Raw genomic sequence first — 57671 nt, forward strand, 5'->3', positions numbered from 1 at the left:
GCGATGTCATAGTTAACTGCTGCACAGCCATTTGTGCATTCTCCAAAAGTGCAGCTAACGTAATTAAATAGCAGGTCGCCGCTGCACCAAGTAGCATCTCATCAGGATTTGTCCCAATGCCTGGTCCATTCATTTCCCGAGGAATAGAGATTTGTGTTTGTAAATTGGCCGCTTGTATTGTACCTGTGCCATTTCGACCGTTTGCCCATGCTAAATCCATTGTAAATACATGTTGTGTCATTCAAAATCCTCCTATTATCATTCCGCTGCTTCTAATTGATTATCCTTGCCCGTTTGATATTCAGCCAAACGAGCTGATGTGCGCCAATAATGATAAACTAAACGATCCAGCCACAATAATGCTTCTACTTTCGCATTCGCTAATTCTAAATCCACCACATTTGCTACTGAATTTTTAAAATATGCATCTCGTTTATTGCGTCGTTCAACCGCCATTTCTACAGAGGTTTGCTTTAACATCATCGCAATCTCTGGTAAACGTACATCCTCATCAATAATAGCTATCACTTTTTCTAGAACGTCTAGCCATTTTTGTGTTAGTGCTTCTTGCAATTGGAATGTACTTGGCTGTTGTTCGTGTAATGCTTTGGCTAGGCGATACAAATGATCTAGTGCATGTAGCAATGCAATATGCTTATAGCGATCCTTTGTAGAAGTAGATTGGATAGCGTCCATAAATAACCGTGTCTTGTTAATAGCCTCATCAATTTGAGCCAGTTTCCCTTCTAGCTCAGCGGTCATCTTTTTTCCCTGAATCAATGCAACAATGACAGTCGTTAATTCTTTTGTGATATCTTGCAATGTATTGAATGATACCTCTACAGCTACCCCTGGAATTTTCGCTACATTATCATCCAAATTACGCGTTAAATGATTTCCTTTTTCATGAATCAATCTTTCAATCATTCTAGCAAATGGCTTTACAAATGGTACGAAAATAATAGCACCAATCACACTAAATAAGGTATGGAATACAGCAATACCAAGCGTTTCATCAAAGCTACCATTGATTATTGTTGTCACTAATTTTGTTAATGACAGCATCCATGCTGCACCAAGTGTTACAATAATCGCTGTAGCCACATTAAATAACACATGTGTCATAGCAGTACGCTTTGCCGCAGTCGATGCACCAATTGCAGCAAAAAGTGCTGTAGCAGTTGTGCCAATATTTTGCCCAATGACTAAATAAACAGCCTGTTCAAAATCAATGGCTCCTGCATATAAAGCCGTTAATGTTGCTGCGATGGCTGCACTAGAAGCCTGCATAATGACTGTCATCACAAGCCCAAGTGCAATTAAAATGAGCTTGCCACTGATTGTATTGGCTTGAAATGAATCAAATGGGATTTTATCCTGTACCGTCGCCATCCCACCTTGTAGCACATCAATTCCTAAAAATAATAGACCGAAGCCTGTAAATAGCCCACCGACTGCTTTTATATCACGTGGTGCTAAAAGTTGAATAAAGACACCCAATGCGATAAACGGCAATGACATCGTTTGCATGTTGACCTTGAAGCCAATCAATGAAATAATCCAGCCTGTGCTTGTACTGCCAATATTCGCACCAATAATGACACCGATTGACTGGATAAATGTCAATAGCCCTGCGCTGACAAAGCCGATTGTAATGAGCGTTGTGGCAGTGGATGATTGCACAAGCATTGTCATCAATGTACCCGAAAGTACTGAGCTAATCGTTCCACCTGTAAATCGATTGAGCCATTTTTTCAACGCATCTCCTGCAAGCTCCTTCAAACCGTTAGTAAGCATTGTCATACCAAGTAAAAATAAGCCAATGCCGCCCAATACATTAATCAAAACGTCCACACCTCTCAAAAAAATTAACAAAATGTTTACAAAAGTAGCAATACTTAAATTCTATCATTGCCATATAGAATAAGATAGGTATATTTTATCAGTCATGAAATCAAAAAGCCCATCACAACTACAAGTCTATCCGTCCAAACTAAAAAGCTCCTCACCGTCAAATAACGATGAGAAGCCTTTTTAAATAAAGAAAGGAAATACGATCCATTGCCACATAGAACGCAGCTTTTCTTGTTGTTGTATAAACTTTTGCCATACATTTTTAGGCTGATATACTTTTTGCCATTTCCAAAATCGCCATACTGCTATACGTGCTGTTTTCTGAAAGCCTTGTTCCTTAAGCTGACGTTGCTTTTTCTTTTCATACCAATGAACAGTTGTACAGCAAGCCTTCCCTATACTCGGCAGTACAGCTTCCTCACTATAGAGCATATTTGTAGGAAGCTCACAGCTAAAGCCTGTTTTTTTATCATGTAATCGCTGTTCATGTAATCCATAAACAGTCGATGTATCTTGAATACGATAAAACGCATAGCCTTGTGTCCATCCTTTAATATATACTGCACGATTAGCATCATTCATCACATCCTGAATTGTGATTTCATGACAGGGCTTTTGACTTTCTGCTGCCACATAAATATCGAAAATGTGAATTGAAAATATATATTTTTTGCTCCAATCCAACCAATCCTTCAGGCGTGCTGTTTGTAAAAAATACCGCAACTCACCTAAACGATCACGCTTGAATGTTACGAACCAATGATTGTTAGTTAGTAAGCCTTTTAGTTGTGCTTTCGTGACCATTAATAATCTTACTAAACGCTCCAACTGTCCTTTTGTACTCATGACAAACATTCTAGAAAAATCTACATGTGTATACCATTCAAATTTATAAGGTTCATAGCCACTGCCAAAATCATAAAATCGATATTGTAAGCGGTGTGCCTTCAACAAATTTTCTTTTTCAATTAAACGACCTGGACCAAACATTTGAAAATCTGGCTCATGCCCCATCACTAGACAAACGTTTCGCCCTCTACAGCAAATATCTAATGTAAAGCCAATCCAATGCCCTTCAAATTGAAGACAATCCATTTCCACATGCCATGCCTGCCCTTTTATTTGTGCTAAACGCTCCCAAAAAAGACGAATTTGCTGATGAGTAAAGCCGCTTTTATCAATTTTTCTCTGCCATCTTCTCGCAAACAGTCGAACTAGCTCATCCATCTGTATAGCTTGTACTTCTTGAAAATCAAGCTGACCAAGTGCAGCTAATTTTTTTTCACGTCGACGAATGGTTTTAAATTTTTTACGATGCTTATACAGAAAATCATCTAATGAGGTAGCTTGAAAATCAATATATGGCGCGACTGTACGAAAAATCGTATAGGGTAGCTGGTGTTCAATCATATGTTTTTCAAGTAAATTTGATGTTATTGTACTTTCCAATAAACCATTCCAAACAACAAGTAAATGCTTCCAGCGCTTAGCCAGCTCCTGCCACAAATAAGCAATTGCAGGCTCCTGCCAATGCTTCTCCGCAATGACACCCATATAAGTAGCTAGTCCTTTACCAGCAAACTCAAAATAATGAATCGTACGCCATTTTACAGAATGAACAAGTGGAAAGAAGGCCACCGCCATTCCATCCTGCTCCACTATATAAATTTCAACATTGTCCTGAACGCCTACTGTTGCCCACCATGTTGAAATCCACTCAAATTCAATAAAAGGATTATTATTTTGTTCACGCTCCAATATAGCTGACCAAGTATGCTGATAAGATGCTAATTCTGCTAACGTTGTAATAAGTTTATAGCTTAGCACGAATTGACTCCTTTCAATCTATCCTTATCGTTACTATATTCTAGATAAAACTACTATAGAACTGCTGATACCTTTCATATACGCTGGTCACATACATATAGTAAATTACTTAATTTAGTGGAGGTATATAGCTCTTGAGTATCGTGATAATTGGCGGATTTCTATTGATTAGTATAAGCGTTGGTGGCATGATTGCATGGATATTCTCTACACTATTTCACTACACAACACACGGTTTATCCTTAGTATGTGGGGGCTTTTTAATTGGCTTACTCATCTTAGATATTATTCCCTCTGCTTTTCAACTATATGAATTATTCGCTCTACTACTAGGCTGCGTGATTGGCTATTGTTTATTTCACTTACTTCATAGTCTGCATCACATCCAAAATACCTCTGTGTCATTACTAACAATTGCAATGATTCTTCATACAATCCCACTTAGCCTAACGATTGGTAACTTACTCGGAAATGCTGCCCTAACAATGCCAATCATCATCTCTCTGATTCTTCATCATATTCCAGAGGGCTTTGCTCTTTCTACTGCCTTACTGTCACAAGGTGAAAAATATTGGCGATTGTTCTGCTATTTTATTATTTTTTCAATGTTCTTTAGCTTCTTCGTCTGGGCTGGACAATATTGGAGCTTCACCTTAAAAGTGCAAGGGATACTAATGGGGCTATCTATTGGTTTAATTGCGATAACGAGTTTAACAGAATTGATTATGCAACCATTTCGCAAAACAACAGCCATCACTGCTCTGTCATCCATATTATTTGGTTTTCTGATGAGCTACCTATTCCATCTTCTTTAACTGTACTTTCCATAAGTAGTTCCTTACAATATTGAGTATACGTTTGAAAGGATGTTGGAAAAATGGCTAAATTTTATGCAGTAAAGGCTGGACGGGAAGTTGGGGTATTTTCAACATGGGCTGAATGTGAAAAACAGGTAAAGGGCTTTCGAGGAGCTCAATATAAATCCTTCCCATCCAAAGAAGAAGCAGAGCAATTTGTCCATGGCAATACAGCTACGAAAACAGAAATTAGCAGTACAGATTTAGTGGTCTATGTCGACGGCAGCTACTCCAATATATTAAAAACGGCAGGCTTTGGCTGTATATTTTTGCAAAATAATGAAGTAATTCATACTGTATCAAAAGGTACACCTATTGACCCGACAGAAAATCTATGGAATGTCTCTGCTGAAATTGAAGGTGTCCTCTATGCAGTCCATTGGGCAATTCAACAGCAATATTCAGCAATTAATGTGTTCTATGACTACCAAGGTTTAGAAAAATGGGCGACAGGTGAATGGAAGGCAAATAAAAAAACTACCCAACGCTATGTAAAGGAAATGCAGGCTTTAAAGGAGCAAATTACAATTCATTTCTTTAAAGTCAAAGCGCATTCTGGTGACCCATTGAATGAGCAGGTCGACCAACTAGCAAAAGCGGCATTACTAGAGAATGCAAAGAAGAACTAGGTGAATGAATAGGGTTTCTGTAGTTAGGACACTTGAAAAAAAGTATTTTAAACTACGAACTGCCCCCGATTGATAGATACATCGAGGGGCAGTTCAATATTAAAGGGCTCTAATTATTATGTCGTACCAACTATTGTTAGCAGTCGTTGATGAATAGCCGACCACTCCTGATTCAAATCAACCGTCATGACCTTCAAAGAATAGTGGTTTATGTTATAGGATAAGGAAAGCTCCTCTGTAGTCGTTTGTGGATAAAGTAAAATGCCCTCCACTATCTTATTCTCTGGAACGATTAAATTAGCTAAGTAAGCATATAATTGATATAAATTAACACTCTTCACCTTCTCAGCATCATAATAGGTGGATAGCGTATGTTGATAATATTTTGTATCGACAATTATTTTTCGGCTCTCATTCTCTAAGGAAATATCTGTCTGCATTATCGGTAAATAATATAAATTCTCTCCTGTTGCCTGCCATGTAATATTTTCACGATATACTTTAAAGCCTCGAAGTTCTTGCTTATAAAATTGCCGTACAAAGTCCTCAAATAGCCGTGCCATTGCTCTAGGCTCACGCTCAAAATCTGCAAATTGACTATCCTGCCCCTCCTCATGTAACAATAAAGATTCCATCAAATATTGACATATCTTTAAGATAAATCGGTAATGTCGATTATGACGATAAAATTGGAGCTGCTGAAATACTTGATGTGACAACACAATCGTATCAATTTGTGCAAACAATTTAAAAATAGGAAGTATCTCGTTTTTAATCGACTTTTCTATTGCTGAACATGTTAATAATGCCTGCAATGTCGCCTTAATAATTTGATTGTGCACAATATTTTGGTCCAACTCATCGTAATCACAAACCATTTTAGCCTGCCGAAATGTCATCTGATGAAGGGAGGGCTGAAATTGCAGCTTGCCTCGCAATGTAGCTAGTGTATCGGTTTGCTCTCTATATTCCTGATACAAACCACGTTTTATTAAACTAGGGAGACGAGCTAGCAGTATTCTCGTCAGCAAATGCTTCATATCCTTCTCATCGCCACGCATCACTTGAATTGCGTCTTTTTCCTCTAAATGATTCCATGCATAACACAGCATATAATATACATTTTTAATTGGAATGCTACTGTAGCTTTTGAAGGAGTGCATCTACTTTTTCCTCCCGCTCAAACCAATACTCTTTCAGCAATGGCGCAATTTCCAAACGGATAATACGCTCATACCAGCTTTGCTCATCCTCGATTTGCTCTACGTTTGGACAAAAGTAACTATGCCCAATTTCAAAGCCTTTTCCTAAATTCATCGTATCCTGTACAATTTCTTGATTGACCTCCTGTATACCTACCACTAATTTATCAATAAAGCCTTTACTAATACCTTTGTGCATTAAATGCTGCTGAAAGGCTTCTTTTTCAAAGGCTGGCTCGATTGGAATAAATGAAAAGCGTCGTCTTAGTGCATAATCCACTAATGCTAAGGAACGGTCAGCCGTATTCATTGTGCCAATAATATAAAGATTAGGTGGTATCGAGAAAGTTTCCTCCTTGTCACTGTACGCAAGCTTTACTGCATATTGGCTGCCTCGTTTATCTGCTTCAATCAACATCATGAGCTCACCAAAGATTTTCGATAAATGGCCACGGTTAATTTCATCAATAATCATATAGTAAGGATTGTCAGGATCTTGTAATGCCTTTTGACATAGTACATAGAAAAGACCATCCTTTAATGCAAAATGTCCATCTGCTGTTGGTTTATAGCCTCTAATAAAATCTTCGTAGGAATAGGATGGGTGGAATTGTACCATTGTGATTTTGCTCTCATCCCTTGCCTCCATATGCAAATAAGCTAAACGCTTAGCTATGAACGTTTTTCCAACACCTGGTGGTCCTTGCAAAATAATATTCTTTTTATAGTCTAACGTTTCCACCATTTCTTCCACACTACTCTGTTCCATAAATACGTCTGACAGCATTTGCTCCATTGAATAAGGCTTACCTAATCGATTGCCTTGCTGCCCATATGCCATCCGCTCTAAAACATTTTCAATTAAATCAGTGTATGTCGTAATATTTGTTACAGCTTTGACGGGTAAATTCGATTCTTCCCAATCCAATGCTTGATGGTAGAGCCATTCAACATGACGCGTAGAATGGAATCGATTATTGGCTGGTTTGTATTCATAGTCCCCCATAATCTGCCCCACACCAATAATTTGCTTTGTGCCTTTTTTGACAAAGATATAATCCCCCACCTTCATCTCTTTTACAAACTGGTAATTCGCTAAAGCATCATTGCGTGGTGAATTTTCATAGGCATATTTCTCTTTTAAAGCGACTGCTATCTCACTTTTATTTTTATACCCTCTTAAATCACCAAGCTTTTTCCATCCAATACCGATATAATCATATGTTAAAAAATCCTGCCAATGGCTACCTTGCTCTCCTGCTGCTACTAACCAATAATTAGGCGTTTCTGTTGCATCATTAGGATGGAATCGTTCAAATAAGAAGCTGAAAAACTGGTCAATTTCATAGTAAATCGGTAAATCGGATCTCTTTCCAACAATGCGTTGATAATTTTCAACGATTCGTTCTTTTTCTAGGCATTGCTGAAATTTCATAAATTTCATACCTATCGAATCACCCTTTGTGTATTGTGGGTTCAACGCTAAAATATTTTCCACTGCCACCTTGTCACGTTGATTGTAGAAGCAATAATAATGAGCAAAAACATTGCCTATTATTTCACTTACCACACTACTACCAAAACCGAAAATTTTATATTGGTCATTTGTAATAAATTGGTCAATACGCATCGGTAGTGGGTCTTGTCCATGAATCAAATACTTCAAGCTCGCTCGATATTTTTCAATAGGTGCATTGATTGTACCAAGCGCTCTTTTTTTAGCAATATCCATCCGAAAGGCATTGACATGGTCGCCAATTTTCTGCACATCCTCCCATTGCATGTTTTCCAAAAAGTCATTATCATGAAATTTTTGAAAATACGTATAGGCACTATGTATATACGCTTGAATGGATTCCATGTATTGGTTAGCAACATCCTTGTACATCATCAAATAGCGTTCCAATGGTGTAAATGTTAGCTTTACATCAATCAATTGCGGTGTTTCCCAAAAACTTTGCAATAGCTGATATTCCTCTGTACTCAATTTATAATTAGTTGAATTGGGCATTTTAAAAATTAATAAATTCATTGTTTCAGGTAACTGTTTTAATTTATAGCGAAATAATAGACCTGCCTCCTCAGTCAAACGATAGGTAGTAATACGCAAATTCACACGATAGGTATCTCCCATTTGATAAGGCACAGATGTAATCACACCAAATGCCACCAATCCGCCACTATCCTTGACCTTACCATCTGAACGCCAAATAAATACACTGTCACCTATCTGGATTTGTTCAATATAATGCTTTTGTTTCACCGTCCACCAAATATCGGTTGTTTGCTGAATATAATCATCAAAACTTAAAATCATGCCCTCCTGCTGAAAGCGCTCAGGATTGCCTTGGAACAACCAATGATTCATCTTAATCCCCCCATCCTTGACATCATTTTATCTAGTACTCTAACAAAAAAGCAATCTTGAAGTAAGAACATTGCTCACTCCAAGATTGCTTGTCTATTTACAACTATTCAGCAAATACAATATGCCACTCATCGCGCTTACTTAAAAATTCCTGTGCCAATGCCTGTGCACCCTCTAAGCTATGGCTTGCCGCCCAGCCACATTGCACCTCATTACATGCTGGTACATGGTCTGCCGCTAAAACATCGTGTAATGTTTTGTCCAGTACCTCTAAAATTTCATCATAGTTCTCATGATTAATGACCGCTAAATAAAAGCCTGTTTGACAGCCCATTGGTGATAAATCAATGACATAGTCCGCATGATTGCGAATACGGTCTGCCATCAAATGCTCTAGTGAGTGTAATGCTGGCATTTCCATATGCGCTTTGTTTGGTTGTTTAAAACGAATATCGTATTTTACGACAACGTCCCCATGCTGACCTGTTTTTGTACCTGCTAAACGTACATATGGTGCAACTACCTTTGTATGGTCTAAATCAAAGCTTTCTACATTTGTTTGTTCCTTTGTCATTTCGTAATCCTCCTAATATAGCTGCATTGCTTGAATAAAGGCTTGTATACGCTCATTGTTATTGTGCTCGAAGAAAGCATCTGTTGTGCCATCAAATAAAATCTCACCATTCTCTAAAAATAGAATACGGTCAGCTACTCTACGTGCAAAATTTAAGTTATGTGTGACAATAATCATCGACTTATCTTCCTCTGCTAAATCCTGCAACACTCGTAATACTTCACCCTCTAACTCTGGATCAAGTGCACTTGTTGGTTCATCAAATAATAAAAACTGTGGCTCCATTGCCAACGCCCTTGCAATCGCCACACGCTGCTGCTGTCCACCAGAAAGCTGTGAAGGGTAGCTGTCCATTTTATGTTCTAAGCCTACCTTATGCAATAACGTTTTTCCTTTTTCTACTGCCTGTGCTCGACTTTGCTTTAGCACTGTAACAGGTCCTTCTATTACATTTTCTAAAACCTTCATATGCGGAAATAAGTTAAAGCTCTGAAATACCATAGCTGTACTTTGACGAATGGCTAATTTATCCTTTTTAACAATCGGTTTGTCTAGTTGAATGGTTGTACCTGCGATTGTTAATTGTCCTCTCTCTGGCTGCTCTAATAAATTAATACAACGAAGTAAAGTAGACTTACCAGAGCCAGATGGTCCTAAAATAACCGTTGTTTCTCCTTCTTGAAAGGTAATATCAATATTTTTTAATGCTTCATGATCGCCAAAAGATTTATAAACATGCTGAAACTGTACGATTGTCGCCACCTCCCCTTATACATACTTCGATGCGTATTTTTCCAGTCTACTTTGAATCACCATTAGCACACTGATAAAAATTAAATAGATAAATGCACATAATGTATAAATGATCAACGGCTCATATGTACGAGCTGTAATTTGCTGCCCCACCATAAATAAATCAGCCAATGTAATACTTGCTACTAATGATGTGCCCTTTACTAAATCGATAAAATCATTGGCAATCGGTGGTAAAGAAATACGAATGGTTTGTGGCGCAATGACACGACGCATCGTTTGCCAATACGTCATGCCAAGTGATTCTGCTGCCTCCCATTGCCCCTTTGGTAGTGCTAAAATCGATGCACGAATGGATTCAGAGGCATATGCTCCTGTGTTTAACGAAAAAGTAATGATTGCCGCCATCCATGCATCCAATGTAATTCCAGCCTTTGGAAGTCCGAAAAATACGATAAATAATTGCACTAATAGTGGTGTTCCACGAAAAATCCACACATAAGCACCAAATATCACCTGTAAGTATCGTTTATTCGATATACGAGCAAGTGCTGTCACAATCGCAATGACCAATGCAATCGCAAAGGATAGCAGCGAAAGGGGTATTGTAATAACTAAACCAGCCTTCAAAATCGGCCAGATGGAATCGAGCACTAACTGCATTTCTCTGCTCATTCGTGCACACCTCTACTCTATAAAATTTGAAAAATCCCTCTTACTGCTATTAGTTGCTTTTAATAATATCTTCAGCAAAGTATTTTTCAGAAATAGCTGCAAATGTACCGTCTTCACTACGCTTTTTAATGATTTCATCTAATTTGTCACGGAATTCTGCATTACCTTTATTTAAAATTAAACCAATATCAGAGGAGCTTGATGAACCTTCTACAATTTTTAGTTGTGCATCAGGCTGTTCTTTTAAATATGTTAGGAATGTAACACGGTCATGAATTGTACCATCTGCACGCCCCTGTGTAACCAACTCCAACGAGCTTGTTAAATCAGTCGCTGGTACAATTTCAGCTCCTAGCCCTTCAGCATCTTTTGCAAAATTACTTGTAATCGTTTGAGCTGCTTTTTTTCCTTTTAAATCTTCAATTTTTTGAATGTCTGTATTATCTTTTTGAACTGCTAATACGGCTACTGATTCCATGTAAGGGATAGAGAAATCATATTTTTCCTTGCGCTCATCCGTAATGGAAATATTATTAATAACAAAGTCATATTTATCTGTATCAAGACCTGCAATTAATGAATCCCACTTCGTTTCAATAAATTCCGATTTCACGCCTAAATCTTTGGCGATTTGTTCTGCAATTTCGTATTCAAAGCCTGTTAGTTTACCTGATTTATCATGATAACTAAATGGAGGAAATGCCCCTTCTAAACCAATTTGAATAACGCCCTCATCTTGAATTTCCTGTAGTTTATTTACTTGATCTTCTTGTTTAGTTTCATCACTTGTACCACATGCTGCTAGTAATCCTGCTGTTAATGCTAAAGATGCGAATAATTTTTTCATAATCATTTCCTCCAAATTTTAATTCCTAGTTATTTTATTTGTTTTATAGTAATACATAAATTTCTGAAAATCAATACTATTTTGTCGAATGTTCACGAATTCATGTCGAATATCTATCGAGCTCTCACTTTCAATACAAAAAAGTGCGAATGCTGCATAAGCATTCACACTTCACATAGCTATAAACTTAAAATAAACACAAGTATAATAACGATTGGTACAAGGTAGGTCATTAAGCCATACCATACACCAAACATGCCATCTCCAAGCTTACTTCCTTGTAAAAATTCTACTCGAATGGTTTCCTTCGGTACACTCCAACGGATAAATATAGCAATAATTAAAGCACCAATCGGTAATAAAATATTACTAACTAAATAATCGGTTGCATCAAAAATGCCTTTCCCGAAAAATGACACATCCCCTAAAACACCAAAACTGAGTGCAGCAGGAATCGCTAGTATAAACATGACAACGCCTGCACCATATGTTGTCACTTTACGATTCGTGCCACGATTTTCAACAACGGCTGAAACGATAATTTCAAACATACTAAAGGATGACGTAATCGTTGCAAATAAAAATAACAATAAAAACAGGAATAAAAAGACCGAACCAAACGGAATTTGAGCAAATACAGTTGGTAAAACATTAAACAGTAACCCTGGACCTGCTGTTGGCTCAATGCCAAAGCTAAAAACAGCTGGGAAAATAGCTAATCCTGCTAATAAAGACACTAAAATATTCAGTACAACAACCGTACCAGCTGCATTTGGCAAGCTTTCCTTTTTACTTAAATACGAGCTATATGTCACCATACAGCTAAAGCCTACTGCTAGACTAAAAAACGATTGACCTAATGCAAACAACACAGCTTCCCATGTAATATTCGAAAAATCAGGTGCTAAAAAGAACTTCACACCCTCCATCGCATTGTCCAATGTCAAGCTACGCACAACTAAAATAATGAAGAAAATAAACAACAGTGGCATAAGTACCTTACTTGCTTTTTCAATCCCTTTTTGCACACCTGCTGCAATAACAAATACATTTAATAGGATAAATACAAATAAACCAGCTAATGTGATCCAAGGTGTGCTAATCACATAACCAAATAGCTCATCATATGATCGATTGCCACCTATAATTTGATTGATTGCGCCCAGTAATGTATAAACAATAATCCAACCACCAACAACTGCATAAAAGGATAGTAGCAATACGCAGCCAATGACGCCAAGTAATCCTGTCTGTTTCATCCAAGAGGACGGTGCAAGCTTATGATAAGCACTCACCGCTTCTTTCTCTGCCTTACGCCCAATAACATATTCTGCGATTAACATTGGTAGGCCAATTAAGACTGTGAATAGCACAAATAATAAAAAGAATGCACCTCCACCACTTTGTCCTACAACATAAGGGAATTTCCAAATAGCGCCAAGTCCGATGGCAGCTCCTGCTGATGCTAAAATAAAGCCGATTTTCGATGACCATTGTTCCTTATTTTCCATAGACTCGCCTCCCACTTATAGTTCTGTACGTAATTGCCAAAGCTCTGGGAAAAAGTACTGATCGAGCACTTTCTTTAAATAACTCACACCACCAGAGCCACCCGTTCCCATTTTAAAGCCAATAATGCGCTCTACCGTTTTCATATGACGGAAACGCCATTGCTGGAATAAATCTTCAATATCTACTAGCTCCTCTGCCAGCTCATATAAATCAAAGTATTTCTCAGGCTCACGGTAAACAGCCTTCCATGCCTCTTTCACACTATCATTTGACTCATATTTTGCTGTGATATCACGATTCAATACATTCTCATCAATAGCAAATCCGCGCTTCGCTAATGTGCGAATAGCCTCATCATATAAACTTGGTGTATGGTATGCCTCCTCCAACTTCGCTAAAATGGACTCATTATGGGCATAAATTTTTAAAATATGTGGTGTTTTATAACCAAAATAGAACTCTAGCAAACGATTTTGATAGGATTGGAAGCCTGACGAATTTCCAAGTGAATCTCTAAATTTCAAATAATCCGCTGGTGTTAAAGTCGCCAATACATCCCAAACATTTTTTAATTGATTTTGCACTTGTGAAACACGAGCTAATTTTTTAAATGACTCAGGTAAACGCCCTTCTTTAATATCAATTGTCGCTGATTTAACCTCATGTAAAATTTGCTTCATCCACAGCTCACTCACATGGTGCACAACGATAAATAACATCTCATCATGCTCCTCTGTCAATGGCTGCTGGCAAGCTAATACATCATCTAGATGTAAATAATCTGTATATGTCATTCGGTCTTTAAAATCTGTGACAATTTTCTTTTCGCCCTCAAATGGCTTGTATTCATTTGTCATGTTATTCCTCCTCTTTGATGACAGCTCTGACAGGGCTACCATCTGCTCCTTCAATTAATAATGGCATGATAATCATGTCATAACGTCCCTCCTGCACATGCTCCAGCAAAAGATTTTCCACAATATAAATATCGTTCTCCTCTAATGCATGATGAATTGGCAATGATTTAGACTGTACTTTATCAACTGATGGCACATCTACACCAATTAGATTAATGCCATGTTCACGTAAATAATGAACGGTCTCAATCGTTAACGTCGGTACTTCTGCAGGGAAAATATGTGGATTTGCCACTGTCTTTGTTTTAAATAAAACAGCATTCGCACCTGCTAACCTCCCTTGTATATGACTCACTTCAATCAAATCATCATTCAAGCATTCCACCACGACAGCTTTACCAATACAACGAGTAAAATCCAGCTGCTCAAATGTCTTGCCATCACTATTAAAATGAAAAGGTGCATCCATATGTGTGCCAGAATGTAAGCTCATTTGTAGCATACCAACATTCACAGAACCTGTTTGTGCCTTCGTTGCTACTGTTTCATAACGAAAGCTCGTATCGCCTGCCCATGTAGCAATATGCTGATTTAATGGCTGTGTAATATCAATCCATCCCATTAGGCAACAATCTCTCTCTCATTTGAAAATTTCTCATATGCTTTTGTTTCCATAATTTCTCGTAAAATCGCAAAGCATTGGTATACTTCTTCAAATGTATTGTACATAGCAACCGCTGCCAAACGAACGCCTTTTGGTGCACGGAAATCAGGAATCACATGACGTTCCTTTAACGCCTTGCAAATACGTGCCGCATCTTCATGCTCCAAATAAATATGACCACCACGACGTTGATGATCCATCGGGTTACATATCGTGAAGCCGTAACCATCTAACATTTCCTCGACACATTGCAACATATAATCAGACAATGCTAACGAACGCTGACGCACCTTCTCAATGCCCATTTGATTAAACAACTCCAATGCCCCTAACAACGGCGCCATACTGAACACATTCGGCGTACCAATTTGAAAGGCTCCTGCTTCAAATGCAGGCTCAAATGTATGACTCATCGTAAATTGTTTTTCTTTATCTGAGCCAAACCAGCCAGCTAAGCCAGGCTTCATCCCAAAATGTTTTTCATGGACAAACAGTGCACCTGAACTACCTGGACCACCGTTTAAATGTTTATATGTACACCAAAAGGCAAAATCCACACCCCACTCGCGAAGCGCATGTGGCACAGAGCCCACGGAGTGACAAAGATCAAAGCCAATGACAATACCACGCTCATGTGCTGCCTTTGTTAAACGTGCCATATCAAGTATTTGACCGCTACGATAAAGCACACCTGGTAAAACAATTAAAGCAATGTCCTCTGTCATCGCTGCAATAATATCGTTCTCATCTAATGTTTGCCCATCTTTTGAAGAAACTTGGACTAAATGTGTTTCATCATACCCTTTTAATGCTAGCTGTGCTTTCAACGCATAAATATCTGATGGGAAATTTAAAGCATCCGCTAAAATTTTTGTACGCTTGCCCTCTGGTTTATAAAAAGTCGCTACTAGCTGATGTAAATTTACTGTTGTAGAGCCTGTCACAATCAGCTCTTCTTTTTTTGCACCAACGATTTCTGTCATTTGCGCACCAATCTTTTCGGCTAGGAAATACCAAGCATTTTCTCCTTGTGTCCAGCCATCAATGCCATAATTTTGCCAAGAATCCTTTAAATCTAGCAATGTTTGTTCTGCTCGTTTTGACATTAACCCCAACGAATTTCCATCAAAATAAATACGCCCTTCTGTAACACAAAATTCATCACGCATTGAAGGAATTTCATATGTTGCATCTAATTGTTTCGCATAAGCTAAGTTATTTGTCATCATGACAGCACCTTTCTAAATGTTCAGACTTTTCAAATTGATAGTACCATCGTATACTAGCAGTAGTCAACGACATTATGTCGGCGAAATACAAAAAATAATAAGGTGAGTACGATGAATAAACGCATACAACAAAAAATGGCGACACGTGATAAAATTTTACGCATCGCACAAGAGGTTTTTAGTGAATATGGTTTTCAAGATACAACAATCACATTAATTATTGAACGTGCAGAAATTGGCTATGGAACTGTCTATGGTCATTTTAAAAATAAAGATGAAATTTTAAGTACTTTAATTGAGCAAACAATGTCTGCCTTTTTTGAAGTCGCACATATGTCCTTCCAGCCAAAATCCGAGCAAGAGGCCATTGCCATTATTAGCACCCAAGTCGAACAATTTTTAACACTCGCACGTGAATATAAACAATCATTACAGCTAATTCATGAAGCTATGCGCTACAGTGATTTAATTCGACAAAAATGGGCTGAAATTGTACAAGATTTTGTGGCTAATATTGCACAAGATATCGCCTATTCTAAAACACAGGCATTTATCAAGGCGAATGTAGATGCCGAAATCATCGCCCAAGCATGGTTTGCCATTAATGAAACATTTTTATGGAACATTGTGCATAATGACCAATTATCGATCACACATATTGCTGAACAAATCACGCAATTTTATATTTCTGCACTTTATTAAGGAATCCATTTCGTTTAGATTTTTTAGGTTTGTAATGCTCACAAAAAATCAGCTAACCCTCTAGTGATAGAGGTTAGCTGATTTTGATTACTTATTTTTTACACTTTCCTTAAATTGCTGTGCAAAAGAGATAAAGGTTTCTAATGGCATTGGTTTTCCCCAATAATAGCCCTGCATTTCACTGCAGCCATAGTCAGCCAGTTTTTGCATTTGCTCCTGTGTCTCAATACCCTCTGCAATCGTTTGAATATTAAGTGCCTGTGCCATTGAAATAATATATGGTACAATGCTTTTTTGCTCATCGCTCGCAATATCATCAATAAATGATTTATCGATTTTTAAATAATCAATTGGTAATCGTGTCAAATAATTAAGCGAAGAAAAACCTGTACCAAAATCGTCTAAAGCAATTTTAATACCATATCGCTGAATTTCCTGAATTGTCTTTCTTGCTCCATGTATATCATCTAGTAAAAAGCTTTCCGTAATTTCCATTTCCAGCATTAATTCTTGTGCCGCTGCAAGTGTCATCACTTCTTCAATTTTACTAAAGAAGCTACATACCTCTAGCTGCTTCGTCGAAATATTAATCGCCAGCTTAATTAAAATATTATTATCCTTTAGCTGCTGATGAATATGAAGAATTTCATCTAAAATCCATTCACCAATCGGAATAATCATACCATTGTTTTCAGAAATAGGAATGAATTTATCAGGGGTAAACATAATCCCTTCAGACGTTTCCCAACGAATCAATGCCTCCGCTCCGACTAAAGTTGGTATCCCCTGTTTGTAAGATATTTGCGGTTGTAAATAGAGCTTAAATTCATTTTTTTCTAAGGCTTTCTTCAATTTGATATGCATATCGAGCACTTCATGATTGCGCCGCTCAATCTCTTCTGATGAGAAAGAATAACGGCCTTTTCCTGATTCCTTCGCATCATACATAGCAGCATCCGCTTTTCTTACTAAGCCTTCAACAGTTGTTTCATCATGTGGTGCTACAGCAATACCAATACTAATACCTAATGTAATTTCTTTTTCTTCCACAAAATAAGGCTGTTGAATAGCATAAATAATGTCCTCAGCCATCATTTTTACAAATTCTAAATCTTTGACAGCTTCCAAAATAACTGTAAACTCGTCTCCGCCTATTCTAAATACAGTATCTGAGCTTTTTACACAGGCACTAATTCGACTTGCTACCTCTTTTAAGAGCTTATCACCAACATTATGTCCCAATGAATCATTAATCATCTTAAAGCCATCTAAATCCATACACAAAATAACGACCATTTGATCGCTGTGATTACTTGTAACAATGGCTTGCTCTAGTTTTTTATAGAACATGGAACGATTCGGGATTTTCGTTAACGTATCATAATAGGCCAATTTATAAAGTTGTTGCTCTGTTTTTTTCATATCACTAATATCTGTTGAAATGGAAATGTAGTTTTCCACTATTCCTTTTTTCCCTTTAAGTGGTGTGATAGACATCCACTTTGGATAAATCTTCCCATCTTTACGCTTATCCCAAATTTCACCTTCCCAATAACCATGCTCTTTAATGGATTTCCACATATCCTCGTAAAATGCTTTGTCATGTATACCTGATTTCAGCATTCTAGGTGTATTCCCGATTAACTCGTGCTTACTATACCCTGTCATCTTTTCAAATGCCTCATTAATACGCAAAATAGTACCATCTACATCGGTAATTAAAATACTTTCTCCCGCTGTACTAATAATGCGATCAGAAATCAATAATTCTTCATTCAATAGCTCCAGACGATGCACATATTCCTGCATTTCTGTCACGTCATGTAGCATATAGATGGAACCAATAGCAGCTCCATCTTTATCCAAAATCACTTTTTTATATTCTGTAAAATAAAAAGATTGCTCATCTTTTGTTAAAACAATTAACTGGTCAGGCTCACTGATCTCTAATTGATATTGAGCTGGTAAGAATGTCAACACTTCCTCTAATTGAATGCCAATATAATTAATGTTTTTCTTTGCTGAAAATTGCCCGTTACTGAATTTGCCGATAAATTCTCTTGCAGCTGGATTCACATCAATAATTTTATTCGAAACATCCACAATAAAGGAAATAACCTTCAAATTTTCTACTAGCAATTCTCGAGCCACAGAAATCATCGTATGGCGAGGAAGTCGGAATATCCCCCAATAAGCGATGATGAGCGTCAATAGTATGCTAATCGCTGTATAATCGATTGGCAAAATATTTGTAAAAAAGACGATACTGATAAAATTAATTAAAAATGTTACCGCTGTCCCAATAAAAATAAAGGAACTTTGTTTACGATACAGTCGTGAAGAATACAACGCCTTAAACATAAATTTTGTACACACGTAAACAATATTTATATATGAAAAAACCGTATGTATATAAAACCCAATCTCATATTTCTTTTGAAACATGAGTACCCCTTCAACATGCACTCTTTTAATTTCCCCAAAGAAAGCATATGGGAAATTCGTAAACAATGAAAGCATAGATAGAGCAGGAATGAAAAATAAAGCAAGTAACTCCTTCAAGTGCCATTGCTTTTGATTAGTATAATTAGTTGCCCAAATGACATAACAAGGTGGCAATAAAATGACACTAATAAATTTCAGTTTGTGTAATATAATTGCCAATGTATCTGACTTTATATATAATGAAGCAGCTTCCGCTAAAAACCAAAACGAAGCAATCACAACGCAAATCATTAATAATTTCGCAATTTTTGCATGTCGTACTCTATATAATAAAAATAAAAGTATAAACGCTATTATCAGACAAGTAAAAAGTAAAATTGTATACATCTCGCTACCTCCTACGTTCAGCCGTTCACAGACACATTGATGTCATTAATCGTGCATCAATACACCCAAATGATAGCATCTTCAATGTAAGAGAGACGCTACTTCATCTATGCTAATCGTACTATTGCTAAAAGCGTTTATCAATACTAATAAAATGTACTTTTAAAGACATTTTTTTAGACAGCTATTATTCTTTTATATTCGCTGGCATTTTAGTAGCCTCGTAGCGTTTCCCATGATAAACATAACCTTGTTTACGATACATATCCTTCGCTGTATCTTCGCCTTCAGCAATTAAAATTATTGTTTTATTAGCAAATTGGTTTGCTACAAAGCGTTGCATAGCTGAGCCAATGCCTTTTCGCTGATATTCCTCCAGCACAAAAAAATTATCAATTTCAATCGTTGTGGCCGCTTCAATTAAATCCAAAGAACCTACAATACGATTGGCAAGTACCGCTATTACTTGATGGATAGATGGATTTTGTTGATTTTGCTGTAATAGCCATTGCTTCTGTTGAGCGAATTCCTCACCATAGCATAAATCTCCCTCATACTGTAATGCTGCATAGTGTGGAAATGTTTGTGTATCTACAAATTGGATTTTGGCATTCCCCTGTATATTTCCTTGAAATAGCATCGGGTCAATTGCATACAATTCTCGCCATGTCATTAAATAGCCTTGCTCCTGTAAATACTCTTTTAGTGCTACTGGTAATTCCTCATCTGCTGGAAATATCCACTTTAGATGCTCCTGCCCACGCTCTAAATGGTAGGATTTTTGATACATTTCTATCTCTTTCAAGCGTTGTAATGTAGGTATCTTCAGCCATTCGATAAAATTACTATCATAACGACTTCGCATTTCCTCTTGATGATGGTGCTGGTAATCCTCTGTTTCTGCTACAACTGTACTAAAACGATAAATTTGTTGAAATGTAACCATATTTCTTCCCCTTTTCATCTACTCATATAAAACATACATTACTATATTTTTACTGCAGATGCACAAAAATAAATGGCCTCCAAATTTTTATCGTCCCTATGCGATGTACCTTACACAAAATTTGTATCTATATACATAACATTTCACTGAAAAACACATTATATTGATACATATTTTCCATCGGTTTTTCTCTAGCCTTTTAAGAAAGAGGTGTTGAAGCATGGATGAGCTATTATTGCTTTTAGGAGAAAAAATTAGAACAGTACGTGAGGCACGTGGATTGTCACAGGAGGAGCTAGCAGAAATGGCCAATATTAATCGGTCCCGTATTTCAAATATTGAAACAGGAAAAATCAATATCACGATTAATACATTGGTATCTATATTAAATGCGCTAGAAATTCATTATGCCGACCTGTTCAATTTTAATGAGCAAATTAAAACAAGTGATATCAAGGAGAAAAAATATTTATTAGAAATTCAATATTTACTGTTGAAGGATCGTAGCCTAGAAGAAATTAATTACATTGTCGAATCAACAAAGCTTTTCATACAGACAATCGATACAAAAAATAAACACATCAAAAATAGTCAAGAGCGATGAATGCTCTTGACTATTTCTTGTTGTTGAAAAAAGATTAGGTCCCTCGTAGAAGGTGACCTTTCTGCAATTTATCTATACAATTTTGTTGATTGCTTACGCAAGTTTTGCTGACGCTTTGCTTTCGTACAGAAAGATTGCTGACGTTACGTAATATATTGATTCATTTCAGCCATTTCAATTTTTATGCTAACCATTTCTTGCTTCATTTTCTCCATATCCGCTTTCATATCGGTCATATCCTTAGCGATGTTTTGTAGTATATGTTCTGTTTCATTTGCCATCTTAGTTCCTCTATCGCTTCATAATAGTAACGATACATGTAAACAAAATTGCCTAGTTTTTAACTATGCTATCACATATGGTAACTATTTAGTTCATCTGATATAAGAGGCATTTTATATAAGATGATCCGTTATCATACAAACAATCACACAATTTCACATCACCTTAATAAGTTAAATGGCATCATTTATACCTAAAACCATAAATGGCTCCTGATTGTCTAAATAATAGGAATTAAATCCAAGTTGATCATAAAAAGAAACTAATCGCTTAATATCTTTTTTACGTTTCTTTTTATGTTCATCACTAAAATCAACTTCTTCAATTGGTGATGGCTTTAGGACAATGTAATCAATGTCTAAAATTTCACATAGCTTAACTAATTCCTTTATCGCCAATTTTCCATAACCTTTACTCCGATAAGCAGATTGCACTAAAATTCGATTTAGCATAAGAAATTTAGGAGACCAGCCTTCAACCTCTTCTTCAAACACTTCAAGAAAAGCAGACATTAACCATTCTTCATCACCTGATATAGCATCTGCTGCGTCCCATAATTCACTTTTATTCAATTGATTAGAATTATAAACCCTAAAATGAATATTTCCTACATTCTTCTCGTCTTCCTCTGTATGAAGAATTATCGCAGAACTTCCATTTAGTACAGGAAATTCTAAATCGGCAATCATAGAAGAGTTTATTGAAATAGAGCTCCATTCACCTTCAGTCGGAACTAAATCTTTATTCGATAGTTGTTGAAAAAAAGTTGGTTCTAACACAGTTTCGCCAAAAATTATATTACTAAGAATTTCAAAAAAACCTGTGCTTTCATTAATAACACCTAGCTTTATTAGATGGTTATAGATAGATTCAAGTTGCATTACTCAATGATAATTTCCTTTTTTCTTCGTCTTTTTATTAACTGTATAATAGACTAAATCTCCCGTTGGTAAAACAGCAAAATGAATTTCATACATATTTGTAGAGATAATACCAGTTGCCTCTTTTGTATATTGGGTAGAGGCTTCTGAATATTTATCAGTAGCACATTTTATAAAGGCAAAATTTTTCTTTTGATTCAATGCTGAAGCTTCAAACAATAATGCTTTCTTTAAGTCTTCTATTTTTTTAAAGTATGGTAAATAATATCGTTTAAGCTCTTCTGTAATTTCCACTTTTAAGTCCCCCTAGCTATTAATAACTCCAAAATAACACGAACATAAGTTCCTGTAAAGTGTTAAGTTAAAATCATACTTTGGGTTTGGGATTACTTAAAAAAAGAATAGAACAAATTGATTTAACTACAATAAAACCTAAACAAGTTTATAACATTCTTTTTAAAAATTCTATAATTGTTCAGACACTTATCTTACATTCTCAAACACTTTACACGAAAAATGAAGGAAGGTATTATTAATAGATTTAAATCCTTTTTAAACAATAAATTAAATTAATTTCTAAAAAAGGTTAATAAAGTTTTCAATAAGGATTCAATTCAGCACAACTTAAAGGCAATAAAAAAGTGCCATAAACGTTGATTAAACAACATTTATGACACTCAGTGAAATTTAGTAAATCTCATGATATGGAGACGGCGGGAGTTGAACCTGCCGTCTCAAAGTACTGATATATCAATGCTTGCGGGGGCGATTGATTTTTTTGACTACGTTTTATAAAAATGTATTTCAAAAGTAATTCGATTTATTTAAATTGCAATAGTGCAATGATTCAAGTGGGAAAATTTCAAATTGTTAAATATATTACCTATCCTTATTAATAAGGTAAAGGTGTCACATTTAAAAAGATACAATTTTGAGTTCGGTCTGTAAATAAAACGCTTATAAAACCAATAATCCCAACAGTATAAGCAATTATGAAAAATTTAAATAACACAACTATTGATAATTCGATAATTTATTTTTTATTAAATTTTACTTGTCCTAATTGATGGTACATAAAAAGAACTCTATAGATTCTCTCTTACCTCCTTCATTATCAATCACTGCAATTTACCACAAAAAATTTATCACAATTTTAAAAAAATGTAAATTTCTTTTGATGAGAGCAATTCAGAAGCTATATAACGAAGTGAAAGAATTAATGGCTTTCTAGCATTTTATGGTGGAGGAGATTTGTATGTTAAAATGTGCTTCATGTGAAAGAACGGACTTTTTACATGATGAAGAAGATACAGTTTATTGTTCTATTTGTGCAAGTAGAACATATAAAGCAACAAGAGAGCTATGCCTTGTTAAGTGTCCTTATTGCAAAAACGAAACAACAGGGAAGGCTGCCTATTGTAAATGGTGTAATAATTGGATAGCAGATAGGACTTAATCATGAAGCTTGGACGTATTCCATATTCGTGAATACGGGTCATCATTAGAGCAAATACCAATTGCTTTGATAATCCCCTCAAGAAATGGCTAGTATCTTATCAACTATTACAATTAATGGTCCCTTCTTGGCTGCTGGGTAAAAAAGAAATAACAAAAGGGATAGTACCTAAAGCAGGTTCTATCCCTTTATCATTATTGCTTCTTTCGCTTACCTGCCCCTTTAGTTGAATAACAAAAAAGTAAAAAGCCGCCTGAATCAATATTTTATTAAACATCTTTACTTAAATAGACTAAGCTGTTTATCTAATGACTTATATTAGAGCATGTTTTGAAAAGATTGATCAAAACATGCTCTTATTTAATGTGGCAGATTAGATTCTTTTTTTAAAAGTTGATTATTTTTAAAACCCTTTTTGTACTAAACCAGCTAATAGGTTGTCAATATCTTATTGTAAAATAACCATTTCTTTATGGACTGAAGAGTTGCATTTAAAGCCAAGTCCGAATAGATATGTTGTTTGTAAAAAATTTATTGCTTCTACGTTATTATTAGACACCTAAAATCTCTTTATAAAATTCCGCGTAGCTATCTACATTTCGATTCATTACTTCAATTAGAGTATCCATTTCACTACTTGTTGTGTCAATCATAAGTAAGTGTAACAAGAAGTAAATAGAGATAAAACAAAAGTGGTTATGTGCATATGTTCTAAGTGATGCCTTACTGCTCTTAAATGATGATGAACTAGCCCCATGAGCTCGATCATTTCTCATAGTGAACAATATCCCATTCACTAACAAATGTAATTTATCTTCAAGTTTAATCGGAATGTCTTCATTACTATCACTAGAGATAGATAAATTCACAGAATCGCTATTGAAATACACGAAAAAAAATCTGCTTCCTTTTCTAATAGAATTGGCATAATCCATTTCATTGAATCCAAATTTCCTAAATGAAAGCTCTACTATCCGCTTCATTTTCTCATCATTTACAATTAACTTCCCATTTTCCTTCTCTACTTTTAATAACCTCTTCAATAACAGTCCTTCGTTCTCCTCAGCAGGCTTCGAACCATCGTATTCTTTAAAAATACGAGAATATAGGTATTGGCAAGTAATTTGAGGAATATTTTTCAATAGTTTTTCGATTAACCCTTTAGAATTATCATTTTGATTGATTATTTCGGTCCACTCATCAATACTTTTTTCAAGTTTTCCCTTTAAAGTAGTTTCATTAAACAAATTACCTGCATATTGATCAAATGCACGAAAAATAAAATCAAATGCAAAATTCGGATGCTTATGCATTACATCTAATGAATCTATAATAAAAGAAACAGCAATATTATGATAATTTTCCGATGAATAACTTATTGGATGTGGTAGGAATAATTCTTTACCACTTTTTTTAAAATTGTCAATTCTATTCTTATACTCATTTTCCGCTTGAAATGGTTGAATATTGGGCCAGTCCTTTATATAGTCATGTCGTTTTTGGCTGAATGATACAGTACTACTCGTCATAAATGAATTCACTCCTAATTAAATTTGTAAATTTATTACGGTGATGAAGAAGTAATCCCAAGTTACTTATTATCTTCTGTAACCATAAAAATAATGCCCTTTACTTTTTCTTTTTTTTATATTACCGTCACTTAAAGACCTTCCTTCAGGTATATATAATTCATCCAATATTTAAGGTTACTTCACTCTTCGAATCAATTATATTCTAAAACCCTAATTTATTATTAATATCTCTGATAATTTCGTTATCTTGTTGAATCTCATTTATTAAATGTTGTGAAACATCTTGAACTGCTTCTATAACTTCTTCTAAATAAAAATTCACGTCATCCAGAATACCATCTGTTGGGTGATTATCTTCATCGAAATTCAAATAGCCATAATACACTTCTATATATCCTTTTAAATTCTTATTTAGTATAGTATTATTTACTAAAACATCAATTAAATCTGTTCCTTCATTTTCCGGATTAAATTCACCAGTTATTGTAATAGTTAAAACTCCACTGCTAAAATTTTTAAACTCTAGCAATGTTTTATTTAAAGAAAAATGATCTTCACACTTCCACATTTCATTAGCTTCATGATTTTCTATATCAATGCTTATTCTTTCATTTATTATTTCGATAATTTCATATTGCATATCAGTTAAATTGCTAGTTATTGTTATATGTTCATCATCATTACTATTGAAATTTCTTATCGACTGTTGGATATTGACCAAATCTAATTGTTGTATTTTATCTATTAAATCGAAATATTCATCAGATAAAATATCAAATTGATTAGTTAATTCTTCTTGGTAATCTAGTAATTCTCTAATAAAATTCCCCACGTCATCATATTCTCTTATAATTTCTTCCCAATTCGCTGAAAGTGAAGTCAATCCCCCCAGTTCTCTATGATGCTCTATATCCATTTCTATTAATTCTCTTAGATGTTCTTTTTGCATCTCTTCTTTTAAATCTTCTAAAAATCCTGCATGTTCAGTCTCCAATTTAAAATCTTCTATTAGTGTTTTATTAAAATGATTTCTATAATGAAATTGATTTTCAAGATTTAATGATAAGATACTTTCTTGTATATCTGGATGTAGCTTATCTTTTTCATTATCTGCTGAGAAATCTACTGTATTTCTAGTTATAAAATACATATGGTCATTACTATTCAGCTCATTTTTTGTATATTCAATTAAAGATTCTACAATCACTGCATCTGCTAATGAATCTTTATCTTGTTGACTATAGTGGAAAGGTCTCTTTTTATATAATTGGCGAAGCTGTGCTTTAAAAAGAATTTCTGAAGTTTCCTCTAAATGAATGACATGTTCATGAGAAAATAAATCATTAAATAAATTTATAGCATCAATAATGTATCTTTCTTTGTTACTTTCAAAAAGTCCTTTGACTTCCTTTATAACACTTATTGCATTAGGTATTTTTTCTTTAAATATTTTCATCTCATCTACATTATTTATCCAATATAAAGATTCTACATTCTTTTTTATTAACTTCAAATGCGAATCGATTTTCTCTATTTCTTTATTAATATGTCTATTTACTTCCCTAATTACTATTGATGGAATAACTAATTTAATCTCACCATAATCTAAAAGCTTTTTCATTTGCCCATATGTCTCAGGCTTATGACTTTCATTTCTTGATACAACCATATCTAAATATATATTAGTGTCTAATGCTAGATATTTCATTTATGTTGTTTGCACCCTTTCTCTAATTCATAAAATACATTCCTCGCCTTTTATCTAGGTATCCTTAATTTTTCTACTTTTTGGACATTAACCTTTAATATTAATTCATTTTGGTTTAACTATAATTATCCTAAAAACTCTATTTTTTATAATATTATCTAAATATGCATAATCAAATACTAAATTAAGTCTAGAACTCAGCTCCTGCGGAACGTTCTCTAAAAATTCAATTCTTTTAATGTTTGAAGTGAATACAACAATATATCCGTTCAAATTATGCACATTACCTATTGCATCATCAAATTCTCCTTCTTCTTTGCTGCCAATATAATATGGGGCTACCAAATAAACTAGTTAAAGAACTTTCACTTTTATAGTTTGCAAGATTGATTTTAGCGACACTATTAGTTTCATCTAAGTACTTATGTAATATCCTGCCTATATCAGTTTTCCTAGTATTAAAGGATGCTCACGTGAAGCTTTCCATCCTAAAAAGCGATGTACACTCACACTAAATAGTACATTTGGGATGGTTGACAAACAAAGATAAAGAGCAAGTTCATCTTGCCCCCAACCTTCCTTGATATACCGAGAAATCTTTGCTTTATTTCAAGTCATTTGGGACTTAGAAATAATATACACTACTTTTCTTTATTTAGGATATTTGACTATAACTAGAGCTTCTTTAATGCCTAAACATTTTGCAATCGTTAGACGATGCTTACCCTCACCTTCAATGTAGTATTTATCATCGATATAAGTTACCACTGGATACCATTGTCCCCATTGTTCCGGATCCAACAGAAATTTTTTGAACTGCTCTCTTCCTTTATATCTATCAAAATTAATGCCTTTATACACTAATATGTCTAATGCTTCTAACCAATTTCCAGCTCTATCAGCATCAGGTCGACAAATTCCCTCTAAATCATTTAAATTCATCGTTTTCAACTCATTTTTAGACTCATCAAATTCATCATCAGTAAGATATATAGCTTTGTATGCCATTGATGCTATTTTACTTTTTAACAATGGATCAATTTCGAAAATCTTAAGTTTTTCATCTAAATTCATGTTTGCCCCTCCCTAAAAACAAAAAACATCCGTTCGTTTATTTAATTATAAACGAACGGATGAAAAATTCCATTTTTAAGCAACTATCTTTTGTCTATCCCTTTGAAGATTCAGACAATATGCATGTTTTTGAGTTACTTCATAATTGAATTATGCCATTTATCCACCCTATTCTTTCTATTTTAGATTTTCCCACCTACTCCCTTAAATTTATCTACAAAGGCAGAAATTTTCTGAAAAACAGTCTGCTTTTTTGTTAAATATTGAGGATTAAGAGGACTCATTTTAGGAAGAATTTCATTAAGTTCCGTTCCGTTTTCACTAGCGTATTCTCTTTTTAATGAATTAAAAATATATCTTTTTGCAGCCTCTTCATTAAGTTTTTCAGTATTAATCAACTCTTCTGCTTCACGTTTTTGTTCAGTTTGAGCAAATGAGAAGAAGGCATCAATAATACTTGCTTTATCTTGAATACTGTCTAAATCAGCCTGGTTGATAAAATCAACTACTAGGCTTTCTTTTGCACGGTTTCCTACGCTAGATCGAATTAAGCGACGAACCTCTTCAACCAATGTTGCTTTATCTTTTACTTTCTTGTTTTGTTCAAAAATAAGTTCAAGAATGTAATCTAAATTAATCTCTTGGGATTTTAAAAGATCTACTTCAAAGACAACATCATCCCAATCAATAGAAATACTTTCCTTTTCTTTTCCATTTCTTTCACGGCGGAGCCAATCACGAATATCATTATATGAAGAACGATAATCTTGAATAGCTCTTTCTTCTAACACCTGAATCTCTTGCATAACAGTAATATCTTCATCAGTAACATAGTGAGTAGATTTGAAATCTTCTAAAGCTTTAGAATCAGTAATATCTATTGCTTGCAAAGCTTTTAAACCTGAAAATTCATCATAGTTTTGCAGGATATTTTCAATACGCAAATATTCACCAAAGAGTTTCGCAAACTCTTTTTTTTCCTTTTCAGTAACAATATCATCAATATTAGTAAAATGTTCCTTTAAATCTTTTACTACATCTACGTATCCACGACGGGCTTCACCAGTTGCCACATCAGTGAATCCTTCCATATAATCCTTGTAGCTTTTCTCCAGCACCACATTTTTAGTGTTTTTATCTCCAAAAAGGGTAATGGCGTCTATGGTTGCTTGTTCTAAATCTCTAAAGGTAACAATATTTCCAAAGGTTTTGGTGGAATCATAAATACGATTTGTTCTAGAAAAAGCTTGCATTAAACCATGATACCTAAGATTTTTATCAACAAATAAAGTATTTAATGTAGGTGCATCAAAACCAGTTAAAAACATTCCAACAACAAGTAACAAATCAATCTCTTTGTCTTTTACTCGTTTAGCAAGGTCACGATAATAATTTTGAAACTCTTTACTTTCTACGCCATAGTTGGTTTTAAACATCGCATTGTAATCTTTGATGGCTGAACTTAAAAACTCCTTTGCACTACTATCCATTGCTGAAGGTTCAAAAGTTTCATCAAGAATTTCACCTATCGCAGTTTGCTCTTCATTAGCAGCAAAGGAGAAGATTGTAGCAATCTTAAGGGGGTTATTGCTTCCTTGCTGTAATTTATTTAATGATTCATAGTAGAGTTTGGCTGCATCGACACTGCTCACAGCAAACATGGCATTAAATCCTTTTCCATTCGCGTTTAGACGATGAGTTTTTACTCTGAAATTATTAAGAATATATTGAGAAATTTCTTTGATGCGTTCAGGATGTAGTAGTGCTTCTTTATTTTCTGCTGCCGATAGCTTTTTCTCGTCCTGTTCTTTTTCAATACTTTTGAACTTAGGGCGGACATCATTATAATCTACTTTGAATTTTAAAACTTTTTCATCTCTAATAGCATCCGTAATTACATAAGAGTGTAACTCTTTACCAAAGATAGAAGCTGTTGTTTCAGAACCTAATGCATTTTCAGGGAAAATAGGCGTACCTGTAAATCCAAACTGATAAAACTTCTTAAACTTTTTATTGATATTTTTTTGCGCTTCACCAAATTGTGAACGGTGGGCTTCATCAAAAATAAATACTACTTGCTTATTATATATAGGTAACTCTGTTTCGCTTTTAATTAGGTTATTGAGTTTTTGAATCGTCGTCACAATAATTTTATTATCATCTTTGTCAATGTTACGCTTTAATCCTGCGGTACTTTCTGAACCATTAACACTATCAGGAGAAAAACGCTGATACTCTTTCATCGTCTGAAAATCTAGGTCTTTCCTATCTACAACAAAAAATACTTTATCTATAAATTTCAGTTCAGTAGCTAAACGAGCTGTTTTAAAACTCGTAAGCGTTTTCCCCGAACCTGTTGTATGCCAAATATATCCACCACTTTCAGTAGTTCTCCAATTTTTGGCTAAGTATGAACTTTCAATTTTCCATAAAATCCTTTCCGTGGCAGCAATTTGATAAGGACGCATAATCAGCAGGTTATCATTCACATCAAAAACAGAGTATTTCAGTAGTACATTCAATAAAGTGTTTTTCTGCAAAAATGTAGCCGTGAAATCTTTTAGATCTTTTATCAGAGTATTATCCGATTTTGCCCAATTCATAGTAAAATCAAAACTGTTTTTATCACGTTTAGTCGTATTAGCAAAATAACGGCTATCTGTCCCATTAGAAATCACGAAAACCTGTAAATATTTAAACAGAGAGTTTTCTGAATTAAAGCTCTCTTTACTATATCGGTGAACCTGATTAAAGGCTTCACGAATGGCAATTCCACGCTTTTTAAGCTCTATTTGTACTAAAGGTAAGCCATTGACTAAAATGGTAACATCGTATCTATTGGCTTGCATTCCTTTTTGTTCAAATTGAGAAATTACTTGCACTTTATTGTTGGCAATATTCTTTTTGTCTACTAGGTAAATGTTTTGAATGCGCCCATCATCAAAAACAAAGTCATAAATATAATCGTTATGAATTTTACGGGTTTTATCAATTTGGTTATCACTGGGTTTATCTAAAAACTGCTCACAAAATCTAATCCATTCAGTTTCTGAAAATTGCACATTATTAAGATTTTGCAGCTGCATACGAACATTTGCAAATATTTTTTCAGAAGTAGTTAAATTTGGTAGATATTCATAACCTTGATTTACTAAATCTTGAATGAGTTCTCGTTCTAAATCAGCTTCTGTTTGATAACCAGCTCCTTGCTGATCTATTTTGGTATATTTATCTAAAATTATAAAGTTGTTTGATTCTATGATGGGTTTGAAATCGCTCATTAATTTCCCCCCTTAATTAATTTTATTAAACCTATATATTTCATTAATTTCACTAATAAGGTGTTTTAAAACATTTTTTTCATCATTTGTTAGATTAACAATTTCCTCAGCTGAATGCTTTGAATGACTGGATAAGTTTATAATCCTATTTTTATATGCAACACTACTTCCTCTAACAGGCGATAACAAATCTTTCCAATGAGAATAACCTAAGAAAGTGGAAGTTTTCTCTAAAACATTTCGAAGAAAGTTAAAATGATATTTATATATTTGCTCAGATTCAATAGCTTTTTCGATTTCATTTATAAGAAAAAGATGATAAGAAAACGGCGAATCATTAGGCTGATCTATTAGTTCATAAGTACCCTCTTCTTTCTTTTCTAATCTATGCTTTTTAAAATGTTTGTTGTTGTTGTAACCTGTGCTTTTATTAGAATTGCTAAATTCATTACACAGCACATTATAAAAAAGAGGGTTATGTGTTGTTATTATAAATTTAAGGTCTGATTCATTAGATTTTATTAACTCTGCTAAATTTACTGCTAATTCAATCAAGTGGTTATCATCTAATGAACTTATAGGATCATCTATAAATACATACTCCAGCTGATCAAACTGATTTGTTTCTCTATCACTTTGTTCGGCTACGTTTAATACATCAATAACTTGTTCAAGTAGAGAATAAAAAACACACCATACAAAGTTACTCTCTTCTCCTTTTGAAATTTTAATATTATCTGAACGCTCATCATTACCACGCTCATACGAAAAAGTTATTTCTGTAAAAGCCCCTACTGTTACGTTATTCCCACCCTTATCTTTAATAGTATATTCTTCATTAAAATGTGGCGTTAATTTTTCGTCAGTATAATGTTGAAAATTAGAAATAATATTTCTATCTTGTCCTTGCTCTTCAAAAATCCATTTTGTAAATGAGTTGGGATGGATTTTAAGTTTTGGTTCAGCATCATTTTCTAAATCATTATCCCAATAAAATAAATCTTCTGTAAAAGCATTATAATAAAGTATTTTTTTACCGATTATTTCTGATTCCTCTAATTCCGTATCATCATCTACTTTTGGTATCACTAATAATTTAAACTCCCGTGAAAGCCTAGTTTTACCAGTTCCATTAAAAGCATAAATAAGTTGAACTTTTTTATTATTATCTTTTAACTGTTGTGCGATATCAATTAATGAAACACTCATACTACTCCTCTACCCCCTCTTTTAGAAAGCTTAGAAGAATATTACGGTAATATTCGTATTGCTTTTGACGCAACTCTATTTCACGTAGTAATCCCTCGGTAATTGAAGATGTCAAAGCGTCAAATTTGTCGAGGATAGAGACGATACGTTCTTGTTCCGCAAGTGAAGGAAACGGTAATAGCAAGCTTTCAAAAGTTGCAAGGTTGATATTTTCTTGTGCACTACCAGTGCTTTTTGATTGCAGTTTCGATTTATACGAAGTCAAAAGATATTCAACATAGCTTGAACTTGTTTTTTGAGGATTAGCAACAAAACCTATAACACTATCTGGAAAGCATGCATCAAAACCAAGAATTGCAGTTTCAGCAATATTTGCAGCTATCGTTATGCAAAGTGTCCCTTTTGTCCATAACTTACTTTGCTCCAGTCCAAATTTACTATATGTTTGTGTAAATTCTCTAATGATATGTGGAGCATTGCGTATATCTCCTGTTTGAATGAATGGAATGTTTCCACCATATAACTTAGAGTCATTTCTTGGACGGTGTTTTGATTTCCCACGTCCAAATTCAAGAGCAACTTCCCTCAACGTTCTCCACTTAACTTCTCCCTCTTCAAAAGTCAATAACTTATCACGATAATATTCATATTGCTTTTTATGGGCTACAAGCTCTGCTGTAAGCTCTGTTATAAGCTCTGTTGTAAGCTCTGTGAAAGCGTCCAAAATACGGACGATTTCTTCTTGTACTTTTAGAGGTGGGATAGGAATTTGGATTTTAGCTACCTGATTACTCATTAACTTAGGATTACCCATACCAGAATAAACATGTTTTTTTGCTTCAATTGAGAGCCAATAAAATAAATATCTATAATTCAATTCTTTGGTGTTATTTATTTTTATTAATCCACAAACATTTGTAATTGAAAACTTTCCTGTTCTATAGAAAACTGTCCCTGCATTAGCACCATCAGTTGTCCAGGTAATAAACTCACCTTCAAAGTCATAGGTATTTACTTTTCCAATTTCACCATTTTTTTTTGTTTGAGAACTGTATACTGGGTAATCTCCAGCGTTCTCCTCTAAATATGCTTTTGACATTACACGCCCACGCATTAATTCGGCAACTTTTTTTTCTCCCTGAGATAATGTCTTCCACTCAACTTCGACTCCCTTAAGAAGTTTCTCCACATAATTTGACTTAATCATGATTCAATCACCTCAATAATGTCAGCGATTTCTGTACGAAGTTTGTCTATCTTTGCTACATTCGTTTTTATTTCTGTATTCAGCTCATTAATATCAATGATTTCCCTTATGTCTTTTGCTTTCACATAGGAGCTCACAGATAGGTTGTAATCATTTTGAACGATAGCATCATAATCAACGGAATTTGCAACATAATCAATATCCACTTTACTATCAAATATTCCCATTATTCGCTCGATATGTTCATCTGTAAGTATGTTATTATTCGTTTCCTTTTTATAGAAATCCACTCCACTCGCATCAATAAATTGAGTTATATTATCTGTTTTACGCTTAGAAAGAACCAAGATATTAACCGCTATTGAAGTGCCATAAAAAAGGTTTGGTGCTAATGAAATAATTGTTTCAACAAAGTTATTATCAATCAGATACTTTCTAATTTTTTTCTCTGCACCACCACGGTAAAAAATACCGGGGAAACAAACTATAGCAGCACGACCTTTACTTGAAAGGTAACTAAGCGTATGAAGTACAAAGGCAAAATCGGCTTTAGATTTTGGGGCTAATACGCCTGCTGGAGCAAATCTTTCATCATTAATAAGTATTGGGTCATCACTACCAAGCCAATTTACAGAATAAGGTGGATTAGATACAATAGCATCAAAAGGTTTTTCATCACCAAAGTGAGGGTCTAATAGCGTATTTCCTAAAGCAATATTAAACTTATCATAGTTTATATTGTGTAAAAACATATTCATACGAGCAAGGTTATAAGTTGTATGGTTAATCTCCTGTCCATAAAAACCATCTTCGATAATATGATCATCAAACTGTTTTTTTGCTTGTAATAGCAATGAACCTGAACCGGCTGCAGGGTCATAAATCTTATTAATGGTTGTTTGCTTGTGGATTGCTAATTGGGCAATAAGCTTAGACACACTCTGCGGTGTAAAAAATTCTCCTCCAGATTTACCAGCATTGGCAGCATAATTAGAGATTAAAAACTCATAGGCATCACCAAAAAGGTCAATTTGACTATCTTCAAAATCACCGAAACTAAGCCCTTCAACGCCTTTAATTACAGCAGCTAAACGACTGTTTTTATCTTTCACTGTATTTCCCAATCTATTGCTTGTTGTGTCAAAATCAGCGAATAATCCTTTAATATCTAGCTCGGATGGATAACCATTTGCTGAACTTTCAATAGCAGAAAATATAGCAGCTAAATCTGTATTCAAGCTTTCGTTTGTGTTGGCGGTTTTCGCAATATTAGCAAACAGCTGACTCGGATATATGAAATAACCTTTTGTTTTAATGGCATCCTCTTTGATTTCATTTGTTATAATATCATCAGGAAGGTCTGCATAATTAACACTTTCGTCTCCCGCTTCAATAAAACTAGAAAAGTTCTCACTTATGAAACGATAAAAAAGCGTTCCTAAAACATATTGTTTAAAATCCCATCCATCTACTGAGCCTCGGACATCATTAGCTATTTTCCAGATTTGAGATTGTAACTCAGCACGTTGTGCTTTACTTGACATTTGTATTCCTCCAATTTTTTCTTTTTATCCTCAAAGCTTTTAGGCGATTCCTCTTTAGTAAAACGTCTCATTTACCTAATACCTTTTTCCTTTTGATAATCATTTCTGCTTTGATTAAACTTGGATCTTCTGCACCTAAAGTCTTTGAGAGAGATGTATACAATGCTTCCGCTTCTTTTATTTCATTTAAAGAGATATGTTGATACAGACAATCTAATTGAGATTGGATTTCTCTATTTTTTGATGCTGCATTCATATACTCTTCTAAAATTAAATTAGAGTCTTTACCAAACGTAGTATCAATGGCATTCACCGAAAATTCATTTGTATTCAATACATCATTAATTACATAGATATTGGCATTCTTTATTTCACCTAATACCTGAGGCGAGTGTGTAGAAATAATAAATTGAATATTAGGGAACACATTTTCTAATTTTTTAATAATCTCTCTTTGCCACGATGGATGTAAATGTAGTTCGATTTCATCAATTAATACAATCCCTTCCCCATTCAACGGATTAGCTAAATGTGGATTAGCCAAAGCCAGCCTTCTTGCTAAATCCCCTATCATGGCTAAAGTGCATTTTTCTCCATCTGATAGTTGGTTAATTTCTAGCCTCTGACCATGCTTTGAAATCACCATCCGCATTTTACCTTTTCGCATAATTCTTAAATCAGTAAAATCCGTCATAATGCCGTAGACAGCTCTTCTCACCGCTTCAAGCTGTTCATCCCTATACGCAAGATTGGATTCGAGTTTTTCCTCATTTTCCAAATCCTCTTGATCCCTAAACCATTCAAAAAAAGTTCTGAAATCGGTACTGCTTTCAAAGCAATTTAGATAGGAAGAAAATTGATCAAATTCATGTCTATTTTTTATTCTGGAGGGCACACCAATTACATTTCTATAGGCAGAATAAAAAACAGTCACTGGTAAATTAACATGTATATTACGCTCTATATTTTCATGGATTGACGAAACAATGTTCATGAAATTAGATCCCTTAGTAGAGGAAGGACTTTTACTTTGAGCTGTCTTAGACCTATTTTTCACAATTTTTATTGTGCCATAATCATTTTCATGCTCTACCAAAGTAGTAATCACATATCTTTGCTTATCATTTTTTATATCCGTCTCTTTCAGCTCCACCTTTTTAGAGACACTATATGAAACTTTATCCACCATGACTGATAGAGAGGTAACTGCTGCATTGATGATAGATGATTTCCCCGCACCATTAGCACCTACTATAACAGCACTTTTACCATTCAAATTTAATGTTAAATCTTCGGAGCCTCTAAAGTTCTCAAGATACATTTCATTTATTTTCATTTTTAAATTCACCTCTAGCGAAAGGACATTTTTATAATAAGCTACACTAATTGTACACATATTCGTTACTCACAATATAACGTAAAGTCCTTTTCTTTTCTATTGAGATTATACCTCTGATTTAATATACAACATCTACATCCATTCTTTCACCAACCTATAATCTCTCGCCAGTTCTTCATTTATCACAATTACATGACTTCCCCAAATTTTACGATGGTATAGTAAATGTTTTGAAAAGGCATCTTGAAGTGGTGGCAGCCATTCCATTCGATGCCCTTTAATGATTAAAATAAATTTAAACACGGCTTTTTCTTTATTCATCTCTAAAAAATTGGTAGGGATTGCCTCATCATGATATCTGCGCAAAATAGCCGTTAAAAACATATTGAAGGCGTGAACAAATTTATCCGATACATCCTTTATAAAGGTATCAAATTTTTCTTGATTGTCCTTTGTGGGCTGTGGAGAACTTGATTTCGCTTCAATAAAAGCAAATTCCTGTTCCTTTAATGACACCACAAATTCAACTGATTTAATGCCCTCACCAATTGCAGTATGCAGCTGAGAATTTTCAATAGGAAAAATTTGCTCTTCTTCAAATTCAAATAACATGTTCGATTCTCTGACCTGTATCATGATTCCATCTCCATCTTGACTTCATCTTTATAGAGCTGAATAAATGTATCTCGAATTGTATTTCTCTCTAAATTTTTGAATTTTTCATTGCTTTCACATTTTACACCACGCTCTGTTTTATAGAGCGAATGAAATTTAACTGTGCCTTCCGTCTGTGCTTTGATATCAAAATATTTACATAATGTATAATCATGTGTGGAGATAAAGATTTGTACGCCACCGTTTTGTAATTCTAATAGCATATCTACAAGTAGCGGAATATGCACTGGATTGATATTTGCCTCAGGCTCGTCCCAAAATAAAATCGATCCTTTTTCTAGGGTTCCGTTCTTCATTAATTGCCAAAGTAAAGCAATTTTGCGAATCCCCTCAGCCACCAAATTAAATTCTACTTTCGAGTGACCATATTTTAAATAAAACTTATCTTTTGGCACATCAAAGAAAACTTTGCCTTCGATAATTTTTTCAAGTCTTTCAAGATGTTGCTTTTTATTCTGTGCATTCCGTCCAACGGAAATATCTACTTTGGCAGAATGAATAATATCAATATACGTATCATCGAAATCAACATTATTTTTTTCATTTGCCGAAATAATATTATACGAATTCGATAGAATTTCTTTTGCGGGAATAAAGGTGCTTTCGATGTTGCTTAATGCTCTTTCCCAGCTTTCCTCATTCCTTACTTCCGCATCCCATTTAGTTGTTCTCGTACTGAAGTTTATCGATAATGTTTTTGACAGTTCCTCTTTTTTTGCATAAATTTTCACACTTGAGCTAGTTGTCCCATGACTTTTATGAACGAGTCTACCAATTTTAAAATCATCTGGTCTAAACGTATTCACAATTTTTTGCGAAAAGGAAACTCTTGGATCTGCCGCCTTACAAGCAGAATAGATTAGCTTCATTAAATGTGTCTTCCCCGTACCATTGTCACCGATAAATAAATTAATTCCTTCACAAAATTCAAGATCTAACTGTTCAAAAACGGTAAAATTACTTAAATGAATTTTTTGAATAGCCATACTCACAACCCCTTTCATGCAATCACTTGCTATAGAAAAAACGCCAAACCTCTTATTTATAAAGAAGTTTGACGTTCATCAAAACTACCTTTTTAGAGACACTATATAAAATTTTATCGACCATAACTGATAACGATGTCACTATTACATTAATAATGGATGATTTCCCTGTACCATTTACACTAACTATTACAAGGTTCACCTCTATATCAAAGAATATTTTTATTTCAAATTACATACAAATTAATTATTCACAACACTTAAGGGTTTCATACAATTCGGAATTGGATACTATCAACATATGAGATATAACTTACATTTTTATTCTATATATAATACATATTATACTTACATATTCAATTTATTTATCCAAATATTCCTTTAGCGTTTTCCCATCTCTCGTTTTCCATTCAGTCAATCCATTAGCATGTCCACCTATAACAAAGGCAGCCGCATAGGAAGGACTGTTAAACAACACATCTTCTTGCAATATTCCTTGACTATCAATTTTGGCTTTGTTACGAGCTTTTTTAACACCACTAGGTATACTATCGGAATCCTCAACTTCAATTTTACTATCTTTAAGCACTACAAAACCTTCATTTGTCTGTTTACATGATGCCTCAATAGTTTGACCACTTTTTCTTATTTTTCTCTTCAAATATAGTAAAAATTCACCCTCATTATTTGAATCAGCCCACGAAAAAATGGGTTTTGGTTCATTTAAAGGTATAAAAATCTTATGCCCAAGTGTACCCATTATCACTTTAGAATGGTCTAAAAATTCCTCTAGTTCACTCTCTTTCTCCTCAGTAACATTACCCATCGTTGGATTATTCCCATTCTTAACGATATAGCGATTTATTTTCTTTGCAAGATCACAAAAACGACTCTCCAAATAACTTATCTCTGTTGGACCAAATGAATTATTAGATGTTGTAAACACTATGGCTTCTGTCCAATAGTCTTTATCCTGGTTACGTTTATGTTCTAATAAGCGATTAAGAATCCCCTCTCCATTTTTCCTTGCACCTGCTTGTCCTATATAAATTACATTTTCACCTGTCTCATCAGATATACCAAACAGAAAATAAACGCCACTTTGTTTAAGGTCTGCTCTTTCTTTACATTTATCTAATTCTGTATGTGGAATTTTATAAGCCACACCTGTCCAATTGGCGAGTGTACATTTCACTCGACCGTTTACTATACCATCCATAAGAAATAGATTTATATTTTTTCCTCGTTTAGCCATTATGGTAACCCCCTTAGGCAATAGGTATAAGAAAAGGGATATTGCCCAAGAGTTCAACTCCCGTTCAATATCCCTAACCTCGAAAATCGTTGATATACCGCCGTTTATAGGCTGGTAAAAAATGGAGACGGCGGGAGTCGAACCCGCGTCCAGAAACTCCAATACTTCAGCTTCTACGCGTGTAGTTTGCCTATTTGGGATTCACGTAACATTATGCCGACAAACAGGCGTCCTGTACGCTAACCTGGAAATCTCTTGCCGATGACTCAGGTGGTACCATCGACCGTATCCCACTGAAGTTGGGCCCCACGTTCTCTACATGGGCGATAGAGAGGCAGAGCGCTTAAGAGCTTACGCTGCGAAAGCTAAGTTTTGTTGTTTGCCAGTTATATATAACTGCCGTTGATGACGGAGCCGAGCCCTCCGACGCGCGACTAAAGCTTGAACCATCCCTGTCGAATCCGTAACGTCCCCTTGATAACGAGTCGAAACAATTAATTGCCTCGCTCATACAAAGAGCTAGAATAACTTCTAGTACGGTAGGCGCTTTACATACGCTCTTATTTAATCTGGCAATCCGTATCCATAATTATAAAACATTCCAAGCAATAATTCAAGTGTTCAACCAGTCTAGATATCGAAACGCGACCCATCACATTTCAATATCTATCCGTCTGCTTAGCACTTCTATCCGCCACTCTTATTACAATACTACTGATTTCTCGCCTTAAAAGCACGTTCCATTTCACGCTTAGCTTCCTTCTTGCGCATATCGTCACGTTTATCGTAATCTTTCTTCCCTTTACCTAAACCAATTAATAGTTTTGCATAGCCATCCTTTACATACATTTTTAACGGGATAATCGTATAACCATCACGTTTAACAGCGCCAACGAGCTCTCCAATTTGCTTTTTATGTAGCAATAATTTGCGTTCTCGTAATGGATCATGATTGTAGCGATTGCCTTGCTCAAAAGGGCTAATGTGCATGTTGATAATCCATGCCTCGCCATTACGGAGGCGCACATAGGAATCTTTGAGCTGCACTTTGCTGGCACGAACGGATTTGATTTCTGTACCTGTTAGGACCATGCCCGCTTCAATTGTTTCTTCAATAAAATAATCATGATTTGCTTTTTTATTTTGTGCTAAAACCTTCCCTGCTCCCTTTGCCATATGCTCACCTTCTATACACTAGGAGCGCACCAGCCTTGTACTGATGCGCAGCCTTATTTTATTTACGCTTTGATTTTTTCTTTTTGTTCTTTTTAGCAATGCCTTCATAAAATTTTTGCTTTTGTTTGACACGCTTACCTGTACCTGTACCACCACTTGCACCATCTTTGCGACGTCCACGTGGGTCACGGTCGTTATTATTGTCACTGCGGCGCTCGCCTCGTTTACCACGCTCTGGCTTCTCCTCAGTGCGACGTTTACTTCGGCTATCTTTCTTGTCATTATAATTTTTGCGTGCATGAATAACTGTCGGTGCTGCTTTGCGTGTGCGTCCATAAGATGTGACCATGCCCACGATTTCAAAGTCGATGGCAGATTCCTCTACAACGACATTTGTTAGACGTACGGTTACTTCATCACCAATGCGGAATTGACGGTTTGTATGCTCACCAATCATAATCATTTGACGATCATTGAACTGATAATAGTCATCCGTCATATTGCTAATATGGACAAGCCCCTCCACCGTATTTGGCAGCTCGACGAACATCCCAAAATTCGTAATGGAAGAGATAATACCCTCGAATTCTTCACCAATTTTATCGGACATATATTGTGCTTTTTTCAATGCATCTGTATCACGTTCTGCATCGACAGCTCGACGTTCACGCTCAGATGTATGATCTGCAATTTCGTCCATTGCCATGCTCCATTGTGCCACGGTTTCCTTCGATGTATCTTGGTTTATTAAATACGTACGAATTAAACGGTGGACAATTAAGTCAGGATAACGACGAATTGGTGATGTGAAGTGTGTATAAAAATCAGTCGATAAACCAAAGTGTCCTATGCTTTCAGGATAGTATTTAGCCTGTTGCATTGAGCGCAATAGCATGGTTGAAATGACAGGCTCCTCTGGTAGACCTTCAATCGCCTTTAATACATCCTGCAATGCTTTTGGATGTACTGTATTGCCTGTTCCTTTAATTAAAATACCAAAATTCGTGACAAATTCAAAGAAGCGTTGGAGTTTCTCTGGCTTTGGATCTTCGTGAATACGGTAAAGGAACGGTACATTCATCCAATGGAAATGCTCTGCTACTGTTTCATTGGCAATTAACATGAAATCTTCAATTAATTTCTCTGCCACTGTACGCTCACGTAGCTCAATATCTACTGGCCAGCCATCTTCATCGACTAAAACCTTCGATTCCTTGAAATCAAAGTCAATAGCACCTCGTAGCTCACGTTTATGACGTAAAATACCTGACAGCTCTGCCATTTGCTTAAACATTGGTACCAGTGGCTCATAGCGCGCAATTAATTCCTCGTCTTGCTCCTCTAAAATTTTATAAACATCCTTATACGTCATACGCTCGGTCGTTTTAATGACACTTTGGAAAATCTCATGTGCAATGACATTTCCCTGTGTATCAATAATCATTTCACATGACAGTGTTAAACGATCCACCTTTGGATTCAACGAGCAAATGCCGTTTGATAAGCGATGTGGAATCATCGGAATAACACGGTCTGTTAAGTAAACACTTGTCGCACGGTCATAGGCTTCCACATCGAGTACAGAGCCTTGTGTCACATAGTAGCTAACATCAGCGATATGCACACCTAGTTTATATGTGCCGTCAAGATTTTTCGTTACAGTAACAGCATCATCTAAATCTTTCGCATCTGCACCATCAATCGTGACAATCGTTTCGTGACGTAAATCACGACGACCTTCTAAATCAGCTGGTGCAATTTCATCTGGTACATTTTGTGCTGCTGCAATGACTTCATCTGGAAATTCAGGTGGAATATCATGCTTGTACAAAATAGATAAAATATCAACACCTGGATCATTTTTATGCCCTAAAATTTTCGTAATATAGCCTGTTGCAGATTTTAAATCCTCTGGCCATGTTGCAATTTCTACTACTACTTTATGTCCATCAACAGCGCCTAATGTATCACCCTTTGCGATGAAAATATCCATTGGTAGCTTTTTATCATCTAACACCACAAAGCCAAAGCCTCGATTTGCTTGGAATGTACCAACAAAAGTTGTTTGTCCACGCTCTACTACCTTTGTCACTGTGCCTTCTCGACGATCCCCGAATGATTCCTTCAATACACGAATTAATACCGTATCTCCATTAATCGCACCATTGACCTCATGTGGTGGGATAAAGACATCATCCATACCTTCTACATCAGGTGAAACGAAGCCAAAGCCTTTTGCATGCCCAATAAACTTACCACGCAATAAATTCATACGCTCAGGTAAGCCATAGCGATTGGAACGAGAGCGTACCACTAAGCCTTGCCCTTCCATTCGTACAAGTGTTTTGACAAGCTCTTTAAAGTCATCCGCTGCCTCTAATCCCAATGCGTCTTCTATTTCATCAACTGTTAACGGCTTATACTCCTCCGTGCTGAAAAAATCTAATAAACGACTTTGTAATACATCTTTCATATAAAAAATCCCTCCTTACTTTGTCCAATTTAATCCTTCTAAAAAGTGAAAAATATCTTCATGTAGCTGCTCTTTTTCTTGGTCTAACGTAATAACATGTTTTGAATGCTCATACCATTTAATTGTTTTTTCAAGTGATTCAGTTTCATTATAAATGATATTAGCAGATTCGATATCAATTACTTCATCATTTCTAGCCTGTACAACAAAAATCGGGCTATAAATCATATCAATTTCTTGACGTGTACGCTCGATAAATGCCCGTAATGCTGCTAAGGATGGCATACCTTGTTGTTGAATCGCCTGCAATTCAGCTTCTATTTCCTCGACTGGCTTACGTTGAAATGTTTTAAAATCTTTGGCATACTTCATAACACCTTCAAACATAATATCAGTCGTACGCATCGTCATCGGTGCACACATTGTCACAATCCCTTTGACAGGTTGCTGTAACGCTACATTCAATGCCATCACGCCACCCAAAGATAAACCTGCAACAGCAATTTCCTCGTAACCTGCTTGTTGTAATTGCTGATACGCCTCAATCACATCTTGCCACCAATCTTCTGGTCCTGTTGTAATTAAATTTTCTGGCTCAACGCCATGTCCTTTATAATGGGGTGCTAATGTAGTATACCCTTTTTTCTCTAAAAATCTTCCAAGCATACGCACATCAGCGGAACTTCCTGTAAAGCCGTGCAATAATAACACAGCTCGTGGTCCTACTTGAAAGAAAAATGGCTTCGGAAATGTTATTTTCATGGAAAAATTCCCCTTTTGTTATTAGATAAAATCAGCAGCTTTCACTACAATAGTGTACGCTTATTATTCACCATTATAGTGAAAAATGCTCATTTTGAAACGGTCAAATGAAGATAAAAGAAAACGCCCAACCAAGTAAGGTTAGGCGATAAATCGTCAACTATTAGATTTTTGTAATAGCGATTGTTAAGATGAAGAATACGATTGCTAACACAATTGTTGCACGATGAAGGATTAAATCCATACCACGTGCTTTTTGTTTTCCAAATAGTTGTTCAGCTCCACCCGAGATGGCGCCTGATAAACCTGCACTTTTACTAGCTTGAAGTAGCACAACAACGATTAATGCTAATGATACGATAATTAATGAAATCAATACAAATGTATGCATCCACTGCACCTCCCGAACTTTGAAACATCACAACAAATTTCATTATAACAAAAAAAGGTTTTCATGACAAATGTAGATTTTCTATATAATTAAACAAAATTCGACCGTACTCTATTATAATAAAACCAATACTACTTTGGAGGGGCTGCTTATGAAACAAATAAAATGGACATTTTTATTACTATTTTGCCTTACACCCCTGCTCGTTTCTTGCTCTGAAGCAATAGATAGTTATTTAGAAGAGGAGGAAGTAGCACCAACGACAAAAGAAGAAGTGAAAACACCTGATAGCAAAGCATTATCTGCTTCCTTCTCAGCAGATGAACTTTTTTCTACTACTTTGTTTAAAGATGATCCTGCCTTATTGCAATTTACACGAAAAGTTGAAAAGCAAATTGCGCAATTTAATAAAACATTTGACGTTACATATACTGGTAAATTAGAGTGGGAGCAATTCGAGCAGCAACTAAATGATATCAATAGTTTACTATCCTATGTTGACCCGTATACAGCAGGCTATTTCCTCAACTATGATTGGGAAGCTTGGGAGGATAAAGATGGCTATCTCGTTGAATTTCAAATTACTTATTTAACAGATGCCAAAAAAGAAAAGAAAGTAGATGCTTTTGTTCAAGCATTTGCCGAAGATTATATAACAGAGGATATGACTGATTTACAGAGAGCCAAAGCAGTAAACGATTATGTTGTACAGCTGGCTACTTACACAGAAGCTGGCTCTACAGAAGGACAAAGCGTGTATGAATTAATTAGCGAAGAAACAGCCGTTTGCCAAGCCTATGCCCTACTTGCTTATCGTTTATTTTTAGAAGCAGGTCTAAATGCTAACTATGTGTACGGCTATAGTGATGATGAATTACACGCATGGAATTTAGTAGAAGTCGATAATCATTGGTATCATGTGGACACTACTTGGAATGATATCGATCCTAGTGAGCCATATGCCATTACGTATGAATACTTTTTAGTCAATGATGAAACGTTAAGTAAAGACCATTTATGGAAAAAGGAAAATTATTTCGCTGCCACTAACAATGACTATGATTTTATACATGATATGTGGTACGCCGATACAGCCGATGATGTAATCTATTATAATAGCATTGCTGATAATATGCTTTATAGCTATGATTTGACAACACAGCAACGCACACAAATTTCTGAAACAGCTTGCTACTATTTAGCGGTTGAAGATGATGCAATTTATTGCAGTGATTATGATAATCTAGGTTATTTAACGAAAATTGCTATTTCAGATGGTGCAGAAGAGGTATTGATCGAAGAAGAGGTATTAAATCTTTACATCGTGGATGACATACTTTATTATGATACACTTGAAGAAGAGAACTTTGAGATAACTTTATAAACCCTTATAATCTATTAACACCATTTTAACAATAGCTTCATATATTTCCTTTATCCTTAGAATAGCTTTGATATTAAGGAGGAAATGTATGAGTTATTCAAAAAAATGGTGTTCATTATTATTAGCTGGTGCTGTTACATTATCATCGATTAGCATTGCACAGCCAAACGCACATGCTGCTGAAGTAAAAAAGCCTAAAAATGTTATTATGATGGTAATGGATGGAACTAGTAATAATGCGGTAACACTTGCTCGTTGGTATAAAGGTGAAAAATTAGCTATGGATGAAATTTTAACAGGCGCAGTGCGTACCTATTCCGCTGAATCTGCTATTACAGACTCCGCTCCTGCTGCTACTGCATTGGCAACTGGTAATAAATCCAATGATAAATTAGTGGGCGTATTACCAGAAGTGGTGAACTCACCAGGTTTACAACCAATTGATGCAAAAGATGCATTTAGACCTGTAGCAAATGTTTTAGAAGGTGCGAAACAGCAAGGTAAAGCAACAGGTATTATTGCTACTTCTGAAATTCAACATGCTACGCCAGCAGGTTTTTCTGCACACGCTACACATAGAAGCCATTATGATCATATTGCTGAGCAGCAAGTATACCAAAACATAGATGTTGTTTTAGGTGGTGGCTCTGATTCCTTAGTACCTGCTCCGACAAACGGTAATGCAGATGCTAGCTCTTCAGGCTTTAAACTTGGTTCAGTAAAAAATGCTCGTAAAGATGGCGAAAATTTAATTAGCATTTTAAAAAATAAAAATTATGATTTTGTGCAAACACGTGAAGAACTTTTGAGTAGCCAATCTTCAAAAATTTGGGGTAGCTTTGCACCTGGTGCACTTGCTTATGATTTCGATCGTGCAAAAACAAATCCGACTGAACCTACACTTGCTGAAATGACAGAAAAAGCGATTCAAACATTGGAAAAGGACCAAGATGGCTTCTTCTTATTTGTAGAAGGTAGTAAAGTAGACTGGGCAGCACATGCTAATGACACAATCGGTATAATTAGCGATATTTTATCATTTGATGATGCAGTGAAAAAAGCTGTAGATTTTGCAAAAGAAGATGGGAACACACTTGTTATTGCGATGACGGACCACGGGAATAGCGGTATTACAATGGGTAATCTCAATACATCTTCAACTTACTCAAGCATCCCTGTTTCTGCTTACATTGACCCATTGAAAAAAGCAACGATGACTATTGAAGGTGCGTTAGGTCAATTAAAAGAGGACCACTCTAACCTTGTTGAAGTAGCTGCATTATATGGCTTAGATCATTTAACAGAGGCGGAGCTAGCTACATTACAGGCATCTAAAAATGTTGGCAACGATATGGTGAAAATGTTAGCGAATCGCGCAAATATTGGTTATACAACAGGTGGACATACAGGGGACGATGTATTCCTTTACTCATATGGCCCTTCAAAGGTAACAGGACTGGTAGAAAACACAGATTTGGCACATGCAGCAGCACAATTTATGGGCTTTGATTTAAAGCGACTGACAGAAAATTTATATATACCTGCTACAAAAGCTTTTAGTGACAAAGGTTTCACAACAACGATCGATACAACTAATAAAGAGAATCCACAATTTGTCGCACAAAAAGGAGATACAACCATTAAAATTCCGGTCAATAAAAATATCGTGTACTTTGAGCAAAATTCAAAATCGACTACATTCAAAACATTTGATACTATTACTGTTTATAATGGCACTGAATTTTACGTATCAAAGCAGTTATTAGATGCAATCAAATAATATCTATCTGAACCCAAGCATATCAAAACATGCTTGGGTTTATTATTTTACATACAGTTTAAGTTTACAAAAAAAAGAGTGATGCCCATCATTTATAGATGGTAATCACTCTTTTTGCACTTTCACTATTACTTATTTTAAGTTATAGAATGAATTTAAGCCAAGGAATTCAGATGTTGCACCAAGTTGATCTTCGATACGAAGCAGTTGGTTGTATTTTGCTACGCGGTCTGTACGAGATGGTGCACCTGTTTTAATTTGACCAGCATTTGTTGCTACTGCAATATCTGCAATTGTTGCATCTTCAGACTCACCAGAACGGTGTGAGATAACCGCTGTGTAACCAGCGCGTTTTGCCATTTCGATTGCATCAAATGTTTCAGTTAATGTACCGATTTGGTTTACTTTAATTAGGATAGAGTTACTGATACCTTGTTCAATACCAGAAGCTAATTTTTTCGTATTTGTTACGAATAAATCGTCTCCTACTAATTGTACGCGAGAACCGATACGCTCTGTTAATAATTTATGACCAGCCCAGTCGTTTTCATCTAAGCCATCTTCAATTGAAATGATTGGGTATTTTGCTGTTAGCTCTTCATACCAGTCCACCATTTCTTCAGATGTTTTCACAACACCTTCACCAGCTAAATGATATTTGCCATCTTCTTTATTGAATAACTCAGAAGATGCAACATCCATCGCTAATTTTACTTCTTCACCTGGTTTGTAGCCAGCTTTTTCAATCGCTTCTAAAATAACAGTAATTGCTTCTTCGTTAGAGCCAAGGTTTGGTGCGAAACCACCTTCGTCACCTACTGCTGTGTTATAACCTTTCGCTTTTAATACCGCTTTTAAGTTATGGAAGATTTCAGCACCCATACGTAATGCATGACGGAATGATTCTGCGCCTACTGGCATTACCATGAATTCTTGAATATCCACGTTATTATCAGCATGTGCACCACCGTTGATGATGTTCATCATTGGTACTGGTAATTGTTTTGCATTGAAGCCACCAAGATATTGATAAAGAGGTACATCTAAATAATCTGCCGCAGCATGTGCTACTGCCATAGACACACCTAGAATCGCATTTGCACCTAGCTTGCCTTTGTTTTCTGTACCATCTAGCTCGATTAATGCTTTGTCGATCACAACTTGATCAAGAACAGAATAGTTACCTTCTAATTCTTGTGCAATAATCGTGTTAACATTTTCCACTGCTTTTAGTACACCTTTGCCTAGGTAACGAGCGTTGTCACCATCGCGTAATTCTACCGCTTCGTATTCACCTGTAGATGCGCCTGATGGTACGATTGCACGACCGAATGCGCCTGATTCTGTAAATACTTCAACTTCAACTGTTGGATTCCCACGTGAGTCTAAAACTTCGCGTGCATAAACTTGTGTAATAAATGGCATAATTAATTCTCCTCTTTTTCAATTAGTGATTGTCCTGTCATTTCAACAGGCTGTGACACTTGTAATAATTCTAACATGGTTGGTGCCAAATCGGCTAAAATTCCGTCTTTTCTTAACGTAACATTTAATTTTGTTACAATGACTGGCACAGGATTTGTTGTATGAGCTGTCATCGGTGCGCCCTCTAATGTTAATACTTCATCAGAGTTACCGTGGTCAGCTGTAATAATAGCTGCTCCATCTTTTGCAAGAATCGCATCTACTACTTTTCCAAGGCATTCATCGACGGCTTCAATGGCTTTAATCGTTGGCTCTAACATACCACTATGCCCCACCATATCTGGGTTCGCAAAGTTTAACAGAATACCATCGAATTTATCAGCCTCAATTTCTGCTACTAATGCCTCTGTTACCTCATATGCACTCATTTCAGGCTTCAAATCATATGTTGCGACCTTTGGAGAGGCAATTAAAATACGTTCTTCTCCTGCAAATTTCTCCTCACGACCACCACTCATAAAGAAGGTAACGTGTGGATATTTTTCTGTTTCTGCAATGCGAAGTTGTGTTTTGCCGTTTGTCGCTAACACTTCACCAATCGTATTTTTCAAATTGTCATTTTCGTACGCAACTTGTGCATGTACCTCATCACTATAATGTGTGAAAGATACGAATTTGAGGTTTCTCGGGTGGTTTGCAGATAAAGCAAAGCCATCAAAATCACCGTTTGTGAATACTTTTGCTAATTGAATCGCACGGTCAGGACGGAAATTAAAGAAAATAATCGCATCATTATCTTCAATTGTTGCTACTGGCTCGCCATGCTCTTGAATGCTGAACGGAATAACAAATTCATCTGTTACGTCACGTTCATAAGACTCTGCTACACCACTTTTAGCACTATCAGCCGTTTGACCAACACCATCGACTAACACATTGTATGTCAGTGCCACACGGTCCCAGCGTTTATCACGATCCATCGCATAATAGCGTCCATGAATAGAAGCAAATTTACCAACACCGATTTCTGCCATTTGCTTTTCTGTTTCTTCAATATAGTCTAATGCCGTTTTTGGACCAACATCACGACCATCTAAGAAACCATGAACGAAAACTTTTTCTAAGCCTTGCTGTTTCGCAAGTTTCAATAAAGCAAACATATGCTCATAGTGGCTATGTACACCACCATCTGATAATAAGCCCATAATGTGCAGCTTTGAGTTATTCGCTTTTGCATAGTCTACTGCATCTAAAAAAGCTTGATTTGTAAAGAAGTCACCTTCACGAATCGATTTATTTAAGCGTGTTAAGCTTTGATAAACGATACGGCCTGCACCAATATTTAAGTGCCCTACTTCGGAATTCCCCATTTGCCCATCTGGTAAACCAACAGCTTCACCTGCTGCTGTTAATGTTGCATGTGGGAACGTACTCCAATAACGATCGAAATTTGGCTTGTGTGCTTGTGCTACTGCATTACCGAATGTTTCATCACGGAATGCAAAACCATCTAAAATAATTAATGCTACTGGCTTTTTAGGCATTTGCTGCCGCCTCCAATAATTTTAAATATGATGCTGGCTCTAAACTTGCACCACCGACTAAAGCACCGTCGATATGCTCTTTTGTTAATAACTCTTCAATATTTTCAGGTTTCACACTGCCACCGTATTGAATGCGTACAGCTTCAGCCGTTTCAGCACTATAAAGCTCTGCAATGACTGCACGAATAGCGCCACATACTTGGTTGGCATCATCTGCTGTTGCTGTCTTACCTGTGCCAATTGCCCAAATTGGTTCATACGCAATGACCATATGTGCCACTTGCTCAGCATCAAAACCAGCAAGTGCCGCTTTAATTTGACCAGCTACCTTTTGCTCTGTTGTGCCTGCTTCACGCTCTTCAAGTGTTTCACCACAGCAAATAATTGGCACAATATTATGTGCTAATGCAGCTGCTACTTTTTTGTTGATTGCTTCATCTGTTTCATTGTAGTATTCACGACGCTCTGAGTGACCTAACACTACATAATCCACACCAACGCTCTCCAATTGTGTTGGACTTACTTCACCAGTAAATGCACCTTCGTTTTCATAGTGCATATTTTGTGCGCCAAAAGCTAAATCAGATTCGGCTTGCATTTGCACAAGTGTTGGCAAGTAAAGTGCTGTTGCACAAATCACTGCATCTACTTTGTCATTTGAAGGGATTTTGTCTGCTACTTCCTCAACAAATTGAATTGCCTCATCCCATGTTTTATACATTTTCCAGTTACCTGCAATAATCGGTTTACGCATCGTTTTTGCCCCCAATAATTATTTATCGTTTAATGCTACAACGCCTGGTAATTCTTTGCCTTCCATTAATTCTAAGGAAGCACCGCCACCTGTAGAAACATGGTCCATTTTATCAGCAACGCCAAACTTTTCAACAGCCGCAGCAGAATCTCCTCCACCAATTACTGTATAGCCTGCTGTTGTAGCCATTGCCTCTGCTACTGTTTTTGTACCATTCGCAAACTTGTCCATTTCAAAAACACCCATTGGTCCATTCCAAATAATCAATTTAGAATTATTGATTACATCTGCATAATTAGCTGCTGTTTTAGGACCGATATCTAAGCCCATCCAATCTGCTGGAATAGCATCGATTTCTACTACTTTTGTTTCTGCATCTTTTGAAAATTCATTCGCTATAACAACATCCGTTGGCATATGTAACTGCACGCCATTTTCTTTCGCTTTCTCAATGAAGGATTTTGCTAGCTCGATTTTATCTTCTTCTAATAAAGACGTACCGATTTCATAGCCTTGTGCTTTAATAAATGTATAAGATAACCCACCACCAATAATTAGATGGTCTACTTTTTCTAATAAGTTTTCAATAACGCCAATTTTATCCTTTACTTTCGCTCCACCAATAATCGCTGTAAATGGACGTTCAGGAGTAGATAATGCTTTCCCTAAAACATCAAGCTCTTTTTCCATTAGGAAGCCTGATACTGCTGGGATATGTTTAGCAATTCCTTCTGTTGAAGCATGTGCACGGTGAGCAGCGCCAAATGCATCATTAACATAGACATCTGCTAATTGTGCAAAGCTTTGTGCAAGTGCCGCATCATTTTTCTCTTCGCCCGCATGGAAGCGTACGTTTTCAAGTAGCACGATATCGCCATCTTGCATGTTGCCAACAGCTTCTTCCACTGCTTGGCCAATGGACTCATCTAATTTTGTGACAGGCTTATTCGTTAACTCTGCTAAACGAGCACCTACTGCTGTTAAACGCATATCTTCATTGACCGCACCCTTTGGACGACCTAAGTGAGAGGCTAAAATGACTTTTGCACCTTGTTCTACTAAATATTCAATTGTTGGAATAGCTGCTCGAATACGTGTGTCATCTGTAATCGCACCGTTTTCCATCGGCACATTAAAGTCTACACGTACAAATACGCGCTTCCCTTTCACATCAATATCTTTCATCGTTTTTTTATTTAACATCAAAAAGCCTCCTTCAACATGTTAGATGTACTTCGCCTACAATTTTATAGTAGCAAAAGTCACATGCAATGTCTTGCCATTTATGAGCTAAAAATGAAAATGGAGCAAGGGCAAAATCCCTTCCTCCATTCCCCTTTGTCTACTCAGGCTATATTATTTATTGTTGAAACCTTTGCTTGCTACATATAATGCAAGGTCTAATAGACGTGCAGAATAACCACTTTCGTTGTCATACCATGAAACAACTTTTACCATTCTGTTTTCTAATACCATTGTAGAAAGACCATCGATTGTTGAAGAGCTTACGTTACCATTGTAATCGCTTGATACTAATGGTAATTCGTTGTAATCAAGAATACCTTTTAATGAACCTTCAGATGCTTCTTTAAGTGCTGCATTTATGTCTTCGATTGTTACATCTGTGTTCAATTCAGCAACTAAGTCCACACAAGATACGTTTGGTGTTGGCACACGCATAGAGAAACCATCTAATTTACCTTTTAGTTGAGGTAATACTTTTGATACCGCTACTGCAGCACCTGTAGTTGTTGGAATCATTGATAACGCACCTGCACGTGCACGACGTAAGTCAGGGTGTGGTAAGTCAAGGATACGTTGGTCATTTGTATAAGAGTGAATTGTTGTCATTAATCCACGTTGAATACCGAATTTTTCGTCTAACACTTTTGCTAATGGTGCAAGACAGTTTGTTGTACAAGAAGCATTTGATAATACATCATCTGTTTCTGGGTTGTAGCTTTCATGGTTTACGCCCATTACATATGTTGGCACATCGCCTTTTGCTGGAGCTGAAAGAATTGCTTTTTTAGCACCTGCTTGTAAATGGTAACTTAATTTTTCTCTATCGCTGAAAATACCTGTACATTCAAGAACGATATCTACATCTAACTCGCCCCATGGTAATTGTTTTGGATCTCTTTCAGCATATACTCTAATTTCTTTACCGTTCACAGTGAAAGAATTTTCTCCTGCTTGTACATCAGCGTCATAGATACCGTGTACTGAGTCATACTTTAATAAATGCGCTAGTTGACCTGCATCTGTTAAGTCGTTAATTGCAACTACTTCTACTTCACTGTTATTCATTGCTTCACGAAATACTTTGCGTCCAATACGTCCGAATCCGTTAATCGCTAATTTTACTGCCATTGTTAATTCCTCCAATTAATGTTTAATTATTTGTTTTGTGCCTTGTATAACTTCTACAAAGCTTTATCTTTAATCAATAGATGTTGCCATCTGCTGACTATAAACTAATTGCATGAGCAACTGCTTTCGCTGCTGCTTCATCTGTGATAAAAATGGTTTGTTTTGGTGCAACTTTAAAATACGATAAGATTGCTTCCAATTTTTGTTTACCTGCTGCAATCGCAATAACTTGCTTGCAGTTGTTGACCTGTTCAAGCTGAATACCAATTGTCCGAATGCGATGAACAATCGCGCCATCTGCATTAAAGTAATAACCAAAGGCCTCACTAACTGCCCCTTTTTCCTCTAATGTTTGCAAATCTTCAGGAGATGAATTACGACGAATCGCCATTTCTTCAGCAGAACCAATGCCGTGAATAACACAGTCAGCCTGCTCATAATAAGCCATCATTTCTGTTACGATTGGCTCTGTCAGCAATGCTCGATACGCTGGTTCACTTAAATATTCGGGTAAAAATAATGTGCGGTATTGTACATTCATTTGTGTAGCAAAAGTGGAAACAAGCGTGTTTGCTTGCATCTGCATTTCATGTCCAATTCCACCACGTGCAGCGACAAATGTAATATTTTCTGTGTCTGCTGTGTGTAAAAACGGTGTTAATGAAGCAACTGTTTTACCGCCAGTGACCGCTACGACTTGACCATCGAATAGTGCAGACTGAAAACATTGTGCAGCCTCTTTACCTAACAAATTTAATACGGTGTCATCCTCATTATAATCACCTGGCACAACAATCACTTGTTGTAACCCAAAGTAATCTTCTAGTCGCTTCGCTAATTGTGTGAGCCCAGACCATTCATAAATCAACGCTCTTAGCTTGTCGATGATAATTGCACCGTCTTCTGTACATACCATACCCAATTTTCGAGAATCTATTAACCCTTGCTCACGTAAAACATCTGTTTCTTTTCGGATTTCCCGTTCAGTCATTTTTAGCGAATCTGCAAGTGTTCTCCTTCCAATCGGCTGCATTAGCTGAATGGTTTGCAAAATGCGATATCTCAATTGAAGAAGCGGATACATTTCTGGAAGTAGCTTTTGCTGCGCTTCAGGTATAGATAACATCTTCATCTACTCCCTTTTATAGATGTGGGTTATTTTTTATCCCACTATATAAAATTATGTCCCACTTATAAATTTATTATAGTACGCTTTTTCATAAAGAGCAAGTAAATATTCTGTAATATGTTGTTAGTACTAACGAAAAAAATTCTTTCTATATAATAGAATAAAGAACAAAAAAAGAGTTATCCTAATAACCATTGCGTTAGGTTACTTGGATAACTTATTATTTGTGACTCCTCAATGATTCATACTTAAATTTTCCATTAATGTCGCATAATCAAGATTGCCATACTGTACAACCTGTCCTTCCTTTTCCACAACAGGAATCATCAACATATATTTTTCATGTAATACATCATCCTGCTCGATATCAATGATTTCTATTGTAAAAGGTATGTCCTCCTGTACAAGACGTAATGTCAGTAAACCATCTTCACATAAATGACAATTCACACGACTATAAAATTTAATCAGCACGTCGTATCACTCCTTCCATTATTATTGTAACAGCATCTTTTGAAAAGAAGATATCCAAAAAATCGTATAAAATCACTGAAACATTCCATACTAACTACTGCAATAAAAAATATGCTTAAGGAGGCGCTTTTTGTGTCACAATCATTTCATAATGAAACATCTGGAACAACCTCGTTCAATCAACAACAAAGCTGCAATCACGGTGGACATGAATTAATGGATATGCATGAAGCAATCGGTACAATTATTTCCGCTATGAACCATGCCATTATTTGCAGACCACATGTGAAATCCCCTGAACTCCTCAATATATTGGATCGCCAATATAACTTCACATTAGGTATGTACAACACGATTGTTGAAGCATTCAGAACGGGACATGATCCAAGTGTACCAACTGGCCGTTATCAAATGGAGACAGGTAATCAATTTAAATATGGCTTACAAGCTGGGCAGCCTAAAACACCTATGCAAAATGCTAATGAACTCAATGATGAGACAGTTTCAGGCTTTTTATTAGGTGCTCAAAAGGGTATGGCTACAGCATTTACTGCTGCTGCTACCGAAACAACTAACCCTGTTGTGCGACGAGTAGTTGCCGATAGTATTCCCAACTGTATTGAAATGGCGTATGAATTATCTATTTACCAAAATCAGCAAGGCTTCTACCAAGTCCCTCAATATTCACCACAAGACATGCAAGCATTGCTAAATGAATACGGTACAACGACTAATCCACTACATTAATACAAAAGGGCAACACAAATGGTTCATCATTTGCGTTGCCCTTTATCCCTTTATAAAACTTTACTTAAAAATGCCTTTGTTCGATTATGTTGAGGATTGCTGAAAATCTCCTCTGGCTTTCCTTCTTCCACAATATAGCCACCGTCCATGAAAATGACACGATCGCCCACTTCACGTGCAAAGCCCATTTCATGTGTAACGACAATCATCGTCATGCCTTCAGCTGCTAAATTTTTCATTACATCAAGTACCTCTTGCACCATCTCTGGGTCAAGGGCAGATGTCGGCTCATCAAACAAGATCGCTTTAGGCTTCATTGCTAATGCTCGTGCTATCGCTACACGTTGCTGTTGACCACCAGACAATTGTTCAGGATAGTTATAGGCTTTACTTGCAAGACCAACCTTTTTCAGAAGCTCCTGTGCTAATGCTTCTGCTTCTGCTTGTCCCAATCCACGAATTTGTTTAGGTGCCATCGTAATATTATCAAGCACCGTCATATGTGGAAACAAATTAAATTGCTGAAAAACCATTCCCACTTCAGCTCGGATGGTATTAATATTTGTTTTTGGATCATTGACTTGAACATTTTCAATATAAATAGAACCATCCGTAATGTCCTCTAATAAATTAATACAGCGTAAAAAGGTACTTTTCCCAGAACCTGATGGTCCAATGACACAAACAACCTCTCGCTCTTTAATTTCGCAATCGATTCCTTTTAACACTTCTAATTTGCCAAAGTATTTGTGTAAGTTTTTAATTTTAATCATGAAGCTACACGTCCTTTCGCTTTACGAGGCACATAGCTTGTACTTAAACGCTTCTCAACAAATGCTACCAGTTTTGTAACACCGTATGTTAATACTAAATATAAGACAGCTGCCACTAAATATGGTTCCCAGAAGCGGAAAGTTGCACCTGCTACCACTTTACTTGCATATAAAATATCTGGTGCAGCAATAACTGTAACTAATGATGAATCTTTTAGTAGTGCAATAAATTCATTACCAAGTGGTGGAATCATACGTCTAAATGCTTGTGGTAATATCACTTTACGCATCGCTTGCCAATGTGTTAAACCTAATGAACGTGCTGCCTCCATTTGTCCCTTTGGAATACTTTGAATCCCTGCACGGAAAATCTCTGCATTGTATGCGGCACAATTTAAAATAAGTGCTGTAATCCCCGAAACCATATATCCTAAAGAATGTCCGAATATTGTCGGAATAACGGCTAAATGAATTAATAAAATTTGTACAAGCATTGGTGTTCCACGGAATAAATCTACATAAATTTTACAAGGCCAATAAATCCATTTTTTCGTTGATAGCTTTCCTAAACCTAAAAATAATCCAAAAATAATCCCACCAAAATAGCCACTCAATGTTAATATAAGCGTTATCCCTATACCACGTATAAACATATCTCGGTAGTTCCAAACACTGTGCCAATCTAAGTCAAAGAAGTTCATTCTTCAGCCCTCCCATCAAATAAGAAGTTGGGACATAACCGATTTTTGGCTATATCCCAGCAGCTTCATACATATCAAATAATACTTCTCTATTACTTATTTGATATCAATACCTGTAATTTCTTTATACTTCCCGTTTTCTTTAATTTTTTTAAGGCCTTCATTTAATAAATCTAACAATTCTTTATTACCTTTTTTAACCATAAAGCCATAGTGCTCAATTTCAAATGTTTTATCTTCTATTACTTTTAATTTTTGGTCTGGATGTGCCTTAATGTACTCATACACAACAGCATTATCTCCAATAGTTGCGTCTACATTGCCATTTAACATTTCTTGAATAGCAATTGGTTGTGTTTCATAAGCAAAAATATTTGTACTTTTTTCACCTTGTAATTTTTGTGCTGCAACATGACCTGTTGCA

Annotated in this window: 50 protein-coding genes and 1 other RNA gene (2 of these 51 cut by a window edge); 7 read left to right on the forward strand and 44 right to left on the reverse strand. The window is 35.8% G+C overall.

Annotated elements, in window-relative coordinates:
* The 3 genes from OPF91_RS14705 to OPF91_RS14715 all read right to left on the reverse strand — a co-directional run.
* Positions 1-241 carry the 5' portion of an SACOL1771 family peroxiredoxin gene (locus OPF91_RS14705; RefSeq protein WP_264989649.1) on the reverse strand. It extends 206 nt beyond the left edge of the window, so 241 of the gene's 447 nt are visible here — the first part of the coding sequence; its start codon is at positions 239-241; its stop codon lies off the left edge, out of view.
* A 17-nt stretch (positions 242-258) separates the two neighbouring features.
* On the reverse strand, positions 259-1845 hold the full coding sequence (locus tag OPF91_RS14710) for a Na/Pi cotransporter family protein (protein ID WP_264989650.1): 1587 nt from the start codon (positions 1843-1845) through the stop codon (positions 259-261).
* A 189-nt stretch (positions 1846-2034) separates the two neighbouring features.
* Positions 2035-3681, reverse strand: a complete 1647-nt coding sequence (locus OPF91_RS14715) for a GNAT family N-acetyltransferase (protein ID WP_264989651.1) — start codon at positions 3679-3681, stop codon at positions 2035-2037.
* Positions 3682-3824: 143 nt separating this feature from the next.
* On the opposite strand from OPF91_RS14715, the gene OPF91_RS14720 reads away from it, so the two are divergent.
* Positions 3825-4496, forward strand: a complete 672-nt coding sequence (locus OPF91_RS14720) for a zinc transporter family protein (RefSeq protein WP_264989835.1) — start codon at positions 3825-3827, stop codon at positions 4494-4496.
* A gap of 62 nt (positions 4497-4558) precedes the next feature.
* A complete protein-coding gene (locus OPF91_RS14725) occupies positions 4559-5167 on the forward strand; it encodes a ribonuclease H1 domain-containing protein (RefSeq protein ID WP_264989652.1) in 609 nt (202 codons plus the stop codon).
* Positions 5168-5283: 116 nt separating this feature from the next.
* Here the strand turns inward: OPF91_RS14725 and OPF91_RS14730 are convergent, their stop codons facing one another.
* The 10 genes from OPF91_RS14730 to kynU form a co-directional block, all read right to left on the reverse strand.
* Entirely contained in the window at positions 5284-6330 is a 1047-nt protein-coding gene (locus OPF91_RS14730; RefSeq protein ID WP_264989654.1) for a 5-methylcytosine restriction system specificity protein McrC, read from the reverse strand.
* Positions 6305-8737, reverse strand: a complete 2433-nt coding sequence (locus OPF91_RS14735) for a DUF8426 domain-containing protein (protein ID WP_264989656.1) — start codon at positions 8735-8737, stop codon at positions 6305-6307. The genes OPF91_RS14730 and OPF91_RS14735 overlap by 26 nt, the downstream gene beginning before the upstream one ends.
* Positions 8738-8840: 103 nt before the next feature.
* Positions 8841-9311 (reverse strand): S-ribosylhomocysteine lyase, encoded by a 471-nt coding sequence (locus OPF91_RS14740; RefSeq protein WP_264989657.1) that lies wholly within the window; start codon positions 9309-9311, stop codon positions 8841-8843.
* A 12-nt stretch (positions 9312-9323) separates the two neighbouring features.
* Positions 9324-10064 carry an amino acid ABC transporter ATP-binding protein gene (locus OPF91_RS14745; RefSeq protein WP_373877064.1) on the reverse strand — a complete coding sequence of 247 codons (741 nt, stop codon included), beginning with the start codon at positions 10062-10064 and terminating at the stop codon, positions 9324-9326.
* A gap of 15 nt (positions 10065-10079) precedes the next feature.
* On the reverse strand, positions 10080-10739 hold the full coding sequence (locus OPF91_RS14750) for an amino acid ABC transporter permease (protein WP_264989659.1): 660 nt from the start codon (positions 10737-10739) through the stop codon (positions 10080-10082).
* Between the two features lie 49 nt (positions 10740-10788).
* Positions 10789-11586, reverse strand: coding sequence for a transporter substrate-binding domain-containing protein (locus tag OPF91_RS14755; protein ID WP_264989660.1), 798 nt, complete (start codon positions 11584-11586; stop codon positions 10789-10791).
* 179 nt (positions 11587-11765) lie between these two features.
* Positions 11766-13097 carry a sodium-dependent transporter gene (locus tag OPF91_RS14760; RefSeq protein ID WP_264989661.1) on the reverse strand — a complete coding sequence of 444 codons (1332 nt, stop codon included), beginning with the start codon at positions 13095-13097 and terminating at the stop codon, positions 11766-11768.
* Positions 13098-13112: 15 nt separating this feature from the next.
* Complete coding sequence (gene kynA / locus OPF91_RS14765) at positions 13113-13955, reverse strand: tryptophan 2,3-dioxygenase (protein ID WP_264989662.1); 843 nt, start codon at positions 13953-13955, stop codon at positions 13113-13115.
* Between the two features lies 1 nt (position 13956).
* Positions 13957-14577 carry an arylformamidase gene (gene kynB, locus OPF91_RS14770; RefSeq protein ID WP_264989663.1) on the reverse strand — a complete coding sequence of 207 codons (621 nt, stop codon included), beginning with the start codon at positions 14575-14577 and terminating at the stop codon, positions 13957-13959.
* A complete protein-coding gene (kynU, locus tag OPF91_RS14775) occupies positions 14577-15848 on the reverse strand; it encodes a kynureninase (protein ID WP_373877062.1) in 1272 nt (423 codons plus the stop codon). Before kynU ends, kynB begins: the two co-directional genes overlap by 1 nt.
* A 111-nt stretch (positions 15849-15959) precedes the next feature.
* Between kynU and OPF91_RS14780 the strand changes: the two genes are divergently transcribed.
* A complete protein-coding gene (locus tag OPF91_RS14780; RefSeq protein ID WP_264989666.1) occupies positions 15960-16550 on the forward strand; it encodes a TetR/AcrR family transcriptional regulator in 591 nt (196 codons plus the stop codon).
* 87 nt (positions 16551-16637) lie between these two features.
* Here the strand turns inward: OPF91_RS14780 and OPF91_RS14785 are convergent, their stop codons facing one another.
* Together OPF91_RS14785 and OPF91_RS14790 are read right to left on the reverse strand one after the other, a co-directional pair.
* Complete coding sequence (locus OPF91_RS14785; protein WP_264989667.1) at positions 16638-19382, reverse strand: EAL domain-containing protein; 2745 nt, start codon at positions 19380-19382, stop codon at positions 16638-16640.
* 187 nt (positions 19383-19569) lie between these two features.
* A complete protein-coding gene (locus OPF91_RS14790; protein ID WP_264989668.1) occupies positions 19570-20328 on the reverse strand; it encodes a GNAT family N-acetyltransferase in 759 nt (252 codons plus the stop codon).
* A 220-nt stretch (positions 20329-20548) separates the two neighbouring features.
* On the opposite strand from OPF91_RS14790, the gene OPF91_RS14795 reads away from it, so the two are divergent.
* Positions 20549-20932, forward strand: coding sequence for a helix-turn-helix domain-containing protein (locus OPF91_RS14795; protein WP_264989669.1), 384 nt, complete (start codon positions 20549-20551; stop codon positions 20930-20932).
* Between the two features lie 143 nt (positions 20933-21075).
* Here the strand turns inward: OPF91_RS14795 and OPF91_RS14800 are convergent, their stop codons facing one another.
* The 19 genes from OPF91_RS14800 to secG form a co-directional block, all read right to left on the reverse strand.
* The gene (locus tag OPF91_RS14800; RefSeq protein ID WP_264989670.1) at positions 21076-21213 is read right to left on the reverse strand and encodes a hypothetical protein; all 138 of its coding nucleotides are present in this window, start codon (positions 21211-21213) and stop codon (positions 21076-21078) included.
* A 174-nt stretch (positions 21214-21387) separates the two neighbouring features.
* Positions 21388-22095 (reverse strand): GNAT family N-acetyltransferase, encoded by a 708-nt coding sequence (locus tag OPF91_RS14805; RefSeq protein ID WP_264989672.1) that lies wholly within the window; start codon positions 22093-22095, stop codon positions 21388-21390.
* Positions 22096-22098: 3 nt separating this feature from the next.
* On the reverse strand, positions 22099-22389 hold the full coding sequence (locus OPF91_RS14810; RefSeq protein WP_264989673.1) for a hypothetical protein: 291 nt from the start codon (positions 22387-22389) through the stop codon (positions 22099-22101).
* A 1713-nt stretch (positions 22390-24102) separates the two neighbouring features.
* Entirely contained in the window at positions 24103-25080 is a 978-nt protein-coding gene (locus tag OPF91_RS14815) for a hypothetical protein (RefSeq protein ID WP_264989674.1), read from the reverse strand.
* Positions 25081-25285: 205 nt separating this feature from the next.
* Positions 25286-26791, reverse strand: a complete 1506-nt coding sequence (locus tag OPF91_RS14820; protein ID WP_264989675.1) for a PIN domain-containing protein — start codon at positions 26789-26791, stop codon at positions 25286-25288.
* A 651-nt stretch (positions 26792-27442) separates the two neighbouring features.
* On the reverse strand, positions 27443-27865 hold the full coding sequence (locus OPF91_RS14825; protein WP_264989676.1) for a ParB N-terminal domain-containing protein: 423 nt from the start codon (positions 27863-27865) through the stop codon (positions 27443-27445).
* 182 nt (positions 27866-28047) lie between these two features.
* Entirely contained in the window at positions 28048-31146 is a 3099-nt protein-coding gene (locus OPF91_RS14830) for a type I restriction endonuclease subunit R (protein WP_264989677.1), read from the reverse strand.
* 12 nt (positions 31147-31158) lie between these two features.
* Positions 31159-32355: an AAA family ATPase gene (locus tag OPF91_RS14835; RefSeq protein WP_264989678.1), complete on the reverse strand. Its 1197-nt coding sequence runs from the start codon at positions 32353-32355 to the stop codon at positions 31159-31161.
* Position 32356: 1 nt separating this feature from the next.
* Positions 32357-33562, reverse strand: a complete 1206-nt coding sequence (locus OPF91_RS14840; protein ID WP_264989679.1) for a restriction endonuclease subunit S — start codon at positions 33560-33562, stop codon at positions 32357-32359.
* Complete coding sequence (locus tag OPF91_RS14845) at positions 33559-35106, reverse strand: type I restriction-modification system subunit M (RefSeq protein WP_264989680.1); 1548 nt, start codon at positions 35104-35106, stop codon at positions 33559-33561. The genes OPF91_RS14840 and OPF91_RS14845 overlap by 4 nt, the downstream gene beginning before the upstream one ends.
* Before the next feature lie 67 nt (positions 35107-35173).
* A complete protein-coding gene (locus OPF91_RS14850; protein WP_264989681.1) occupies positions 35174-36442 on the reverse strand; it encodes an AAA family ATPase in 1269 nt (422 codons plus the stop codon).
* Between the two features lie 135 nt (positions 36443-36577).
* Positions 36578-37081, reverse strand: coding sequence for a hypothetical protein (locus OPF91_RS14855; RefSeq protein ID WP_264989683.1), 504 nt, complete (start codon positions 37079-37081; stop codon positions 36578-36580).
* Complete coding sequence (locus OPF91_RS14860) at positions 37078-38106, reverse strand: AAA family ATPase (RefSeq protein WP_264989685.1); 1029 nt, start codon at positions 38104-38106, stop codon at positions 37078-37080. Before OPF91_RS14860 ends, OPF91_RS14855 begins: the two co-directional genes overlap by 4 nt.
* Positions 38107-38467: 361 nt before the next feature.
* Positions 38468-39361 carry a GIY-YIG nuclease family protein gene (locus OPF91_RS14865; protein WP_264989686.1) on the reverse strand — a complete coding sequence of 298 codons (894 nt, stop codon included), beginning with the start codon at positions 39359-39361 and terminating at the stop codon, positions 38468-38470.
* A 119-nt stretch (positions 39362-39480) separates the two neighbouring features.
* Positions 39481-39835, reverse strand: a transfer-messenger RNA (tmRNA) gene (gene ssrA / locus OPF91_RS14870).
* A gap of 237 nt (positions 39836-40072) precedes the next feature.
* Positions 40073-40537, reverse strand: a complete 465-nt coding sequence (gene smpB, locus OPF91_RS14875) for an SsrA-binding protein SmpB (RefSeq protein ID WP_264989688.1) — start codon at positions 40535-40537, stop codon at positions 40073-40075.
* Between the two features lie 58 nt (positions 40538-40595).
* Positions 40596-43010, reverse strand: a complete 2415-nt coding sequence (gene rnr / locus OPF91_RS14880; protein ID WP_264989689.1) for a ribonuclease R — start codon at positions 43008-43010, stop codon at positions 40596-40598.
* A 15-nt stretch (positions 43011-43025) separates the two neighbouring features.
* On the reverse strand, positions 43026-43772 hold the full coding sequence (locus OPF91_RS14885; RefSeq protein ID WP_264989690.1) for an alpha/beta hydrolase: 747 nt from the start codon (positions 43770-43772) through the stop codon (positions 43026-43028).
* 163 nt (positions 43773-43935) lie between these two features.
* A complete protein-coding gene (gene secG / locus OPF91_RS14890) occupies positions 43936-44163 on the reverse strand; it encodes a preprotein translocase subunit SecG (protein WP_264989691.1) in 228 nt (75 codons plus the stop codon).
* A gap of 151 nt (positions 44164-44314) precedes the next feature.
* On the opposite strand from secG, the gene OPF91_RS14895 reads away from it, so the two are divergent.
* Complete coding sequence (locus OPF91_RS14895; RefSeq protein WP_264989692.1) at positions 44315-45547, forward strand: transglutaminase domain-containing protein; 1233 nt, start codon at positions 44315-44317, stop codon at positions 45545-45547.
* Between the two features lie 88 nt (positions 45548-45635).
* Positions 45636-47327 (forward strand): alkaline phosphatase, encoded by a 1692-nt coding sequence (locus OPF91_RS14900; RefSeq protein ID WP_264989693.1) that lies wholly within the window; start codon positions 45636-45638, stop codon positions 47325-47327.
* A gap of 132 nt (positions 47328-47459) precedes the next feature.
* Here the strand turns inward: OPF91_RS14900 and eno are convergent, their stop codons facing one another.
* The 7 genes from eno to OPF91_RS14935 form a co-directional block, all read right to left on the reverse strand.
* Positions 47460-48752: a phosphopyruvate hydratase gene (gene eno, locus OPF91_RS14905; protein WP_264989694.1), complete on the reverse strand. Its 1293-nt coding sequence runs from the start codon at positions 48750-48752 to the stop codon at positions 47460-47462.
* A 2-nt stretch (positions 48753-48754) separates the two neighbouring features.
* Positions 48755-50296: a 2,3-bisphosphoglycerate-independent phosphoglycerate mutase gene (gene gpmI / locus OPF91_RS14910; RefSeq protein WP_264989695.1), complete on the reverse strand. Its 1542-nt coding sequence runs from the start codon at positions 50294-50296 to the stop codon at positions 48755-48757.
* Positions 50289-51050: a triose-phosphate isomerase gene (gene tpiA, locus OPF91_RS14915; protein WP_264989696.1), complete on the reverse strand. Its 762-nt coding sequence runs from the start codon at positions 51048-51050 to the stop codon at positions 50289-50291. The genes gpmI and tpiA overlap by 8 nt, the downstream gene beginning before the upstream one ends.
* Positions 51051-51068: 18 nt before the next feature.
* Positions 51069-52253, reverse strand: coding sequence for a phosphoglycerate kinase (locus OPF91_RS14920; RefSeq protein ID WP_264989697.1), 1185 nt, complete (start codon positions 52251-52253; stop codon positions 51069-51071).
* 153 nt (positions 52254-52406) lie between these two features.
* A complete protein-coding gene (gene gap, locus OPF91_RS14925; RefSeq protein WP_264989698.1) occupies positions 52407-53423 on the reverse strand; it encodes a type I glyceraldehyde-3-phosphate dehydrogenase in 1017 nt (338 codons plus the stop codon).
* Between the two features lie 97 nt (positions 53424-53520).
* Positions 53521-54549 (reverse strand): sugar-binding transcriptional regulator, encoded by a 1029-nt coding sequence (locus OPF91_RS14930; protein ID WP_264989700.1) that lies wholly within the window; start codon positions 54547-54549, stop codon positions 53521-53523.
* Positions 54550-54786: 237 nt separating this feature from the next.
* Positions 54787-55026: a glutaredoxin family protein gene (locus OPF91_RS14935; protein ID WP_264989701.1), complete on the reverse strand. Its 240-nt coding sequence runs from the start codon at positions 55024-55026 to the stop codon at positions 54787-54789.
* A 132-nt stretch (positions 55027-55158) separates the two neighbouring features.
* Between OPF91_RS14935 and OPF91_RS14940 the strand changes: the two genes are divergently transcribed.
* Positions 55159-55773 (forward strand): spore coat protein, encoded by a 615-nt coding sequence (locus tag OPF91_RS14940; protein WP_264989702.1) that lies wholly within the window; start codon positions 55159-55161, stop codon positions 55771-55773.
* 50 nt (positions 55774-55823) lie between these two features.
* Here the strand turns inward: OPF91_RS14940 and OPF91_RS14945 are convergent, their stop codons facing one another.
* The 3 genes from OPF91_RS14945 to OPF91_RS14955 form a co-directional block, all read right to left on the reverse strand.
* On the reverse strand, positions 55824-56546 hold the full coding sequence (locus OPF91_RS14945; RefSeq protein ID WP_264989703.1) for an amino acid ABC transporter ATP-binding protein: 723 nt from the start codon (positions 56544-56546) through the stop codon (positions 55824-55826).
* Entirely contained in the window at positions 56543-57247 is a 705-nt protein-coding gene (locus OPF91_RS14950) for an amino acid ABC transporter permease (RefSeq protein ID WP_264989704.1), read from the reverse strand. The genes OPF91_RS14945 and OPF91_RS14950 overlap by 4 nt, the downstream gene beginning before the upstream one ends.
* A 96-nt stretch (positions 57248-57343) precedes the next feature.
* Positions 57344-57671, reverse strand: the final stretch of a protein-coding gene (locus OPF91_RS14955; protein WP_264989706.1) for a basic amino acid ABC transporter substrate-binding protein. Its footprint extends 464 nt past the window's final position; 328 of the gene's 792 nt are visible here — the last part of the coding sequence; its start codon lies off the right edge, out of view; its stop codon occupies positions 57344-57346.

It is taken from the genome of Lysinibacillus piscis (genome assembly GCF_026012395.1).
GTDB lineage: Bacteria > Bacillota > Bacilli > Bacillales_A > Planococcaceae > Lysinibacillus > Lysinibacillus piscis.

What these genes read in the sequence shown, in the direction of transcription:
- OPF91_RS14830 (WP_264989677.1), bottom strand. Translation starts at nt 31,146, where the DNA reads ATGAGCGATTTCAAACCCATCATAGAATCAAACAACTTTATAATTTTA.
- smpB (WP_264989688.1), bottom strand. Translation starts at nt 40,537, where the DNA reads ATGGCAAAGGGAGCAGGGAAGGTTTTAGCACAAAATAAAAAAGCAAAT.
- OPF91_RS14800 (WP_264989670.1), bottom strand. Translation starts at nt 21,213, where the DNA reads ATGGCAAATGAAACAGAACATATACTACAAAACATCGCTAAGGATATG.
- OPF91_RS14950 (WP_264989704.1), bottom strand. Translation starts at nt 57,247, where the DNA reads ATGAACTTCTTTGACTTAGATTGGCACAGTGTTTGGAACTACCGAGAT.
- OPF91_RS14930 (WP_264989700.1), bottom strand. Translation starts at nt 54,549, where the DNA reads ATGTTATCTATACCTGAAGCGCAGCAAAAGCTACTTCCAGAAATGTAT.
- OPF91_RS14760 (WP_264989661.1), bottom strand. Translation starts at nt 13,097, where the DNA reads ATGGAAAATAAGGAACAATGGTCATCGAAAATCGGCTTTATTTTAGCA.
- OPF91_RS14840 (WP_264989679.1), bottom strand. Translation starts at nt 33,562, where the DNA reads ATGATTAAGTCAAATTATGTGGAGAAACTTCTTAAGGGAGTCGAAGTT.
- OPF91_RS14845 (WP_264989680.1), bottom strand. Translation starts at nt 35,106, where the DNA reads ATGTCAAGTAAAGCACAACGTGCTGAGTTACAATCTCAAATCTGGAAA.
- OPF91_RS14785 (WP_264989667.1), bottom strand. Translation starts at nt 19,382, where the DNA reads ATGTATACAATTTTACTTTTTACTTGTCTGATAATAGCGTTTATACTT.
- kynU (WP_373877062.1), bottom strand. Translation starts at nt 15,848, where the DNA reads ATGATGACAAATAACTTAGCTTATGCGAAACAATTAGATGCAACATAT.
- OPF91_RS14725 (WP_264989652.1), top strand. Translation starts at nt 4,559, where the DNA reads ATGGCTAAATTTTATGCAGTAAAGGCTGGACGGGAAGTTGGGGTATTT.
- OPF91_RS14735 (WP_264989656.1), bottom strand. Translation starts at nt 8,737, where the DNA reads ATGAATCATTGGTTGTTCCAAGGCAATCCTGAGCGCTTTCAGCAGGAG.
- OPF91_RS14945 (WP_264989703.1), bottom strand. Translation starts at nt 56,546, where the DNA reads ATGATTAAAATTAAAAACTTACACAAATACTTTGGCAAATTAGAAGTG.
- tpiA (WP_264989696.1), bottom strand. Translation starts at nt 51,050, where the DNA reads ATGCGTAAACCGATTATTGCAGGTAACTGGAAAATGTATAAAACATGG.
- OPF91_RS14730 (WP_264989654.1), bottom strand. Translation starts at nt 6,330, where the DNA reads ATGCACTCCTTCAAAAGCTACAGTAGCATTCCAATTAAAAATGTATAT.
- OPF91_RS14900 (WP_264989693.1), top strand. Translation starts at nt 45,636, where the DNA reads ATGAGTTATTCAAAAAAATGGTGTTCATTATTATTAGCTGGTGCTGTT.
- OPF91_RS14885 (WP_264989690.1), bottom strand. Translation starts at nt 43,772, where the DNA reads ATGAAAATAACATTTCCGAAGCCATTTTTCTTTCAAGTAGGACCACGA.
- OPF91_RS14855 (WP_264989683.1), bottom strand. Translation starts at nt 37,081, where the DNA reads ATGATACAGGTCAGAGAATCGAACATGTTATTTGAATTTGAAGAAGAG.
- OPF91_RS14790 (WP_264989668.1), bottom strand. Translation starts at nt 20,328, where the DNA reads ATGGTTACATTTCAACAAATTTATCGTTTTAGTACAGTTGTAGCAGAA.
- OPF91_RS14780 (WP_264989666.1), top strand. Translation starts at nt 15,960, where the DNA reads ATGAATAAACGCATACAACAAAAAATGGCGACACGTGATAAAATTTTA.
- OPF91_RS14740 (WP_264989657.1), bottom strand. Translation starts at nt 9,311, where the DNA reads ATGACAAAGGAACAAACAAATGTAGAAAGCTTTGATTTAGACCATACA.
- kynB (WP_264989663.1), bottom strand. Translation starts at nt 14,577, where the DNA reads ATGGGATGGATTGATATTACACAGCCATTAAATCAGCATATTGCTACA.
- rnr (WP_264989689.1), bottom strand. Translation starts at nt 43,010, where the DNA reads ATGAAAGATGTATTACAAAGTCGTTTATTAGATTTTTTCAGCACGGAG.
- OPF91_RS14920 (WP_264989697.1), bottom strand. Translation starts at nt 52,253, where the DNA reads ATGTTAAATAAAAAAACGATGAAAGATATTGATGTGAAAGGGAAGCGC.
- secG (WP_264989691.1), bottom strand. Translation starts at nt 44,163, where the DNA reads ATGCATACATTTGTATTGATTTCATTAATTATCGTATCATTAGCATTA.
- gpmI (WP_264989695.1), bottom strand. Translation starts at nt 50,296, where the DNA reads ATGCCTAAAAAGCCAGTAGCATTAATTATTTTAGATGGTTTTGCATTC.
- OPF91_RS14895 (WP_264989692.1), top strand. Translation starts at nt 44,315, where the DNA reads ATGAAACAAATAAAATGGACATTTTTATTACTATTTTGCCTTACACCC.
- OPF91_RS14815 (WP_264989674.1), bottom strand. Translation starts at nt 25,080, where the DNA reads ATGACGAGTAGTACTGTATCATTCAGCCAAAAACGACATGACTATATA.
- OPF91_RS14755 (WP_264989660.1), bottom strand. Translation starts at nt 11,586, where the DNA reads ATGAAAAAATTATTCGCATCTTTAGCATTAACAGCAGGATTACTAGCA.
- OPF91_RS14835 (WP_264989678.1), bottom strand. Translation starts at nt 32,355, where the DNA reads ATGAGTGTTTCATTAATTGATATCGCACAACAGTTAAAAGATAATAAT.
- OPF91_RS14865 (WP_264989686.1), bottom strand. Translation starts at nt 39,361, where the DNA reads ATGGCTAAACGAGGAAAAAATATAAATCTATTTCTTATGGATGGTATA.
- OPF91_RS14795 (WP_264989669.1), top strand. Translation starts at nt 20,549, where the DNA reads ATGGATGAGCTATTATTGCTTTTAGGAGAAAAAATTAGAACAGTACGT.
- OPF91_RS14850 (WP_264989681.1), bottom strand. Translation starts at nt 36,442, where the DNA reads ATGAAAATAAATGAAATGTATCTTGAGAACTTTAGAGGCTCCGAAGAT.
- eno (WP_264989694.1), bottom strand. Translation starts at nt 48,752, where the DNA reads ATGCCATTTATTACACAAGTTTATGCACGCGAAGTTTTAGACTCACGT.
- kynA (WP_264989662.1), bottom strand. Translation starts at nt 13,955, where the DNA reads ATGACAAATGAATACAAGCCATTTGAGGGCGAAAAGAAAATTGTCACA.
- OPF91_RS14805 (WP_264989672.1), bottom strand. Translation starts at nt 22,095, where the DNA reads ATGCAACTTGAATCTATCTATAACCATCTAATAAAGCTAGGTGTTATT.
- gap (WP_264989698.1), bottom strand. Translation starts at nt 53,423, where the DNA reads ATGGCAGTAAAATTAGCGATTAACGGATTCGGACGTATTGGACGCAAA.
- OPF91_RS14825 (WP_264989676.1), bottom strand. Translation starts at nt 27,865, where the DNA reads ATGAATTTAGATGAAAAACTTAAGATTTTCGAAATTGATCCATTGTTA.
- OPF91_RS14820 (WP_264989675.1), bottom strand. Translation starts at nt 26,791, where the DNA reads ATGAAATATCTAGCATTAGACACTAATATATATTTAGATATGGTTGTA.
- OPF91_RS14750 (WP_264989659.1), bottom strand. Translation starts at nt 10,739, where the DNA reads ATGAGCAGAGAAATGCAGTTAGTGCTCGATTCCATCTGGCCGATTTTG.
- OPF91_RS14860 (WP_264989685.1), bottom strand. Translation starts at nt 38,106, where the DNA reads ATGGCTATTCAAAAAATTCATTTAAGTAATTTTACCGTTTTTGAACAG.